The sequence below is a fragment of the Phenylobacterium sp. genome (assembly GCF_035569475.1).
Lineage (GTDB): Bacteria > Pseudomonadota > Alphaproteobacteria > Caulobacterales > Caulobacteraceae > Phenylobacterium.
Map to the genome: position 1 here is coordinate 55,992 of NZ_DATMNA010000076.1, position 44,504 is coordinate 100,495.

Annotated in this window: 42 protein-coding genes and 1 tRNA gene (1 of these 43 only partly in view); 26 read left to right on the forward strand and 17 right to left on the reverse strand. The window is 66.8% G+C overall.

Annotated features, from left to right (window positions below; genetic code table 11):
* The 6 genes from VNW53_RS11555 to VNW53_RS11580 all read left to right on the forward strand — a co-directional run.
* A protein-coding gene (locus VNW53_RS11555) for a TonB-dependent receptor (RefSeq protein WP_325555809.1) crosses the window boundary here: on the forward strand, window positions 1–1,704 show its 3' portion. Its footprint begins 633 nt before the window's first position; the window shows 1,704 of its 2,337 coding nt (coding positions 634–2,337); its start codon lies beyond the left edge, outside the window; it ends in the stop codon at window positions 1,702–1,704.
* A gap of 183 nt (window positions 1,705–1,887) precedes the next feature.
* Window positions 1,888–2,559, forward strand: coding sequence for a TetR/AcrR family transcriptional regulator (locus VNW53_RS11560; protein ID WP_325555810.1), 672 nt, complete (start codon window positions 1,888–1,890; stop codon window positions 2,557–2,559).
* 186 nt (window positions 2,560–2,745) lie between these two features.
* Entirely contained in the window at window positions 2,746–3,576 is an 831-nt protein-coding gene (locus VNW53_RS11565; RefSeq protein WP_325555811.1) for a peptidylprolyl isomerase, read from the forward strand.
* Window positions 3,573–4,586 carry a HupE/UreJ family protein gene (locus tag VNW53_RS11570; RefSeq protein ID WP_325555812.1) on the forward strand — a complete coding sequence of 338 codons (1,014 nt, stop codon included), beginning with the start codon at window positions 3,573–3,575 and terminating at the stop codon, window positions 4,584–4,586. Before VNW53_RS11565 ends, VNW53_RS11570 begins: the two co-directional genes overlap by 4 nt.
* Window positions 4,586–5,212, forward strand: coding sequence for a hypothetical protein (locus tag VNW53_RS11575; protein ID WP_325555813.1), 627 nt, complete (start codon window positions 4,586–4,588; stop codon window positions 5,210–5,212). The genes VNW53_RS11570 and VNW53_RS11575 overlap by 1 nt, the downstream gene beginning before the upstream one ends.
* Before the next feature lie 25 nt (window positions 5,213–5,237).
* Entirely contained in the window at window positions 5,238–7,190 is a 1,953-nt protein-coding gene (locus VNW53_RS11580) for a DUF3604 domain-containing protein (RefSeq protein WP_325555814.1), read from the forward strand.
* Here the strand turns inward: VNW53_RS11580 and VNW53_RS11585 are convergent.
* Window positions 7,187–7,795 carry a HupE/UreJ family protein gene (locus tag VNW53_RS11585; protein ID WP_325555815.1) on the reverse strand — a complete coding sequence of 203 codons (609 nt, stop codon included), beginning with the start codon at window positions 7,793–7,795 and terminating at the stop codon, window positions 7,187–7,189. The two genes, VNW53_RS11580 and VNW53_RS11585, sit on opposite strands and share 4 nt — an antisense overlap.
* Before the next feature lie 157 nt (window positions 7,796–7,952).
* On the opposite strand from VNW53_RS11585, the gene VNW53_RS11590 reads away from it, so the two are divergent.
* Window positions 7,953–8,576 carry a TetR/AcrR family transcriptional regulator gene (locus VNW53_RS11590; RefSeq protein ID WP_325555816.1) on the forward strand — a complete coding sequence of 208 codons (624 nt, stop codon included), beginning with the start codon at window positions 7,953–7,955 and terminating at the stop codon, window positions 8,574–8,576.
* Window positions 8,577–8,600: 24 nt separating this feature from the next.
* Here the strand turns inward: VNW53_RS11590 and VNW53_RS11595 are convergent, their stop codons facing one another.
* The 3 genes from VNW53_RS11595 to VNW53_RS11605 form a co-directional block, all read right to left on the reverse strand.
* On the reverse strand, window positions 8,601–10,799 hold the full coding sequence (locus VNW53_RS11595) for a TonB-dependent receptor (RefSeq protein WP_325555817.1): 2,199 nt from the start codon (window positions 10,797–10,799) through the stop codon (window positions 8,601–8,603).
* Window positions 10,800–10,982: 183 nt separating this feature from the next.
* Window positions 10,983–12,074, reverse strand: a complete 1,092-nt coding sequence (locus VNW53_RS11600; protein ID WP_325555818.1) for a serine hydrolase — start codon at window positions 12,072–12,074, stop codon at window positions 10,983–10,985.
* A 98-nt stretch (window positions 12,075–12,172) separates the two neighbouring features.
* On the reverse strand, window positions 12,173–13,423 hold the full coding sequence (locus VNW53_RS11605; protein ID WP_325555819.1) for an acetyl-CoA C-acetyltransferase: 1,251 nt from the start codon (window positions 13,421–13,423) through the stop codon (window positions 12,173–12,175).
* Between the two features lie 197 nt (window positions 13,424–13,620).
* On the opposite strand from VNW53_RS11605, the gene VNW53_RS11610 reads away from it, so the two are divergent.
* The 4 genes from VNW53_RS11610 to VNW53_RS11625 are packed head-to-tail and all read left to right on the forward strand — an operon-like array spanning window position 13,621 to window position 16,794.
* The gene (locus VNW53_RS11610) at window positions 13,621–14,055 is read left to right on the forward strand and encodes a DUF305 domain-containing protein (protein ID WP_325555820.1); all 435 of its coding nucleotides are present in this window, start codon (window positions 13,621–13,623) and stop codon (window positions 14,053–14,055) included.
* Window positions 14,052–15,494 carry a YncE family protein gene (locus tag VNW53_RS11615; protein ID WP_325555821.1) on the forward strand — a complete coding sequence of 481 codons (1,443 nt, stop codon included), beginning with the start codon at window positions 14,052–14,054 and terminating at the stop codon, window positions 15,492–15,494. The genes VNW53_RS11610 and VNW53_RS11615 overlap by 4 nt, the downstream gene beginning before the upstream one ends.
* Before the next feature lie 8 nt (window positions 15,495–15,502).
* The gene (locus tag VNW53_RS11620; protein WP_325555822.1) at window positions 15,503–16,027 is read left to right on the forward strand and encodes a sigma-70 family RNA polymerase sigma factor; all 525 of its coding nucleotides are present in this window, start codon (window positions 15,503–15,505) and stop codon (window positions 16,025–16,027) included.
* Window positions 16,024–16,794, forward strand: coding sequence for an anti-sigma factor (locus VNW53_RS11625; RefSeq protein ID WP_325555823.1), 771 nt, complete (start codon window positions 16,024–16,026; stop codon window positions 16,792–16,794). The genes VNW53_RS11620 and VNW53_RS11625 overlap by 4 nt, the downstream gene beginning before the upstream one ends.
* A gap of 48 nt (window positions 16,795–16,842) precedes the next feature.
* Here the strand turns inward: VNW53_RS11625 and VNW53_RS11630 are convergent.
* Both VNW53_RS11630 and VNW53_RS11635 read right to left on the reverse strand, forming a co-directional pair.
* Window positions 16,843–16,916 (reverse strand) — tRNA-Arg (locus VNW53_RS11630).
* A gap of 169 nt (window positions 16,917–17,085) precedes the next feature.
* Complete coding sequence (locus tag VNW53_RS11635) at window positions 17,086–17,688, reverse strand: hypothetical protein (protein WP_325555824.1); 603 nt, start codon at window positions 17,686–17,688, stop codon at window positions 17,086–17,088.
* Between the two features lie 126 nt (window positions 17,689–17,814).
* Between VNW53_RS11635 and VNW53_RS11640 the strand changes: the two genes are divergently transcribed.
* From VNW53_RS11640 to VNW53_RS11650, 3 genes are read left to right on the forward strand one after another with little or no spacing between them, the layout of a single operon-like run.
* Window positions 17,815–18,420 carry a hypothetical protein gene (locus tag VNW53_RS11640; RefSeq protein WP_325555825.1) on the forward strand — a complete coding sequence of 202 codons (606 nt, stop codon included), beginning with the start codon at window positions 17,815–17,817 and terminating at the stop codon, window positions 18,418–18,420.
* Window positions 18,421–18,430: 10 nt separating this feature from the next.
* Complete coding sequence (locus VNW53_RS11645; RefSeq protein WP_325555826.1) at window positions 18,431–18,583, forward strand: hypothetical protein; 153 nt, start codon at window positions 18,431–18,433, stop codon at window positions 18,581–18,583.
* 4 nt (window positions 18,584–18,587) lie between these two features.
* The gene (locus VNW53_RS11650; RefSeq protein ID WP_325555827.1) at window positions 18,588–19,253 is read left to right on the forward strand and encodes an SOS response-associated peptidase; all 666 of its coding nucleotides are present in this window, start codon (window positions 18,588–18,590) and stop codon (window positions 19,251–19,253) included.
* Between the two features lie 381 nt (window positions 19,254–19,634).
* Here VNW53_RS11650 and VNW53_RS11655 read toward each other — a convergent pair whose 3' ends face one another.
* The 4 genes from VNW53_RS11655 to VNW53_RS11670 all read right to left on the reverse strand — a co-directional run bounded on the left by VNW53_RS11655 (window position 19,635) and on the right by VNW53_RS11670 (window position 23,616).
* Window positions 19,635–20,213 (reverse strand): hypothetical protein, encoded by a 579-nt coding sequence (locus tag VNW53_RS11655; protein WP_325555828.1) that lies wholly within the window; start codon window positions 20,211–20,213, stop codon window positions 19,635–19,637.
* Between the two features lie 38 nt (window positions 20,214–20,251).
* Window positions 20,252–20,437 carry a hypothetical protein gene (locus tag VNW53_RS11660; RefSeq protein ID WP_325555829.1) on the reverse strand — a complete coding sequence of 62 codons (186 nt, stop codon included), beginning with the start codon at window positions 20,435–20,437 and terminating at the stop codon, window positions 20,252–20,254.
* A gap of 346 nt (window positions 20,438–20,783) precedes the next feature.
* A complete protein-coding gene (locus tag VNW53_RS11665) occupies window positions 20,784–23,402 on the reverse strand; it encodes a phage tail tip lysozyme (RefSeq protein ID WP_325555831.1) in 2,619 nt (872 codons plus the stop codon).
* Window positions 23,403–23,406: 4 nt separating this feature from the next.
* On the reverse strand, window positions 23,407–23,616 hold the full coding sequence (locus VNW53_RS11670; protein WP_325555832.1) for a helix-turn-helix domain-containing protein: 210 nt from the start codon (window positions 23,614–23,616) through the stop codon (window positions 23,407–23,409).
* Window positions 23,617–23,729: 113 nt separating this feature from the next.
* Here VNW53_RS11670 and VNW53_RS11675 point away from each other — a divergent pair, with 113 nt between their 5' ends.
* From VNW53_RS11675 to VNW53_RS11685, 3 genes are all read left to right on the forward strand, one after another.
* Complete coding sequence (locus VNW53_RS11675) at window positions 23,730–24,332, forward strand: hypothetical protein (protein ID WP_325555833.1); 603 nt, start codon at window positions 23,730–23,732, stop codon at window positions 24,330–24,332.
* Window positions 24,333–24,500: 168 nt separating this feature from the next.
* The gene (locus VNW53_RS11680) at window positions 24,501–24,713 is read left to right on the forward strand and encodes a helix-turn-helix transcriptional regulator (protein ID WP_325555835.1); all 213 of its coding nucleotides are present in this window, start codon (window positions 24,501–24,503) and stop codon (window positions 24,711–24,713) included.
* Window positions 24,710–26,578 carry a primase-helicase family protein gene (locus VNW53_RS11685; RefSeq protein ID WP_325555837.1) on the forward strand — a complete coding sequence of 623 codons (1,869 nt, stop codon included), beginning with the start codon at window positions 24,710–24,712 and terminating at the stop codon, window positions 26,576–26,578. Before VNW53_RS11680 ends, VNW53_RS11685 begins: the two co-directional genes overlap by 4 nt.
* A 334-nt stretch (window positions 26,579–26,912) precedes the next feature.
* Here the strand turns inward: VNW53_RS11685 and VNW53_RS11690 are convergent, their stop codons facing one another.
* Window positions 26,913–27,353 carry a hypothetical protein gene (locus tag VNW53_RS11690; protein ID WP_325555839.1) on the reverse strand — a complete coding sequence of 147 codons (441 nt, stop codon included), beginning with the start codon at window positions 27,351–27,353 and terminating at the stop codon, window positions 26,913–26,915.
* Window positions 27,354–27,539: 186 nt separating this feature from the next.
* Between VNW53_RS11690 and VNW53_RS11695 the strand changes: the two genes are divergently transcribed.
* From VNW53_RS11695 to VNW53_RS11710, 4 genes are all read left to right on the forward strand, one after another.
* Window positions 27,540–27,848, forward strand: a complete 309-nt coding sequence (locus VNW53_RS11695) for a hypothetical protein (RefSeq protein WP_325555840.1) — start codon at window positions 27,540–27,542, stop codon at window positions 27,846–27,848.
* 701 nt (window positions 27,849–28,549) lie between these two features.
* On the forward strand, window positions 28,550–29,278 hold the full coding sequence (locus VNW53_RS11700; RefSeq protein WP_325555841.1) for a hypothetical protein: 729 nt from the start codon (window positions 28,550–28,552) through the stop codon (window positions 29,276–29,278).
* Window positions 29,279–29,281: 3 nt separating this feature from the next.
* A complete protein-coding gene (locus VNW53_RS11705) occupies window positions 29,282–29,887 on the forward strand; it encodes a hypothetical protein (RefSeq protein WP_325555843.1) in 606 nt (201 codons plus the stop codon).
* Window positions 29,888–30,136: 249 nt separating this feature from the next.
* Complete coding sequence (locus tag VNW53_RS11710; protein ID WP_325555844.1) at window positions 30,137–32,626, forward strand: hypothetical protein; 2,490 nt, start codon at window positions 30,137–30,139, stop codon at window positions 32,624–32,626.
* A 376-nt stretch (window positions 32,627–33,002) separates the two neighbouring features.
* Here VNW53_RS11710 and VNW53_RS11715 read toward each other — a convergent pair whose 3' ends face one another.
* On the reverse strand, window positions 33,003–33,278 hold the full coding sequence (locus tag VNW53_RS11715; protein ID WP_325555845.1) for a hypothetical protein: 276 nt from the start codon (window positions 33,276–33,278) through the stop codon (window positions 33,003–33,005).
* The gene (locus VNW53_RS11720; protein ID WP_325555846.1) at window positions 33,268–33,456 is read right to left on the reverse strand and encodes a hypothetical protein; all 189 of its coding nucleotides are present in this window, start codon (window positions 33,454–33,456) and stop codon (window positions 33,268–33,270) included. Before VNW53_RS11720 ends, VNW53_RS11715 begins: the two co-directional genes overlap by 11 nt.
* Before the next feature lie 258 nt (window positions 33,457–33,714).
* Between VNW53_RS11720 and VNW53_RS11725 the strand changes: the two genes are divergently transcribed.
* Complete coding sequence (locus tag VNW53_RS11725; protein ID WP_325555847.1) at window positions 33,715–34,071, forward strand: hypothetical protein; 357 nt, start codon at window positions 33,715–33,717, stop codon at window positions 34,069–34,071.
* Between the two features lie 493 nt (window positions 34,072–34,564).
* Here VNW53_RS11725 and VNW53_RS19895 read toward each other — a convergent pair whose 3' ends face one another.
* Window positions 34,565–35,524 (reverse strand): PEPxxWA-CTERM sorting domain-containing protein, encoded by a 960-nt coding sequence (locus tag VNW53_RS19895; protein ID WP_414693276.1) that lies wholly within the window; start codon window positions 35,522–35,524, stop codon window positions 34,565–34,567.
* A gap of 159 nt (window positions 35,525–35,683) precedes the next feature.
* On the opposite strand from VNW53_RS19895, the gene VNW53_RS11730 reads away from it, so the two are divergent.
* Window positions 35,684–36,610, forward strand: coding sequence for a PEPxxWA-CTERM sorting domain-containing protein (locus VNW53_RS11730; RefSeq protein ID WP_325555848.1), 927 nt, complete (start codon window positions 35,684–35,686; stop codon window positions 36,608–36,610).
* A gap of 345 nt (window positions 36,611–36,955) precedes the next feature.
* Here the strand turns inward: VNW53_RS11730 and VNW53_RS11735 are convergent, their stop codons facing one another.
* Entirely contained in the window at window positions 36,956–37,162 is a 207-nt protein-coding gene (locus VNW53_RS11735; protein ID WP_325555849.1) for a hypothetical protein, read from the reverse strand.
* Window positions 37,163–37,713: 551 nt separating this feature from the next.
* Between VNW53_RS11735 and VNW53_RS11740 the strand changes: the two genes are divergently transcribed.
* A complete protein-coding gene (locus tag VNW53_RS11740) occupies window positions 37,714–38,301 on the forward strand; it encodes a hypothetical protein (protein ID WP_325555850.1) in 588 nt (195 codons plus the stop codon).
* Window positions 38,302–38,426: 125 nt separating this feature from the next.
* On the opposite strand, the gene VNW53_RS11745 is transcribed toward VNW53_RS11740, so the two are convergent.
* Entirely contained in the window at window positions 38,427–39,017 is a 591-nt protein-coding gene (locus VNW53_RS11745; RefSeq protein ID WP_325555851.1) for a hypothetical protein, read from the reverse strand.
* Window positions 39,018–39,243: 226 nt separating this feature from the next.
* Between VNW53_RS11745 and VNW53_RS11750 the strand changes: the two genes are divergently transcribed.
* On the forward strand, window positions 39,244–39,564 hold the full coding sequence (locus VNW53_RS11750; protein ID WP_325555852.1) for a hypothetical protein: 321 nt from the start codon (window positions 39,244–39,246) through the stop codon (window positions 39,562–39,564).
* 3 nt (window positions 39,565–39,567) lie between these two features.
* Entirely contained in the window at window positions 39,568–40,050 is a 483-nt protein-coding gene (locus VNW53_RS11755; RefSeq protein WP_325555853.1) for a hypothetical protein, read from the forward strand.
* Between the two features lie 408 nt (window positions 40,051–40,458).
* On the opposite strand, the gene VNW53_RS11760 is transcribed toward VNW53_RS11755, so the two are convergent.
* Complete coding sequence (locus VNW53_RS11760; RefSeq protein ID WP_325555854.1) at window positions 40,459–44,385, reverse strand: RHS repeat-associated core domain-containing protein; 3,927 nt, start codon at window positions 44,383–44,385, stop codon at window positions 40,459–40,461.
* Window positions 44,386–44,504 lie beyond the last annotated feature (119 nt).

Here is a 44,504-nt window from a genome sequence, read left to right on the forward strand (position 1 = left end):
AACGGCCACGACGGCTACGAGAAGAACCTCTACGACGGCTCGCGCACCAACGACGGCCAGCAGCAGGGCGTTCGGGGCCGCATCAAGTGGACCCCGACCGACGACATCACCGCCAACTTCATCGGCTACTACACCCACCTGCATTCGCATTGCTGCACGGGCGAGCCGATCAATCCGACCGGGCCGGGCGGCATCGCCACCCCGGGCTTCCTGGCGGCGATGGTCGCGGCGGGCCACCCCTTCACCAAGTTCACCAGCCTGGACTTCACGGTGGACGACGAGACCGTGGGCGACGACGTGACCCAGATCTACGGGGTCTCCAGCCAGGTCGACGTCAAGGTCCTGGGCGGCCACACCCTGACGTCGATCACCGCGTTCAACGAGTTCTACGACAACATCAAGACCCTGTCGGCGGACGGCCTGCCGATCGACGTCGGCACCGGCCCGCAGCCGCTGAAGTCCATGAGCTACAGCGAGGAGCTCCGGATCGCCTCGCCGACCGGCCAGCGCCTCGAATACCTGGGCGGGATCTACCTGTTCCGCGAGTCGGAGGACTACCAGAACCGGCTCACCGCCCACGTCGGCGCCAACCGGGTGTTCCCCGGCGCCACCGGCAAGATCACCCCCGGCGACAACACCTTCTATTTCTACAACCAGACGACCAAGAGCATCGCCGCCTTCGGACAGGCCACCTTCCACCTGACCGACGCCTGGCGGGTGACCGGGGGCTTGCGCTACTCGAACGACAAGAAGGACGCCGTCACCGCCAGCGTCGACAATCCCGGCGCCTCGGCCGCCTTCAAGGCCTCGTTTCCGATCAATCCGCTTCAGTCGCTCAGCCGCGAGGACCACAAGCTGACCTGGTCGCTCGGGACCCAGTACGACATCACCCAGGGCGTCATGGCCTACGCCATCGCCGCGACCGGCTTCAAGGACGGCGGCTTCAACGCGCGCCAGACCTCGGCCGGTACGCCGCTCGCCTTCAATCCGGAGACCTCGACCACCTACGAGGCCGGCGTCAAGTCGACCTTTTTCGACCGCAAGGTGCTGCTGAACGCCGACGTCTTCCGGATGGAGCTGAACGGCTTCCAGGAATCGACCCTGAACCCGCTCACCGGCATCGGCTTCATCGTCGGCAACGCCGGCGACCGCCGCATCGACGGCCTGGAGGTCGACCTGCAGTGGGCGCCGGTCGAGCACCTGACTATCGCCGCCAGCGGCCAGGTGAACGACGCCAAGTTCACCAGCTATCCCTCGGCCCAGTGCTATGTCGGCAGGACCCCGGACGGCGCGAAGCCCGGGACCTGCAACTACACGGGCCTGCGGCCGGCCTATAACCCGGCCTCGTCCGGCAGCCTGTCGGCCAACTGGGATTCGCCGCTGGGCTCCACCGGGCTCGACGGCTTCGTCAACGGCAGCGTGACCTACCAGGCCAAGCAGCTCGAGGACGGCACGCTGGATCCCCGCTCGTTGCAGGGCGCCTATTCGCTGCTCAACCTGCGCATCGGTGTCGGGTCGGAGTCAGGCAATTGGAAGGTCTCGCTTTACGGCCGCAACCTGGCCAACAAGGCCTACTACGTCGCCACCGCCGCCGAGCCGCTGGGCGGCCTGATCAGCGGCGGCGGGACCGCCGGCGCGCAGGGCTTCTTCGGATGGTACGGGACCCCGCGAACCTTCGGGATCGAACTGACCGTCAAGCACTGACCCTGGCCGCGCGTCCGGCCTCGCCGCAGCCGGACGCGCGCCTTCGAGAAGCACGGACTTGAGGACCCGCCGATCACGATGGCGAAACCGCCCCGCATCCCACCGTCGGCTTCACCGGGGCTTGACGCGGCTTCATCCGCCGCGCGTTCCTGGGTTGACGTGGAGGCAGCCGGAGCGCGCTCGATGGACCTGGAGGAGCCCCGCCCGGAGGCCGGCGATCCGGCATGGGCGAAGCCCGCCTACCAGCAGCGCAGCCGCCAGCAACGCGACCGCCTGCTGAAGGCCGGCGAGCGGGTCTTCGCCGAAAAGGGCTTCTGGCAGGCGCACGTGGCCGACATCGCCCAGCGGGCGGGATGTTCGGTGGGCAGCTTCTATCGGCGGTTCCAGGACAAGGAGGCCTTCTTCCTGTCCCTGCAGACCGACATGGCCGCGCACGGCGAGGTCAATATCGCCCGCTTCTTCGACGATCCGGCCTGCCTGACCGACCCGCTGATGGAGGTGTTCGTCCGCCTGGTGCGCAACACCGCGCGCACCATGAAGGGGATCGAGGGCTACTACCGCGCGCTGTTCGAGCTCAGCCTGCGCGGCCACGACGTCTGGCCGCCCATGCGGCGGATCGAGATCCTGGAGGCCGGCCGCATCGTGGAGCTGTTGCGCCGGCGCGGCGCGGCGCCCGACGATCCTGCGTTGACCGACCGCGCCCACCTGGCGATGCGCATGCTGCACGGCCAGATCATCAGCGCCATGCTGCACGGTCCCGGCCCGTTTTCGGTGGAGGATCCGCGGCTGCACGACGAGCTGGCGCTGATGCTGTTCCGCTACCTGGGCCTCGAGGCGTCCGCGCCGCGAAGGTGAGGCCGGTTGTTTCGGGATGCGGAATGCTGCGAGGTCCGGCTGTCCCACGCCTGGGGAAGGCCATAGGATTCAAGGTCTGGAGCGGACAGCTGGGGCGGCGCGGTCATCAAGATAGACATCAACAAGCCCTCCGCGCGCGGCGGAATTCGCCCAGCCGGTGACGGCGCCCGGGGCTGGCTGCGGCGCGTGCTGAGGGAGCCGCTGTTCCACTTCGTCATTCTGGGCCTGCTGCTGTTCCTCGCCGGGCGGGCCTATCAGACGCGCACCGACGTCTATCGCATAGAGGTGACGCCGGCGCATGTGGCGCAGCTCGCGCGCAGCTACGCCCTGCAGTTCGGGACGCCGCCGGACGCCGCCACCCTGGAACAACTCATCCAGGACGACCTGCGTGACGAAATGCTGTTCCGCCAGGGCCGGGCGCTGAAGCTCGACCAGGACGACGAGATCGTCCGCCGCCGGGTGGTGCAGAAGGAGCAGTTCCTGATCCAGAACCTGCACGCGCCGGCCGAACCGACCGAGACAGATCTCGCCGCCTGGTACGCGGCCCACGTCGACCGCTACGCGGCCCCCTCGCGGGCCGGGTTCAGCCACATCTATTTCGCCGTCGGGCCCGGTGGGGACGCCGCGGCCCGGGCTCGCGCCCAGGGGGCCCTGGCGCGCATACCGGCGGGCGTGACCCGCGGGCCGGAACGCGGCGACCCCTTCCCCGACCTCTACGACTTCTCGGCCTTCGAGCCGGAGCAGGTGGAGCGGCTGTTCGGCCGCACCGAATTCGCCCAGGCGGTGTTCACCGCGCCCACGGGCCGCTGGAGCGGGCCGTTCCGCTCGGCTTACGGCTGGCACCTGCTCTATGTGGCCGCGCGCGATGCGCCGACCCGGCCGCCCCTGGCCGCGGTGCGCGAGCGGGTGCGCTCCGACTATCTTCAAGGCGCCCAGGACCGGGCCAACGCGGCGGCCTTCGAGCAGATCGCGCGGCGGTTCACCGTCGTGCGCGCCGACCGCAAGGCCGCGCCATGAGGCGCCGGCTCCTGGCCCTGCTGCTGGCCCTGGCCTGCGGCCTGCTGGGCGCCCGCGCCGCCCTCGCCCACGAGGTGCGGCCGGCCTACCTGGAAATCGATCAGACCGGCCCCTCGACCTACACGGCGACCTGGAAGCAGCCGGTGATGGGCGATGTGGCGATCCACCTGATCCCGCACCTGTCCAACGGCTGGCTGGAGCAGCCGCCGGCCGACCAGTACGCCACCGGCGGCTTCCTGATCCGGCAGTGGACCGTGCGCGCGCCGGGGCCGTCGCCGCTGCAGGGCCGGACGGTCTCGATCGAGGGCCTGCAGAACACCATCACCGACGTTTTCGTGCGCATTCGGCTGAAGGGCGGCGAGGGCGTCGACACCATCGTGCGGCCCGAGGCGTCGCAGTTCCGCATCGACCTGAAGGCCGGCGCGCCGACCGCCGTCTCGGCCTTCCTGCTGCTCGGCATCGAGCACATCCTCACCGGGCCTGACCACCTGCTGTTCGTGCTCGGCCTGCTGCTGATCGTGCGCGACCGCTGGATGCTGGTGAAGACGGTGAGCGCCTTCACCGTGGCGCACAGCCTGACGCTGGCGGCGGCGACGCTGGGCCACATCCAGCTTTCCACGCCGCTGCTCAACGCCCTCATCGCGCTCTCCATCCTGTTTGTGGCGCCGGAGGCGCTGCGCGCCGCGCGCGGCGGGACCAGCCTGACCATCCGCTATCCGTGGATCGTGGCCTTCGCCTTCGGCCTGCTGCACGGCATGGGCTTCGCCAATGGCCTCTCGACGCTGGGCCTCGACAAGGGCGCGCTGGTCGGCGCCCTGGCGCTGTTCAACGTCGGCGTCGAGATCGGCCAGCTCGCGTTCCTGGCCGTCGTGCTGGCGCTGATCCGCGCCTTCCGGCTGATGGCGCTCGACTGGCCGCGGCCGGTGACGGCGCTGCCGGCCTACGCCATCGGGGCGCTGGGCGCGATGTGGACCTTCCAGTACAGCGCCGTCCTGCTGGGGGCGACGTGATGGGCGCGCGCCGCCGGCTGGTCCTGGCCGCCCTGGCGCTCGCGGCCGCCGTCCCGACGGCCGCCCAGGCGCACCTGGTCGCCACCGGCATGGGCCCGATCTACGACGGGATCACCCACTTCGGCCTCAGCCCCGAAGACTATCTGCCGGTGGTGGCCCTGGCCTTCTTCGCGGGCCTGCGGGGCCCAGCGACCACGCGCCTGCTGCTGGCCGTACTGCCGCTGGCCTGGCTGGCCGGCGGGATCGCCGCCATGGCGGGCCTCTCTCCCCCGGCGGCGGGCTTGTCGGGGGCGACGGCCGTGATGTTCCTGCTGATCGGCGGCGGCCTTGCGGCAAACCTCGATCCGCCCCGCATCGGCAGCGCCGCCGCGGCGGCGGCTCTGGGCGCTTTGCGCGGGGTGGCGGACCTCGCCGGCGTGGACGCGAGCCTGCCGCACCTCGGGAGCCTGGCCGGCATGGCCGCCAGCGTCTTCGTGGTCTTCGCCGTCGCCGCCTCCCTGACCCTGCCCCTGACACGCGCCTGGATGGTGGTCGCCGTGCGGGTGAGCGGCAGTTGGCTGGCCGCGTCCGGCCTGCTGCTGGCCGGCTGGGTCTGGCGCTACGGCGCGCGTGTCACCGGTTCATGAGTGAGAACACCCGAGGGAGGCTTTGATGAAGTATCGCGGACTTTGGATCACGACGGCGCTGGTCGCCGTGGCCGCGACGGCGGCGTTTACACAGAGCGCCTTCACCCAGACCGAGGCCGGCGCCCGCAAGGCGGCCGCCGCGCGCCCGACGAAGATCGACCCCGCCGCCCGCCGCGCCTTCTTCGGCGAGTTGCACCTGCACACGGTGATGTCCTTCGACGCCTGGGCCTTCGGCACCAAGGTCACGCCCGACCAGGCCTACAAGTTCGCCCGCGGCGAGACGATCATGGTGCCGGCCAGCCAGGTGGCCATCGAACAGGGCGTCAAGGCGACCGCCGCCGTCCCGGCCCGCCGCGCCTGGCCGCTGGACTTCACCGCGGTCACCGACCACTCCGAATACCTGGGCGCCATGACCCAGCTCGACGATCCCAATAGCGCCTTCTCGCAATCGGACATCGGCAAGGAGCTCGGCAAGGGCGGCCAGCAGGCCTTCTTCAAGGCCGGTCAGATGCTGCACGTCGAGGGCGGCGGCGAGACTCCGCCGATCATGAAGGAGGCGGCCAAGGCCGCCGACGGCTGGAACGTCGAGATGCGGGCCGCCAACGCCAACTATCAGCCCGGCAAGTTCACCACCTTCGTGGCCTACGAATGGACCTCCTCGCCGGGCCAGGGCATCCACATGCACCGCAACGTGATCTTCAATTCCGATCACGCGCCGAACCCGTTCACGGCTGTGGATTCCAACAAGCCGGAAGACCTCTGGAAATACCTGAACTCGGTGCGCAAGCAGGGCATCGACGTGCTGGCCATCCCGCACAACTCGAACCTCAGCGACGGCCGCGACTTCGACTGGAACATGTCCGACGGCCGGCCCATCGACGAGGCCTACGCCCAGAACCGCGCCCTCAATGAGCCGCTGGTGGAGATCGCCCAGACCAAGGGCACGTCCGACACCACGCCGGAGCTGTCGCCCAACGACGAGTTCGCCAACTTCGAGATCATGGACCGGGTCTACAAGGGCGAGACCTCGCCCAACCAGCACGGCTCCTATGTCCGCGAGGCCTTCGGCCGCGGCCTGGTGGTCCTGTCGCAGGTGGGCGCCAACCCCTTCAAGATGGGCATCGTCGGGGCGTCGGATCTGCACAACGGCCTCAGCGTCAGCGACGAGGACAGCTTCGCCGGGCGCATCAGCGGCCTGGACAAGCACACCATGCTGCCGACGGGCGCCGGCGCGCGCACGGCGCTGGGCATGGCGCGCGCCGAGGGCGAGGTGGGCGTGCGGCCGAACGGGCAGCGGGAGAACGATCCGCTGCAGTTCGCGGGCGCCTCGATCACCGGCGTCTGGGCCGAGGAGAACACGCGCGCCTCGATCTTCGCCGCCCTGAGGCGCAAGGAGACCTTCGCCACGACGGGCACCCGCATCCGGGTGCGGATGTTCGGCGGCTTCGATCTCGCCCCGACCCTGATCGGCAAGGCCGACTGGGTGAAGGAGGCCTATGCCAAGGGCGTTCCCATGGGCTCCGACCTGCCGGCCGTGGCGCGCGGCAAGGCGCCGCGCTTCATCCTGCAAGCCATGAAGGATCCCGACGGCGCCAACCTCGACCGCGCCCAGATCATCAAGGTCTGGCTGGTGGGCAAGGACTACAAGGAAAAGGTCTTCGACGTGGCGCTGTCGGGCGGGCGCAAGGCGGACCCCAAGACCGGCAAGGCGCCGGCCGTGGGCAACACCGTGGACCTGACCACCGGCAAGACCGCGAACACCATCGGCGCGACGACCCTGACCGCCGAGTGGCAGGACCCGACCTTCGACCCGCATGTGCCGGCGGTCTATTACGCGCGGGTGCTGGAGATCCCGACGGCGCGGTGGACGACCCACCTGGCCATCGCCAACCATCTGCCGATCCCGGCCAAGGCGCCGGCGACCATCCAGGAGCGGGCCTGGACCTCGCCCATCTGGTTCACCCCGCCGAAGGGTTAGGTTAGGGCCGCCCAGAGGAAGAAGGCGCCGCAGGACAGGATCGCGGCGCCGGTTCCCCGCAGGGCCATGCGGCCCCACGACCAGCGGTGCACGAGGCCGAGCGCGATGCCGCTGGCGTGCAGCAGGCCGGTCGCCAGCACGAAGCCCAGGCTGTAGAGCAGGGCGTTGTCGCCGGGCGGCAGTTCGGCGCCGTGGGCGTAGCCGTGGAAGAGCCCGAAGATCCCCACCAGGATCGCCGCGGCCCACAGCGGCGGACGGAACTCGGCGAGCACGGCCGCGCCCAGGCAGACCCCGGACAACGCGATCGCCACCTCGCTGCCCGGCAGGGGCACGCCGATCAGGCCGAGGAAGCCGCCGAACGCCATGACCAGGGGGAAGGTCACCGGCAACAGCCAGATCGCCGGCCGGCCGAGCTGCGCGCCCCACAGGCCGACGGCCACCATGGCGACGATGTGGTCGAGGCCCGAGATCGGATGCTCGAAGCCGCTGAAGAAGCCGACCGCCTCGCCGCGCACCACATGGGCGGCGGCCGCCGAGGGCAGGGCCAGCACCAGCAGGATCAGCGGGAAGGCGAGGGGAAGATCACTGACCTTGGTCCGGCTCAAGACACGCTCCGACGGCGATGGCGTTTGTCTTGAGAGTCATCATGCCGCGGCGTCGCGCAAGCCTCGATCACTTGCGAAACGCTGAATCGCTATCCATCCTGACGCGCCTTTGTTACGTCGGCTGCGGTCGCGGCGGCGTGTTGGAGACCTTTGCAGAATGGCGACGGCGCCGCGGACGACTTCGAGAGCCGAGAAGGGCGTCGCCAGGCAGGAGCAGATCCGACTGGCGGCCTCGCGCCTGTTCGTCGAGAAGGGCTTCGACGGCGCTTCGATGCAGGACATCGCCGATGCGGTGGGCCTGACCAAGCCCGGCCTCTACCACTTCGTGGAGAGCAAGGAAGAGCTGCTCACCGAAATCGTCGACGCCGGGGTCGAGCGGCTGGAGCGCGAGGTGATCGAGCCCGCGCGGGCGATCAAGGATCCCGAAGCCCGCCTGGCCGCCATGATCCGCCTGCACGTCGAAAACATCAGCCACGTGGAATCCGACGTGGGCAATCCCGTCACCGCCCTGGTCGAGAACCTGATCGGGCTGAACGACGCGCGGCGCCTGGAGATGGAAGGCCGGCTGCGGCAGGTGTTCGAGGTGATCCGCGGCGCGCTGGACGAACTCAAGGCCGAAGGGCGCCTGGCCGACGGGCTCGACACCACGGTCAGCGCCTTCTCGATCATCGGCATGGTCATGTGGACCAACCGTTGGCGCCGCCCCGGCGGGCGGCTGACGTCGAAGGCGGTGGCCGACAGCATCGTCGCGCTGGCCCTGCACGGGGTGCTGAAGGCCTGACGCGACGCGGCGCCCCGCGCGCCCTCACCACTTGTAGATGAGCTGGGCTCCGTAGGTCCTGGGTTCGTTCCAGCGCCGGGAGGTCGCGGCCTCGAACTCGATGTAGGTGGTGTTGAAGATGTTGTTGGCGTAGGCGGCCAGTTCGATCGGGCCCTTGCGGACGCCGAACCGGGTGTTGAAGAGCTGGTACTGGTGCAGCTTCGGCGTCTGGGCGATCTCCTGCACCCCGCCGAAACGGCCGCTGTAGACCAGGTTCACGAAGCCGGTCGCGTCGAACGCCACGGCATGGCTGTAGTCGAGGTTCGCCGAGGTCAGGTAGTGCGGCAGTTGCGGCGGCATGTCCCCGCTGTAGACGCCGCCGGTGATCTTCCCCTCCTGGGTCGAGGCGCCGAACGTGCCGACCAGGTCGCCGTCGAACGGATGGAAGTTGATCGTGGCCTCGACCTCCAGGCCGCGGACCCAGGCCCGCCCGCCATCGGTGGCGAAGTTGGTCTGGGCGACGGGGCAGACCGGGTTGGTCGCCTTGCAGCCGTTGTCGGTCTGGATGATCAGGTTGTCGATGTCGGTGTAGTAGGCCGCGGCCGTCACGTAGACCTGCCGGATCAGGTTGCCCTTGGCGCCGAGCTCATAGGAGGTGGTGTTCTCGTTGCCGTAGCTGACCGGGATGGGGATCGGCTGCTGGGGAACGCCGAGGTTCGAGTTGAAGCCGCCGGCGCGGAAGCCCGTGCCGACCTTGGCGTAGGCCATCCACTGGGGTGAGAACTTGTAGGCCGCGGTCACGTCGTAGGCGGTGTTGCTCGGGCTGAACGTCGCGTTGACCAGCTTGCCGGCGGTGGCGAGGCCGGTGCCGAAGTCGAACTGGTTGGCGGTGAAGGTCTTGTCGTCGCTGGTGTAGCGAACCTCTCCGGTGACGTGCAGCGGGTCGGTGACGGCGTAGTCGAGGCTGGCGTAGGCGGCCCAGGACTTCAGCGTCTGCGACGCCGGGGAGACCGCGCCGGTCGAAGGATTGGCCTTGGTCGGCGTGCGGGTGGCCGTGACGGTGTCGTCGTCCTGGATGCGCAGGTACTCCGCGCCCGCCAGGTACTTCCAGCGCGGCGTCAGGTCGCCGGACAGGTAGAGCTCCTGGTTGAAGCTGCGGGTGTGGCCGTGGTTCTGCTGCGTGCCGTTGACCTCGCCGAGCGCGGCGCCCTTGGCCAACAGGCCGGCGGCGGCGATCTGGGCGGCGAGCGCCGGGTCGAGCAGGTCGTTGTCGAACTGCTGGATGTCCTTGCGGTCGCGCCACAGGCTGATCCAGCTCAGCGTGCCGAAGTCGAACTTGTAGTTCGAGGTGAACTCGACGTCGTTCACCGTATCGGTGTCGTCGTCCATGAAGTTGTGCGGCCGCGAGAACTTGGGCTGGATGAAGACGCCGTTCGGCTCGGTGGCGTTCGGATAGACCCAGAGCTGCAGGTTGAGCGCCGGGTAGCGGTTGTTGGCGTGCTCGACCATCAGGTTGGCGTCGAACGGGCCGTTCTCGTAGCGCAGCTGGCCGCGGTAGGCGTGGGTCGACTGGGCGTCGAGGTAGGCGTTGAGGTCGGGGTTGTAATAGAAGCCCTTCGGCTGGCCCATGACGTCGGCGCTCAGGCGCAGGGACAGGTGGTCGGTCAGTGGGTGGTTGACCACCGCCTCGACCTCCGTGAACTCCTTGTTGCCGGCCTTCACCGACAGCGAGCCGGACTCGGTCTGGTTGGGGCGCGCGGTCAGGATGTTGATGGCGCCGCCGACCGCGTCGCGGCCGTAGAGCGCGCCCTGGGTGCCGCGCAGCACCTCGATCTGGCCGGCGTCGAACAGGTCGAAGCGGCTGTAGGTGCGCCCGCCCTGCGCGCCGCCGCCCACATAGGCGCCGTTGCGGTAGAGGCCGACGCCGGAGTCGGCGCTGGTGCCGCGGCTGGTGCCGGACCCGCGGATGGAGATCTCGGAGGTCAGCGGCGTCGAGGTGTCGCCGAAGGCCACGCTGGGGATGGTGGTGACCAGGTCCTTCACCCCCTGCAGGCCGCCGCGCTGGTCGATGTCCACCGAGCCGATCACGCTGGCGGCGATCGGCACGTCGCGGAGGCGCTCGGTGCGCTTGCGCGCGGTGACGACCAGTTCGCCGACCTCCGTGGCGTCGGCCTTGCCGGCCTTGGTGGCGGCCGACGACTGGGCCTGGGCCGTGGAGCCACCGCCGGCGACGAGCGCCGCCACGGAGGCGAATCCCAAAAGGAGCCTTCTCATGTCGTTTCCCCTTGCTGGGGCGGGATCGGCGCAAGCCGTCTCGCCTCTGATCGGCTCGCCGGGGACGATGAGCCTCCGGCGGCCCTTTTGGGTCGGCTGTTTACCGACCGGTCGGTTTGTATCCTACGGGCGATCCGGTTCCCTCACAAGGGTTCACGCCGGACGGCGCAGGGCGGCGCAGGTCGAGGCGAGCAGGTCCTGCAGCATCCGGGGACCCGGCGCCTGGCCCTGGCGGACCACCACCAGATCGAGGGACGGGACCACGAGGACCACCTGCCCGCCGGCGCCCAGGGCCGCGAAGGTGTCGCGGGGCGAGCCTTCGAACCGCAGTTCCGCGGTTCCGCGCACCGCCTCCTCGGCGCCGAAGCCGGGCCTGGCGTTCTCCCACCACAGGAAGCCATAGGCCGGGTTGAGGTCCTGGGACGGCGAGGTCGCTCGGCGCAGATAGTCGGCGCTGACCACCCGCTGGCCGGCCCAGCGGCCGCCGCGCAGGGCGAAGAGGCCGAAGCGCGCCAGGTCGCGGCCCGAGCAACTGGCCGTGTAGTAGTTGGTCACCGGCCCGCCGGCGCCCTGGCCGATGCTGGTGACCCAGTCGGTATGGCGCATGCCGAGCGGCCCGGTGAGGTTGCGCGTGGCGAAGGCCTCGAACGGCTCGCCCGCCGCGTGCGCCACCACGTGGTAGAGCAGGTGGAACACGGCCGTCTGATAGGCCCAGCGCGTCCCGGGCGGCGCCATCTGGGGGGCCGCCGCATTGATCGCGAACTGGTCGCCGGCGACGCCGCGCAGCGCCAGGCCCCGGTCGTCGAGGCCGCTGGTCATGGTCAGCAGGTGGCGGAGGGTGATCGCGGCCTTCGGCGTCCCGCGCCAAGGGGCGATGAAGTCGGCGGCGCTCTGGTCGACGGACTTGATCTTGCCCTGGTCGATGCAGACGCCGACCAGCACCGACACCATGCTCTTGGCCGCCGAGGCGATCTGCTGCTTGCGGTCCACGCCGCCGTCGGGAGTATAGCGCTCAGCGGCGATACGGCCGCCGCGCAGGACCAGGACATCGGAGCTGCGGTCGGCCATGGCCGCATCCATGGCGGCGGCCAGGCGCTGTGGATCGAAGCCCGCCGCCGCCGGCTCCACGGCCTCCCAGCCGGTCAGGCTCGGCCAGTATTCCGCGGCCGCCGCGGCCCGGGCCGCCGTTCCGCAGGCCAGGCCGCCCAGGGCCAGGGACGCCGCCGCCGCGCGCCGCGTGATCATCACCGTGCCCCTCCCCGGATTCTTACCGACCGTTCGGTAGAGATCAGCAGCTTGCCGGGGCCGACGCAAGCGATCCTGTCGCGGCGCCGGCCCGGGCTTCAGACCCGCTCGATGATGATCGCCGGGGCCATGCCGCCCGCCGCGCACATGGTGACCAGGCCGCGCTTGAGGCCACGGCGCTCCAGCTCGTCGACCATCGTGCCGATCAGCATCGAGCCGGTGGCGCCGATCGGGTGCCCCAGGGCCATGGCGCCGCCGTTGACGTTGACCTTCTTGCGGTCGAGCCGCAGGTCACGGATGAACTTCTCGGCGACCACCGCGAAGGCCTCATTGATCTCCCACAGGTCGATGTCGTCGACGGTCAGGCCGGCCTTGGCCAGCACCTTGCGCGCCGCCGGAACCGGGGCGTTGAGCATCAGGGTCGGGCTGTCGCCGACATTGGCCATGGCGACCACCCGGGCGCGGGCCTTCAGCCCGTGCCTGGCGGCGTACTCCGGCGAGGCCAGCAGCACGGCGCCGGCCCCGTCCACGACGCCCGAGGAATTCCCGGCGTGATGGAAGTGCTGGATCTTGAGGTCCGGATAGACCTGGTTGATCAGGCCCGCGAAGGTCGTGCCCTTCTCGTCCAGCGGAACATTGGCCATGGCCTCGAAGGAGGGCTTCAGCGCCGAGAGGCCCTCCATCGTGGTCTGCGGGCGGGGGAACTCCTCGCGGTCGAGGGCGATGGAGCCGTCCTCGCGATAGACGGCGACCAGCGACTTGTCGAAGTGGCCGTTCCTGATGGCGTGGTCGGCGCGCTGCTGGCTGAGCAGGGCGAGCTCGTCCAGCGCCTCCCGGGAGATGCCCTCCATGGTGGCGATGGCGTCGGCGCAGACGCCCTGGTGCGACTGCGGGTGCTTGGCGCGCAGGGAGAGGTTGCCGGAATCCATGAGCATCGGGCCGGCGTTGGGGTCGCGCGGCGGGGCGCTGGAGGCGGTGTAGGACATCATCTCGGTGCCCCCGCCGATCACCAGGTCCTCCATGCCCGACATGATCTGCGCCGCGGCCAGGTTCACCGCGGTGATGCCGGAGCCGCAGTAGCGGTCCAGCGTGACGCCCGAGGCGCGCACGTCGTAGCCCGCGTCGAGCGCCGCCATCCGGCCCAGGTCGCCGCCCTGCTTGCCGCGCTGGGACGAGGTGCCCCAGATGATGTCGTCCACCTCGGCGGTGTTCAGGCCGTTGCGCTCCGCCAGGGCCTTGAGCACCGTGGCGCCGAGCGCCTGCGGATGGTGGTCGGCGAGGGCGCCCTTGCCGACCTTGCCGATGCCGCGGGGCGTGCGGACGGCGTCGATGATGAGGGCTTCGGGCATGGCGCTTCCTGCGGGGCTGTCGTTTGCGGGCCGCCACCGTCGCCGATGGCCGTAGCGTCAGTCTAGCCCGCTGTGTGACGCGGGGCCGCCCCGCATCCCCGTTCATCCGGCCCGCGCGAAGAAAAAAGTTCGGCTGGCCGGAATAACTGCAAGGCACGGGCGTCTTACGGGCCAGACACCTTCTGGAGCCCATTTCCATGCCTCGACGCGATCGCCGGATCGGAACCGTCGTCGCGGTCCTCGCCGCGGCTTCCTGTACGCTTGCCGCGTCCGCCGCCCTCGCGCAGGACGCCGCCGCGGCCTTCAAGGCCGAGAACGCCACGGCGATGGACAGGATGATGGCCGGCATGTCGATCCGGCCGTCCGGCGATGTCGACCGGGACTTCGCCGAGATGATGATCCCGCACCATCAGGGTGCGATCGAGATGGCCGAGTCCGAGCTGCGCCACGGCAAGAACGAGCAGCTCAGACGCATCGCCCAGGAGATCATCGTCGATCAGCAGCAGGAGATCGCGGCCATGCGCCTGGCGCTCGGCGACCCGCTGCCCGCCTCCACGCCTTCCCCGACTCAGCCCGCGGCGGATAGCCCGCACGCGGCGGCGCATCATCTGCATTCGGAGCCACGTCAATGAATACGAAGATCCTGGTCTCGGCGCTGTTGGCCTCCAGCGCGATCGCGACCGCCGCTCTCGCCGGTCAGGCCCCGGGCAAGGCCGCAAGCCCCGATGTGGCGGTGAGCCACAAGGATCGCGTCTACGCCGCCGAGCAGTTCTCGAACACCGTCTCGGTCACCGACCCCGTCGACAATCGGCTCTTGGGCGTCATCCGCCTCGGCGACCCGCAGCCCGGCAATTTCTCGCCGCTCTACAAGGGCCAGGTGCTGGTCCACGGCATGGGCTTCTCGCCGGACCACAGGACCCTCGCGGTCGTGTCGATCGGCTCCAATTCCGTGACCTTCATCGATACGGCGACCAACGCGGTGAAGCACACGACCTACGTCGGCCGCTCGCCGCACGAGGCGTTTTTCACCCAGGACGGCAAGGAGGTCTGGGTCACCGTTCGCGGGGAGGACTACGTGGCGGTGCTCGACGGTCGAACCTTCGAGGAAAAGGCGCGCATCAGGACGCCGGCGGGACCTGGCATGACCATCTTCTCGCCGGACGGCCGCTACGGCTACGTCTGTTCCTCTTTCAACCCGGAGACAGACGTCGTCTCGGTCGCCGCCCACAGGATCGTCGGCAAGGTCGTCCAGCCCAGCCCCTTCTGCCCCAACATCGCCGCCACGCCGGACGGAACGCAGGTCTGGTTCACGCTGAAGGACGTCGGCAAGACCGTCGCCTTCGACGCCAGGCCGCCGTTCAAGGTGCTGAAGGTGATCGACACCGGCCCCATCACCAACCACGTCAATTTCGTCCGCACGTCAAAAGGGCAGTTCGCCTATGTCACAATCGGCGGGCTCAACGAGGTGCAGGTGTTCGACACAGCGACCTTCGCCAGGGTGGCCACGATCCCGGTGGGCAAGCTGCCGCACGGGATCTGGCCGTCCGGCGACGGCTCGCGGGTTTATGTCGGCCTGGAGAACGCCGACCAGTTGGCGGTGATCGACACCACCGCCAACAAGGTCATCGCCAACGTTCCGATCGGGCAGGCGCCGCAGGCGCTGGCCTATGTGCCGAACGCCGTGCCGGACGGACAGGGCGTGAGCGGCCTCCAGCCGCTGGGCCTCGCCGGCCAGGCGGCGCACCTGACCCTCGACGGCGCGACGGCGAAGGCTGCAACGAGCGTCAGCCTGTTCGACCAGGGCCTCGTCCAGGTCGTGCAAGCCTCGGCCGCCGGCCTCGAACCCAAGACCGCCTATGTGCTGGCGCTGGCGGGCAGGCCCGACGGGACGGGTCCGCTGCAGCCGCTGTCGGGTTTCACCACCAACCCGGCCGGCTCGGCCATCGTCAACGCCGTGGGTCCCATCCGCCAGCTCGTCCAGGCCGACGCCGGCGACATGCGGCGCTACCTGGTGATCGCCCAGGGCACGCCCCAGGCGCCCGGCGCCGTCGTGCAGCGCCAGACGCCGTAGCGGCCGCCATGCAGGACGCCATAGCCCTCATCGAGCCGATCATTCCGGCCCTGCGGCGCTATGCGTTCGCCCTGGTGGGGCCTGACGGCGACGCCGACGATCTGGTGCAGGACTGCCTCGAGCGGGCCGTCGGCCGTTGGGGACAGCGCCGCGCCGACGGCAACGTGCGCACCTGGCTGTTTTCCATCCTGCACAACCTCGCGGTCAGCCGCTTCCGCCGGACCCGGCGCCGCGGCCTGGGCGTCGCGCTCGAAGACGCGCCGGCGTCGGCGCTCGCCGTCTTGCCGGCCCAGGAGGACGTTGTCCGGCGCCGGGAGTTGCTGCGCGCCCTCGGCCAACTCTCGGAGGATCAGCGGAGCGTGCTCCTGCTTGTGTCGGTCGAGGACCTGACCTACGCCGAGACGGCGCGGGTGCTGGGCCTGCCGCTGGGAACGGTGATGTCGCGTCTCGCCCGCGCCCGCGAGACCCTTCGCAAGATCATGGAGGGTCAGCCGGCCAAGGCCGCGCGGCCCGCTCTCAAGATAGTCAAATGACCGATCGCCCCATCACAGAAGAAGACTTGCACGCCTACGTCGAGGGCCGGCTTGACGACGCCCGGATGGCCGCCGTGCGGGGCTATCTCGCCGATCACCCCGAGATCGCTGAGACCTTGGCCGGCTACAGCGCCGACCGCGCGATGCTGCGCGACGCCCTGCGCCCCTTCGCCGAAGCGCCAATACCGCCGACGCTCGACGTCCGGCGCCTCGTCGAGGCGCGGCGTGGCCGGTCCGACGCCTGGCGCATGCCCGTCGCCGCCTCCCTGGCTCTTGCAGCCGGCCTCGCCGGCGGCTGGGCCATGCGCGGAGTGGCGGTCCCGCAGAACGGCGTCGCCGCCTTGGCGCGCGAGGCGGCCGAGAGCTACCGCGTCTATGCCAATGACACCACGCGTCCGGTGGAGATCGCCGCGGCGGACGAGCCCAAGCTGGTGGCGTGGGTCTCCGACCGGCTGCAGCGCCGCGTCGTCCCTCCCGACCTGACCGCCGCCGGGTTCCGGCTGCTCGGCGGACGCCTGGTCACCACGCCCCACGGCCCGGCGGCGATGTTCCTCTATGAGGGCGCGAAGAGCGAGCGGCTGGCGGTGGTGGTCCGGCCCATGGCGAACGACGAGACCACCCGGATGTCCGAGCATGGCGACCATGGGGTGGGAGGCGTCGCCTGGGCCAACAAGGGCCTGGGCTACAGCCTCGTCGGCTCGGCCAGCGCGCGGGAACTGCATCCCATCGCCGACGAGGTTCGACGCGCCGCCGAAGCCCACGTGTGACGCCCGCGCATCGTGCAGCGGCTGGCGACAGCCACGATGGACTCTACGCGGCCTCGGAGGGACTCGAACCCCCGACCTTGGCTTTAGGAAAGCCCTGCTCTATCCGGCTGAGCTACGAGGCCACGCGAGTGAAATCAGCCACTTAGGCCCCGTCCCTGGTCCGTGTGTGTTTCGTGGGGCACACATGGGGCACAAACGACAAGGTTTCGAGCCTGATCACGCGCTCGGATGCCATGGGCGCTCGATCCGCGCAATGACTGCGTAGTGCCCGTATCACCGGCTGGCCGGTGTTCATTCCAGCGTCTGAGCGTCAGGATCACCTTCGGGAAGGTCCAGTAGCCAATCGCCCTGTACGCGGCGCGCTCGAAGGCGCCCAGCGATGGCATACACGTCTTCCATCTGCTGAAGCAGGCCAGCCACCTGAGGGTCCTGGCCTTGTGCGGCTGCACCTGCTGCCCTGCCGGCTGTGATCAGGGTGTCGACGACGATACACTTCCCGTCGACATCATCGATCAGCGAAAGGGCAGCGGGGCCGAGGCTGAATCGAGGAAGACCATCGAGCAATAGCCGCACTTGCCGCACTCTACCGTCCTGCAGTCGGGCCGTTCCGTCGCCGACCTCACCGGCCTTAATGAGGTCGCCCACCGAGATGACCGAGGCAGCCAGCATCTCAATGGCTCGCTGGATCGCACGCTTGGCGCGTAGACACTCGGATCGGCATTCGACCGACCTCATGTGCAGAGGCACCCAAAGCGCGAAACCCGCCGAGGCCAAGATCGCCGCGACCACACCGAAGGCCTGCGCCCATGCTGCCTGTCCCTCGTGCGCGTCCATGCGGCACCAGACATCCGCGAGTTCGGTGACCGTCGCAGCGCAATGCATGGGATCGACCATGGTGACGACGCTCTCACGATTCCGCCCCGCCGCTGAGTGGGTCCCTAGCTGTGGAGAACGACCTATTAAGCTTGACGAGGAGCGGTGCACCGCCTCCATGTTCCGCAATTGTTCTCGGAGAGCTGCATGGGAGATCGTCGCGGCCCAATCCATGTCTTGGCCTGGCAGCGCACGCTCGGCGAAATGGCGTTTCACAAGACGGTCCTCGCGCTCTGCTGCGACGACCCGAAGTGCAAGGCCTGGACCGAGCTCGATGTCGCCGGCATGGCGCGGTTCCGCGGCAAGGCCACGTCCTTGTGGGACTGCCGCCCGCCGTGCCCGATATGCGGGGCAGGGGGCCACTACATGGCGTCGCTCGGCCACGGCACGCCCTTCAGGCCCCTTCTGACGCCGCCTGGGCGCAAGGTCTTCGGGCTGGAGGGGACAGCCAACGACGACGCGCCTCCGGATGACCCCGCCGCGCGGCGGAAGGCCTGGCTACGGTCCTTCGGCTTCACCAGGCGCGACACGCGCCGCATCAAGCAGTTGGCCGAGGACTGCCGGCCCGGGTGGGCACCACCGGCATTGGACGACCTGGACGTTCCGGTGCGCGTCGCCGCCGCGGCGATCGAGGATCGGCACAAGCCGAACGGCGAGACCCTCGGGACCTGGGCCGGGGCGATGCTGCTGTATTGGAGGCTGACCGGCCGGGATTTCGAGGCTTGGGCTAGGCGCCTGCGTCAGCGGGGGTAGGATCGCGCCCATGACCGACGACGAGATCGAGCGCAAGGCGAAGGCCGAGTACGAGGCGTCGGCCGAAAGCGGTCTGCAACTGCCCTGGGAAGAGATCCCCGAGGCCCGGCGGGCGATGTGGCGCGAAATCGTCCAGGGCAATCCCGGCGCGGCGGAGGCCTGATCCTATGTGCGGCCGCTTCGACACGTCTCATCTGACCTGGGCGGACATTCACCGCCAGCTCTCGACGCTGCTGCCCGTCACCTCTGCCCCGCTGAACGTGCAGCCCAGCGCCGACGTGCGGCCGACCACGCCCCAGGCTGTGGCGCGCGTCGAGGACGGCGGGTGGATCGTGGAAAATATGCGCTGGTCGCTGGTCCCCCACTACTGGAACGGCAAGCCGCTGAAGGACACCGAGAAGGGCAAGGGCGACGGCTTCAAGCTGACCACCTTCAACTGCAAGACCGAGCCCTTCACCGACCCGGACGGCAAGCCTTCGGTGACCTGGGCCGGCCCCTTCAAGAGCCGCCGCTGCATCGTGCCGGCGAGCGCCTGGTTTGAGTGGACCGGCGACAAGGACTCGAAGGCGAAGCACCGCTTCGCCCGCGCCGATGGCCAGCCGATCTGGTTCGCGGGCCTCTGGAGCCCCTGCCGCACGCTGGACGAAGGCGAGATCAAGAGCTTCGCGATCTTCACTGGCCCCTCGGGCGGCTGGCTGAGCGACTATCACGACAGGGCGCCGGTGATCCTTGAACCGGACGAGTGGAGCACTTGGCTGGACTCGCCCCAAGGCACCGTGGAGCTGATGAAGTCAGTCCGGCCGGAACGCTTCGAAGTGGACGTTGCAGCATGACAGCGGACGAAGCCGATGAGGCGCTCGCCAAGTACGGGCCGGACGACTTGGCTTTCGCCCTGGCGTACGCCGCGAAGCACGAGGTCGATCCGGAGTGGCGTAGCGCGCTGGACCGCGCGAGGGCTGCTGAGGGCGGCGGCGGCCGGAAGTCACGGGACCACCGGCGCGGGCGCCGGGGCTGAGGTTCCGCAAGCCGGGGATTACAAGGGTTGGCGGCTGATGGAACCGCGTCCGGCGCAGCGCCTTTTGTCGGACGCGTGACGCCAAACCCGCCTTCCCACCAGAAGCTGTAAGGCGTCACGTAGGGGCGGCTGCTGCGTTGTAGCCGCCCCACCCCGCCACGACGGGCTACCGCGGGACTACGAAGGGGTGGCGGCTGGCTTAGGCAAGAACCTCTTTCAGGTTTTCCTCATACCACGGCTGGAATAGTCCCGGCACATATAGCTCAGGTATCTTGAGCCGCAGAGCGACCGCGTAGTCTGACAAATCCGGGCCCCGCGCATCTCGCTCGGCAATTAACGCTTGACGCTGGGGCTCCGGGCACAAGGCTGCGAGGGCCCTCCAGAAAGCTTTTATCTCGCCGGTCATCTGTTCGGAGCGTTTCATGTTCTCAGAACTGGTGAACTCCTTGAGTAGATTATCGAACTCTTCGCCAGTATCAGTGGCTTCATCTTCGGAATCAAAGGCGTGCATGTACTCTTTGACTTCGACGAAGCGCTCCCAGCAGTTGTTGTTCCCCTCCCTGGGAAGAACAACAACGTTGGTTCCGAGCTGCTGGACTATGCGCGAGTTGGTGTTTCTTGCCGAGAGGTACATCCCCCGGCATACCTTCACGTCCATTGTCGTCTTAGCGATGCGAATCTTGATGCCGGTCAACTCGGCGACCTTCGCGCGAATCACACCACGCCCGATGGCGGGCGTTAGTGGCTGGCAATGATCAAAAAGCTTTTGATAGGTCATTTACGCCGAGGGTATGCCCCCAGCGCCGCCGAGGATGATTAATCCTCGGATTGTACCTCTTCAAAGTCGCCCTCTTCAAGTTGAGTGACGATTTTGTTGACCTGCTCGGCGATTTGCTGAGGGGTCTTTTCCCGGCTCGTTCCTGGGAAAAGTTTGAAATTACTCGCGTGGAGACCATCGTCTCCAAAGAGACGACGCTTCGCGATATCCGTTTGCGTCGACATTTGCTTCTCCTGCGACGAGGCGGAGTGGGCAAAAACTGCCTAGCTCCGCGCCGTCAAGCGCGAATTTAACTCAATTAGTGGGTTTTGCCCACATATTTTTGTTGACACCCGATTCTCGGGGGAGATTCAACCACTCCGAGAGGGGAAAATGCCTACGCAATTAGATGGTTGCAAGGGGAATTCCGAAGGCGGCGCGTTATTAGTTGGTAATGTGTCCCAACTCAAGTCCCTCGCCGCCAATACCCCTTCCATTTGCGGCTGACCGGGTGCGCAGAGATAGGGTGCATGAAGTCGAGCAACCCGGGCAACGACGACCTTGGTCGGAGGACAATCGCGGCTCGACTGCTCATCGGGCATAGTCCACGTCAGTGGGATAGCTCATCGCGCCGACACGAGGGGCCGCCCCTGGTGAGACTGTGGCCGGATCCGGAGCGATGGTTCCGGCGGCCGCCGGGGCGCTGACGGGTCGCACCGGCACCTTGTGCGTCTGGGTCGAGCCGTTCGGCTGCTTGATGGTGACGTGAATATCGCCGTGCACCGTGGTGCGGCCGGCCGAGCCGCCATCGGAGGCCAGGCGCATGGTCTGGGCGTAGCGGCCGGACCAGTCCTTCGCGTCCGTATAGTTGCCGAGGACGCGGTTGTAACCGCTTGGCCTCTCGAACTGGACCATCGCAGCAGCGGCCTTGCGCGGATCGTCGCCAGCAGTGGCCAGCATGTTGCCGGCATCCCACTCGCTGCCGCCCAACTCCACCTCGGCGTACTGCATTTGCGAGCTGGTTTTCCACGGATCCAGCCCATTCGCCTGAGCCCACTTCAGGAACGGCTTCCAGCGGTTCGCATGCAACTGGAACATGCCGAACGCTGTCGGTCGCCCGTTCTTGTAGTCGCCGAGCGCATGGCTATCGAGGTTGCTTTCCTCGATGCCTGCGCCGACGATCGCGGCCGCCTGGGCGCGGGTACGACCTCCGGCCATGTAGTACTGCATCATGGCCTTCTCGATCACCGAGCGCTGGGCACTGCCTGCTTTGCCAGCGCCGAGGTTCCCGCCGGCCCATGGCGCGGTCCCAACAGCGCGACCGCCCGACGTATCGACGTAGCCCGGCGCGATTTTCTCAGCCATCTGCACCACGGCGTCGCGGATCGGATTCAGCACCTGCAGCAGCCCGGCGCCGGCCTGGGTCATCTTGTCAGTCAGGTCGACCACGGCTTGGCGCGTCTCGCTGCCTGGCGTCTTCTCCTGGTAAAGACCGGCCACAGCGCCCGCCATGGCTTGACGCACGGTGTCCTCGTTGCCGCTCTTCATGGCGTTCGCCACGGCCTCGGCGAACTTCTGGCGCGCGGCCGGCGTAAGGTCGCCGCGGCCGCCGATCTGGCCGGCGAGCGCCTGAAGGTTCCCCATGCCGTGGGTGTTGGCGATCTGCCCGATGGTCGCGTAGCCGGAAGCGCTAAGTGAGGCCGGATCTATGCCAGCATGCCCCAGCATCGCCGCGGAGGTTCCCAACAGGCCTTGGTCTTGAAGTCCGACCAGTGCCGCCGCCTGGGCATGCGACGACAGCCCGAACGTGTTCTTGACGGCGTCCAGCATATAGCCGCCGTTGCCATAGAAGCGCCGGAACTGCGGGATCACCTTTTCGAAGTTCGTCTTGTCGTTGAGGCCAACTCCCCGGCCCATCATCCCAGCCAGCGGGCCGGAACCGAAGGTGCCGCGCGTCGTCCCGAACAGGCCACCCTCCATGAGCGCCAGCGCGTCGACGGGCTTGATCCCCGGAGACGAATTCCGCAGGGCCGCATACATGAAGTTCATCGACGCCTCGCCCATCGCGCCGCCGCGCCGCATGGCGGAGTCGGCGGTGCCGATCAGCGCGGCCGCGCCGGCGGGATCGAGACCCGGCAGGCCGCGCGAGGTCAGCGACGTCAGGGCGTTCGCATAGGCCCCGACATTCGAGACGCCCAGCGTGGCCCGGGCGTTCGCCTGGGTGTAGTCGGCGATCGCCGAGAGCAGCTCGCCGACCTTGCCGGTGTAGCCGCTCTTCGCCACCGCATCGCCGATCAGGAGCGCCAGGCGGCGTGCTCCGGCATCATCGCGACCGATGCCGTTTCGCGCCATCTGGCCGAAGAACTGCGTGCCTTCCATGGGGTCGATGCCATAGGCGCGCGCGAACCCCACGCCGGTGCGCAGGCGGCCGCCGATGTTGTCTCCGGCGCGGATGTTGCCGACCTCGCCGGCATAGGCGTTCCCCAGCCGCTGGAGCTCGACAAAGCTGACCCCGAGCCCGACACCGGCTCCGCGGACCTGATCACGCAGCCGGTCGAAGTCGACGCCAAGGTCGCCCATGCGGCGCTTCAGCGTGTCGAAGCCGGTCGATTCTTCGGTGGCGAGGTCCACAGACCGGGTCGCCATGCCCATGACGGAACTGATGCCGGCCAGCGCCAGCATGGACCGCCCGAAGCCCATGGCGCTGTTCATCGCCCGATGGACGCCGCCCTGGAAGGACGACCCGCCACCGCCGCCGCCCCCACCACCTCCGCCCCCGCCGCCGCCGCCGAGGTTCGGCACGCCGGAGCCGGCGAACTGGGTGCCCTGCATTCCGTAGGTCAGGACGCGCCGACGATGCTCCGCGGCTCGCCGCTGATCACTGAAGAGCCCCTGGTGTCCGGCATACCAGTCCTGCTCGGTTCGGAAGCCGCGCAGGCTCGCCGAGCGCGGCTGCATGCCGGCGAAGTTGCGCATGAACGTCGTGGCGTCGCCGCCGCTGATCGGCGTACCGAACTCGCGCGACAGCATGGAACGGGTCTCACGGGCGCGCCGCAGCAGGTCGGCGAAGCCGCGGTTCGCGGTCTGCGTAGCGCCGGCAATGCCGGCGACGGCGGCGGCGACGTCCTCAAAGGATCCGGCGAGATCCTCCGCGGCGCGCTGGGCGCCGCCGGTATCCGCCCGGATGGGAATTTTGACTTCTTGGACCATTGGATCAGGCCGCGACTGGCGTCAGCCCAAGTCGGTGACGAGCGGCGCCGATCTTCGCCTCGTGAGCCTCGAGTTCGGAGAGTCTCCAGCGCGCGGATCTGCCGAAATGGACGGGTGCCGGCAGCTCCCCGCGGTCAACCAAGTTGTAGACTGAGTTGCGGCAGATCCGCAGGCGTGCAGCGACTTCGGCGACGGTGAGGTAGCGTTCAGACATGGACGGTGGGCCTCCGATTTCTCAGAGAGCTTTGCGTCACGACGCTGAGCGGTCTTGGGCTGCGTTGGACCTCAGTGCGTCGTGACCTGAACTTGGCGGTGAGGAGTACCGCCATGCACACCGCCGAACATCAGGCCACAAGCGACTTCCAACCATCCGATGAAGACCTCGCCGAGGCGGACGAAGCCGCCGAGATCCTGTTCCCGCACGACCTTGAGGCCGCGGCCTGGGGGGAGATCGACGACGCCGAGTTGATGGCGCGGGTCGATTTCAGCGAGGAGCTGCACCGGTACGCCGAAAATTCTGGCAGCCCGTACTTTCACCTGCTCGCCGATGTAGTTGCCTCGCCGGGCATCCATGCATTCGCTGCCTGGGAAGCGGCCTACGCGAGTTGGGACGTTCGCGCCGTGCTCCATGGCAGCGTACCGCCGACATCCATCACGGACGCCCTCCGGGAGTCCACGAAGGCCGTGCGCAACACGGCGCCGGCGTCGGACTTGGAGACGGCTTGGTGGCTGCGGATTCGAAGCTTGGTCGCCGCATACGCTCAGGTGCGCCGCCAGTTCCCTCGAGGCGGTTCACGGGCTTGGGCCACGTTCGTGGAGCTTACGGCCTTTCACGGCGGCGGCCGCACTGGCCCTACGGCGCGCCGGACACCGACTGAGGCGTTGTTGGTGGCCGAGGCCCGAGCCGAAGGGTGTCTTGTCGACTTCTAAGAGCGCCGGAAATCGCGCGCCGGACCGAGAAATATCCCAGCAGCGTCCGCTGTATCCCGGTGAATTCCAAAATACCGCGTTGGTCCCCGCATGTACCCGTTTTCACCCGCTTATCCTCGCGACGCGGTCATCTCCCGCATGGGAGGTTTTGAGCAGCCTTGGGATCGAATGAAAGAGGTTGAAATGAGCGATGGACCTCCAGAGCGGCTGCTACCCGAGCCGGTCGTGAAAGACCTGACATCGCTTTCGTACGTGACCCGCTGGCGCCTCGTGAAGACGGGCCAATTTCCCGCGCCGGTGCGCCTCACCGCGGGCCGCGTCGGCACGCCTGAATCTCAGGTGCGGTCATGGATTGCCGAGAAGATGGCCGCGGCGAAATGAACCGCGACCTATTCGAAGACCGCGACGATGACGTCCCGCCGGAGCAGTGGCAGGAGGCGATGACGACATCGCCCAACCTGCAGGGCGGCCTCGACGCGCTGCAGAAGATCGAGTCGCCGGGCCGCTGCGCAGTTGTGTACGACGTCGCGGCGATGACGAAGGCGGGGAATGACGCGATCGCCGACAAGAAGAACCTCCCGGTGAGACTGTCCGAGGCTGATCGGGACATAATCAGGGACACGTTCCGTGCGGCATCCGACGAGGCTCATGCTCTCATCGAACAGCGCGGCCTAGTGTTCGCGGATTACATTGCGGCGGTGAGGAACGGCGAGGTGGTCACCCTCAGGGTCGCTTCGGAATTATGGACCATCGCCAAGGTGCGATTGCCACAACTTCAGGAGAGGGTGCCCGCCGTTGTCGAAGCGGATCCTTCAGATGGGAGTGCCGCCGCGGGCTCGACGCTGACGGTTGTCCCGGCCGCACCAGCGACCGTGGTCCAGCTTCGGCCTCGCGGTCGCGCTGGCGGTGCCGCGCCCGCTCAAGCTCAGCAGGCCCGCGAATATCCCCAAGCTGAAGACGCCATCCACGCGTTCAACAAGCGGTTTGCGTTCGTGCGCATGGGCTCCCGGCTAATGGTCGCCGTCGAGAAGTCGGACAGGGTCGACTTTATGCTCGAGAGAGATTTCCACAGCCTGACCGATAATGAACGTGTCGATCTCGACGGCAAGCCGGCTCCCATCTCGAAGTTGTGGAAAGCGTCGCCGATGCGCCGGACTTACGAGAACGGCGTGACATTCTCGCCCGGCCGAGAACCCGAAGCCGGGACCCTGAATCTGTGGCGCGGCTGGGGCGTCGCCCCGGACCCGCTCGCCAGTTGCGAGCTGTTCCTCAACCACCTCGCCGATGTCATCTGCCGGGGAAACGAAACGGCTTACCTCTACGCGCTCGGATGGCTTGCCCATATGGTTCAGAGGCCTTGGGAAAAGCCCGGGGTGGCGTTTGTTGTTCGCGGGCTCAAGGGGGCGGGCAAGGACACTGCTGCGGAATACGTCAGCCGGATGGTGGGCTCGCGCCACGCACCCGGCGTTTCAGATCCCAACCAGGTGACAGGGAGGTTCAATTCCCACCTCAGCTCCGCGCTCATCCTCCGCGTGGAAGAAGCGTTCTGGGCGGGCGACCACCGCGCCGAGGGAAACCTGAAATCGTTGATTACAGCACCCAGTGTGTTCATCGAGCGCAAGGGCGTCGATGGCGTCTCGGTGCCGAATTTCACGCGCTTCTTCATTTCCGCCAATGCGTCGTGGGTTGTCCCGGCGACCTTCGACGAGCGGCGGTTCTTCGTGCTGGAGGCGTCCGAGGAACGGCGCGGCGACACGCGGTATTTCGGCGCACTGTACGCGGAGATCGAAGGGCGGGGACCAGCAGCTCTGCTTCACTATCTCCAGAATTTCGATCTGGCGGGGTTCGATGTCCGCGCGGTGCCGCAGACCAAGGGGCTAGCCGAACAGAAGCTCGCTTCACTTCGCGGACTGCCGCGCTGGTGGTTGGAGCGGCTCCAAGAGGGCGATCTCTCGGATCAAGAGAAGTGGGAGCACGGGTACGTCCAGGTCGGCCGGGAGGAACTCCGTGATCGGCTGGCCAAATGGCTAGAACGGCGACGCCACGATGGCGATCCGTTGAGCGCCGAGCAAATCGGCACAGAGCTTCGGAAGATGCTGCCTGATCTGCGCAGCAGCCAGCCCCGTTTGAACGGGGAGCGCCGACGCGCCTACATTTTCCCATCGCTTGAGGAATGTCGGACGGCCTTCCAGAGGTTCATCGGCCATACCATCGACTGGGGCGATGCCGTTGTTGGGCGGACCTAACACCATGTGACGCGTGTGCCAGCCTGTTCCAGCGGTCACACTATAATTGGTTGTTTCTTCTAGATATTTCCTGGGTGGAACAGGTGGAACAGGTGGAACAGGTATTTTCCCACACGCAGCTTTGGCCTCTTGAGAGCCGTCATCCGAGCCAGCTAACCAGTCGTATCCCACATGGGGAATTTGCCCACCTGTTCCGGGTGTTCCGCCTGTTCCAAGGGCCAAAACTTGGAGCGTTTCTCTGAAATTCCCCGAGTTTTTCGGAACAGGCAGCGTTCATGATGAGGCTCATTGAGCCGGTGCCGCCCGTGCCTCGCCTTGCCGCTGCCGGCAGGCTCTAATGGATCAGCTTACTCATGTTCCGGCATGCGTCCAAACCGCGGACGAAGACGAGCATCCCGCCCTCAGGGCCGGAGTGGCGCAGCCTCGCCACACCATCATCCACTTCAACTTCGTCAGACGAGGCGCCGGATTCCAACTGGGGCAGCAGCGTTGGCTTTGCCATCGCAAGAGTCGTCTCGACTGGCGTGCAGCCAGCCTCCACAACGTACCACTTCCGATCACCTGCAGCGGCCGCCGGCGCCGCCGCCGCCGATCCGCTTCCGGCACTGACCGCATTGCCGTCGGCCGCGGCGTCGGCCGCTCTGGCGGCATTTTCCTGCGCCAGGTTCTCCGCCGCCGGTGCCTGGTCAGCGTGGGCGTCCACTACGGGCGCCGACTTCTGGCACCCTCCGACGCTCACCACCGCCAACGCGGCGATCACCATGGAAAATCGCACGGCGTCTCTCCCCCAACTGGTCCCGGCCGAATTTACGCACACGCGACCTGATCAGTCCGGGGAAATTCCGTCGGCGGCCGGTGGTGACACTTCGACGACCGCCGCTGGTGATGTCGCCGGCCGAGCAACCTTGACTAATCAGGGGGGAGGGCCAGGCTCGCGGCGACTGAAACTCGGGGCTTGGAAATGAGAGACCTGATCAGGTTCGCCGCCGCCGTCTTCGTCGTCCTGGGCGGGATCATCTTCGCAGTGTGCGCGGCAATGACCTTGGGCATTTTTGCGAGCGAAGCCGGCGTCGACGGCGCGACCATACCTGGAATGGTGGTGGCGTTTGGCGGCCTCGTGTCAGGGTCGAGCATCGTGCTCGTTGGTGGTACCGCATACCTGATGGCGTCGATCGACCAGCGGCTGGAATTCGCGCTGCGAAAATCCGACTTGGCGCCTGCAGGCGGCTCGATGACGGCGGACGAACTCGCGGCAGCACAGGTCGGCTAAGGCGCAATTCTGGCGGAGCTGAAATGATGCCGGTTGAGCGTATCGAAAGGATCATCAACGGTGCCGTCGTTCAGAGGGCTGAACCTGCCCCTAACGGGCTCTACGCGTGCTTGCCTTCCGGGGCCAACATGCGCCCTGTCCTATTGTCGACGCTCGACGAGGTGGCGGACTACCTGCGGGCCAATCCCGGGTCGGGAGTCCGGATGAACCCGGGATGGTCGAAGATCTCCAAGCGCGTGTTTATCGACGGACTGCCTCGCTAGTCTGTGGCCCGGCCAGGTGCCGGCCCAGAGTGACATTTCGCGGCAAGCTCCACTAGGCGTGCCAGTCTCGAAAATCCGCCTCCTAGCTCGTGACACCCGAGCCGGCCTCGTTGACACCACCATGACACCTCTGGCGACACCACAACGGCCGGCGCGGCGCTGAATTAAATTCGGCCTGCGACTGTCGATTTCTCGGCCGGCCGAATTTCCGTCGCAACCCTCCCGCACGCGGCCGCCGTCTCCGCGAAGAGCACGCCAGTTGTGGCCCAACCCACGCCGGGGGACCGGGCTCCCCAACCACCCTAGCTGGTCGTGAGATTACACCGGATGCAACGCCGCCGATTAGGACGGAGGATTCCTGGTCGGATCTCCCCGTGGCGGCGACAGGCCAAGGCGCTCCATTTCGGGATGCCGATCTACGCGGTCGAAAGGTGAGGAATGTCTGCAGCACTGGTCGATCAGGCCACAGGGCAAGCGTTTGCGCCGGCGGGGCGCAAAGCGACCGGCGCCACCCTCGTCGAAGTGGTGGCCGGCGGTGCGAGCGTCAGTGCGGTCGCGACCGCCTCGGCGCCGGCATATGCAGAGGGCTCCACAGAACCCCTGAGCCTCGACGACAACGGCAATCTGCGGGTGAAGGACGCCGCGGCGCTTACTGCGCTGAACGCTCTGGTCGCCGCCGCGACCGACACCTCGGACGTGAACGTCAAGGGGCCGCCTGCAGCAGTGGCTTCCGTCGCACCGGCGGTATCGATATCGCCGGCCTACAGCACCGGTGACTGTATCGGCGGCATGATGACCTTCGCGGGGATGGGGCGGACGGGCATCCTGAGCGGGATCTTCGAGAGCCTGACGATCCAATGCAAGTCCGCGCAGAGCTTCGCCGGCGAACTGTGGGTCTTCAACGACAATCCGACCTCGAGCACGATCACGGACAACGCCGCTTTCGTCCTGGCGCCGGCTGACTTCGATAAGGTCGCGTTCGTCGTGCCGATTACCTCGGCGAATTGGTACGCGGGCAACGTCGCATCGGTCGCCAGCATCGGCGGCCTCGCCCAGCAATATCTCACCGCGGCCGGCTCGCTCTACGCGGCGCTTATCGTGCGTGCCACGCCCACCTTGGGGTCGAGCACGGACATCAAGGTGGTTGCCAAAGCGATGCTGGACTAGCCCATGGCGCTGCTTCTTGGGCCTCGACGCGCGCTTCTAATCCCGAAGAAGGTGGCCGCAGCCGGCGGCGGGGTCATCGCGGCAACGACGCTAGATCCCGCACACAAGGGTGCGTCTGCGTCGGTGGGTGCCGACAAGCTGACGTACACGACTACGGCGGCGGAGAGCGCCGTGCGCGGTCTGATCCCCGTGGCTACGGGAAAGTACAAGTGCGAAATCACCTTCGGGGCGACGCACACGGGGTCCTGGGGCTTTGTGGATGGAAGCTGGACCCTGGACGGCCAGTTCCTCGGCAACACGTGGTCTAGCTGGGGGTTCGGTTCGGACGGTTTCCCAGGCACCTATCAGGTCGTCGGGGGCGGCGGGAACACCGGGGACACCCCCCAGCCCGGTGACACCGTCGCCATGGAATTCGATGTCGACGCGAAGCTGGCCTATCTGGTCACCCCGCGCGGCCGCTATGGGCCGTATCCGGTCAACGGCGGTGGCATGCCGGGGCCGTACTATTTCGCCTTCAGCCAGAACTCCACGAGCGAGACCTGGCACATCAATTTCGGCTCGACCCCGTTCGTTCTGCCGAACGGCGGCGGCTTCTCCGGTCTCTCCTAGGATAAATGGATGACGAGTCGTTTTCGTCTGCGTTCACGCATCGGAAGCCTGCAGAGGTTCAATGCTTTGAGCCTGAGCAGCCTGACCTCCCTGGACAACGTTGGGGCCGGTGCGACGCTGGCCACGGTCACAGGGAGGACCCCAGGCTCGACGCTATCCATCTCGCCGGGCGATGGCCGCTTTGTGCTGAACGTGAACGGCACGGCAGTCCTAAGGGGGCTGACGGCATGGACCGATGGTCCGGTCACCTTGACCATCACGGAATCGAAGTTCGGCTTCGTCACCAGCGTCAACACCTTCACCTTCACCGTGACGCCGCCGGTTGCCATCCCGGTCATCACACCCTCGACGAACTACAACGGGACGCAGCTCTCCGGAGGGACCCCGCCAACTGACCCACTTCGGATCGGGCAAAGCGGCGGCAAGCCGGCGATGGGCTGGATCTATGGCTACCGCGGTCAAGTCGTCGCCGGGACGGACATGCTCATGGCGGTCGAGGCGGAGTGCGTCGGCGGCGTAAAGTACGTCGACATCTGGTTCGAGGGCACGACGCAGCGGGTGCAGCGGACCAAGCAATCGGTCTACGACAGCTCCACCGGCCTCTACGAGAATCGCGTCGCCTACTGGTTCTATCTCCGCGTTCCGGCTGGCCAGCGCGGCGCCGGCTATGTGGCCCGAGTCTTCGCCACGGCCACGCCCAATGACAACACCATGCAGCCCCGGACCCTGGGCTGGCAGGACGGCACGCTCAACAGCAACATCGTCCCGGCCGACACGTCGGTGACCGGCTACCGCGCTCCGGTCGACAGCGGCGAGAGCGGTGCCTGGATGCCTTTCTGGGTCTTCCCCCGCCCCAACCAGTTCGACGCCGTGAAGCACGTCAAGGCGGACGGGACCGGCGACTACACCACGTTCGGGGCCTGCCGCGACGCCCTGATGTCCGCGATCTACGCCGGGACCGCCGAGCACTGGGACATCGTCCTGCACGACGCGAATAACGAACTCGGCATCCCGTCGACCTTCGTCAACGCCTCGGGGGGTGCGGGCGGGGCTCCGGCCTCGCGGGTGCGTGCCGCGTCGGGGGTCAGCGCCCGGCTCTACCACAACTCCACCTGGGACCCCTACAACACGCCGGTCACCCGGAATGGGCAGTTCGGATCAACCGTCACTATCCCGTCCTGGGACGCCTTCCTGGGGGTCAATAACTGGGAGTTCTACGGCGGCGCGAACGGCACCACCCCCGATGGCCAGGCGCACGGCGCGCTACGGATCGACCACGCCAATTTCAACAACCTGATGACCCAGGCGCAAGATGCGACCTTCGTCCTCAACGGGGCCAAGATCACCAACTCGGCGATGACGTCGAACGACATGTTCCACGTCTACGGGAACGGCCTGCCCGGCGGGATCGTGACCAGCCACCCGGGGATCGGGCCTGGGCCGATGTACCTCCAGAACCCGAGCCGGGTCTGCGTCTCGCTGATCGACAGCGTCCAGGAATACGTGACCTTCGGCTACGGGGCGCTGCAGGACTATCGCAGCAAGCGCGTCAACGGCCTCTCGAACCCGCACGACAACTGCCACGTCATCGTCGAGAACTACACCTGCGGCTTCGACGGGACTTACCTGATCGCCAACAAGGAGGCGATGCGCGTCGGTTACACCGGGACCGGGACGGTGGCGGTGATGCACTTCGCCGCCGAGACCACCCAGACCGGGACGCCGACCTTCAGCCTGGTCGTCGACGGGACGACGGTGGGCTCAATCAGCATCATCAATCCCGGGTTCTACACCGACCCAGTGATCGGCACGGCGGCGACCGGCTGCTCGGCCGCGACGATGCAGCAGCTCGTCAACTGGATCGCGGCGCAGCCCAACTTCACGGCGACGTGGACCAGTGGCGGCCTTGGCGCGAACTTCTGCGCCTACACGCTGATGCGGACGAACTACTACCAGAACCCCTACGACTCCCCGAACCTGAAGGCGGGCAACATCCCGCTCTACAGCACGATCGACAGCCACAACGAGTGGATGCACATCCTGTCGTTCGGCGGCGGCGCCGAGAACTTCCTGTGCCTGCGCTGCATCGAGACCCAGTCTCACTGGTCGACCGGCCACTTCCACATCGAAGTCAACGATGCCAACAACGGGACCAACCTGGCGCGCGACATCATCATCGCGTCGTTCCTGTCCTTCGCCACCAACCAATCCTGGCAGCAGCTCACCGGCACCGGCGGCCCAGCGAACCTCAATCGAACCCGGCTGATCGGGGACCACACGGCGGCGATCGACTGCACCTCGGACAACGGCCTCCTCATCGAGGATAATTCCTCTACTCAGAAGATCGGGCCGCGCACCGGCATGCTGCGGAACATCTGGGACTACGTCCAGTATGACAGCGCCCCCTGGCAGACCACGACCATCGTCCAGGTCCAGAACAACGCTCACGTGAACGGCGGCGCCAACCCGCCCTATGCGACGACGGATTTCATCTGGTCGACCTTCAATGCGCTGTTCAACGGCGTGACCGCGTCTGTGGCGTCCGCCGACTTCCGGCCGAACGCGTCGGGGCAGCTTGCGGCCCACAAGGCAGCCCGCGCGGCCAGCCTGCAGTGCTACGACGTACTCGGGAACCTCTACGACACGGTGAACCCCGACTACATCGGCGCGCTCGCTGGAGCGGCCTCGGCGGTGCCGGTTGTGTATCCGACGTTCTCAGACGCGACCTTCCCCGTATAGGTTGCGGCGGCTCAACGATCCGGCGGCCATCCTCGGTGGCCTCCTGCACTATCTGGACCGCCACCGGACGTGAAGCGCACCGGAGGGCCGGCCTCCACATCCGGCTCCGGGGCCGAACCTTCGAAGCCTGGTCCCAGCCCGATACGCCGGCTGGCGCGAACTGGCCGGCAGCCCGATGGGCGGCGCCCGTAGACATCTGGCAGGAAAGCGGGCGGTGGGATGCGGGCCTTGGCCCGGAGCCCGGAAGTCCACGGTGCAAAGCCCCGCGAGACCCTTCAGAAAATCCGCGTCGTCGGCGTGTCCGAGACGTCTGCTATCCAGGGAGCGAGAGCATGACCGACCGTCCCAGCTCATCCGGCCCCGCCGGAGAGTTCAGCTACTCGTCGATGCCGCTCTCTTCCTCGCTCTCCCATTCAATGGCGATGGTGAGCATGTCGGCGTGTATCTCCAAAGGCGCGCCGAGCACCTCGCGGCCAGAGATCACCAACGACGAATCGCGCCCGGTCTCGGCCACGTACTCGGCCTTGAGCGCGTCCCATGCCGCGGTCGACATCACAATTTGCCGAGGCTCCCGGCCGTTCGCCTTAAGACGAGCGAGACGCGCCCGAATCTCCGCCAAACCACTCATCGTGACCCCCTGCTCAATGATCACCCTTCGGCGCCGGAGCCGGGAGGATCTTCACGTCCGGCCCAGGCTTGCACTCCTTCGCCTCCGTCCACGTCCCGTCCGGTTGGCAGGTCATGCACTGGTACTCAGCGCACCCCTTCTTCTTGGTCTTCGAGCACCAGGCGTACTCGAACTTCTCCGGGTAAGACTTCGTGGCAGCCACGCAGAGCTTTACTGCCGGCCGCCCCCGAAAGCGCGATATCACCGAGGCATCGGCCTGCACGGCGCCAACAAGTGTGAAAATCGCGACGCAGGCCGCGGTCGTCTTCAACATTGTTCCCCCGACACAACTGTTGCGCGAGTGAGCTGCGGTATCTGGATTGAGTCAAGCCGCCCCGCCACGTTGAGAAGGGTCCGGTGATGTCCAGGCCTGTCCTCACCCCACGCCCCCGCATGGTGCTGGACCGCTTGGCCGAAGTCGATGGCCCGTCGCCCGATCGGCGTGGAGTTCGCCGGCACGCCAATAAACGGGGGCTTCGTGAACAAGCGGGCCGAGATCTGGTGGGCGCTCGCACAGTGGGTGAAGGGCGGCGGCGCGCTGCCGAACGATCCGGAGCTGGTGGGCGAGCTGACGACGCCGACCTTCTTCTTCAAGGGCGACAAAATCCAGATCGAGTCCAAGGACCAGATCAAGGACCGGCTGGGCCGCTCGCCGGACATCGCCGACGCCCTGGCGCTCACCTTCACCTTCCCGGTGACGCCGCGGTCGGTCACCAAGGGCGAGGGTCGCTACAGCCGGAACCGCGGTGGCGTGCGGACGTCGGCGTGGGCGGCGTGAGCGGCGACTGGCTGAACCAGCTTATCGAGAGGTGCAGTGCATTGCTTCTTGCCTGATGTCCTCAATGATCTTCGCGACCTTGGCCTTCACCTGATCGCGAGCAGCGTCGGCATTCCTGGCCCCCGAAAACCCAACGTTCAGGCTGAAGGTGGTGCCGGGACATGGAGCCGCGTTTACATTTACGAAGCCGGAATAGGTGTCTGTCCCGGCATCGAATGAACTGAGAACGACCGTTTGTTGAATTTGCGGGCTCGCCGGTGGCTGCGCAAAGCCAGGCCCGGCGACTAAGAGTGCGGCGGCAAATAGGATCGATCGGCGAAACATCACGCCCCCATGCAGAAGACCCCGGAGTATCCCGGGATCGTCACCATAAGAGGATTCCCCTTTCTCGCGAAACCTGAGGTGTTTGAGGAGCGCGCCTTCTGCTTATGCGTGTGCGCCTTCACTCCGGCGGCCGAGGGGTCAGCCGCTTTCGGCTGAAACGTTTCAGGGACTAGCCCGCGCCCCCTCGTACATGACGAGCCTTGTCCAGGAGGCCCGGGGCGTGCCCGGTGCGGCGCCGACGTAACGCGGCACCTGCCACGCCGAACCCGACGATCATCAGCGCCCAGGCGGCGGGTTCGGGGACTGAATCGACCGCTTCGATGAAGTCAATCGTCAGTATTCCGTTCCCCAAATGAGACCCCGCTTCTTGCGTCGTGTTCGTAAAGGCCGCCGCCACATAGGAACTTCCACCAGTTCCTCCATGGACTGTGGAGGAGTCGCCGCCGGTGTAGCCGCCGCCCCCGCCACCAACATTCCAACCCGCGCCGCCGCCGCCGCCAAAGCCGCCGGTGCCCTGTTCGGTCCCGCATTCATAGGGATGCCCGTTGTCGCAGCCGGTCGTGTTGCCGCCGAGGAATGAGCCAGGTCCCTGACCGCCGGTTCCGATAGGAAAATCTCCCTGAGCAAAGTTCCTGGGTGGGCCGCCATCAGAGCCAGGTCCTAACCAACCTCCACCCCCGCCCCCGTCTGCTCCTTGACCGCCGAAGCCGTTGCCCGTGGTTATCTGACCCGCGCCGCCGCCATGAACTGGATAGCCAATCCAGGAACTACCGCCGCCGCCCCCCGCTACCAAAAGCGGATCAGAAGCATCGGGGACGAATATCCAGGACGCGCCGCCGCCGCCGTATGCGTAATTGCCCCCACCCCATTTGCCCGCGCCGCCAACGACCAAAGACAGCGAGGTTCCGGCGGCTAGAGTGATTTGTCCCCCAACATGTGCGCCTGCGCCTCCCGGGAATGTTTGATTCCCGCCGCCTTGCGCGCCCCAGGCGTCGATTTGGTAGATGCCCGTCGTCGGCACCGCCCAACTCTGCACAGACCCGGTGAAATCGAATGTCGTCGTGGCGCCTACGGGAAGCGCCCACGAAATCGCCACTGCGCTCAGCGCCCAACACCACAACTTACCCATTGAACCGGTTCCCCAGCCATTGAGGGTCCAGCGAACGCCGAAAGGTTAACGCGAGTCAACGGGAACCACTCGCGAGGCGCGTGCTGCTGGAGGTGCCCTCGTTGACTTTCGCCCATCGAGCGCGAAGGCTGATTCAGCATACTGGGGGCGGGCGCGACCATGAAGAAAATGAAGCTGTCGGCACTAGGCGCGGCGTTGGCGTTGGCATTCGCTGGTCACGCAGAAGCGACGACGCTCTTCGACTTCACCGGTTCCGTACAAAGCTGGACGGTTCCGACGACAGGCCTCTATCAGGTCGACCTCTGGGGCGCTCAAGGAGGCACCTGGGCTGGCGTTGCAATTGGCGGCCTCGGTGCGCAGGTCGGTGGAGAGGTCCAGTTCACCGCCGGGACTTCATATTCGATCGTGGTGGGCGGGACCGGAACCACCTTCTCCGGCGAAACTGCGGCGGGTGGCGGCGGAGCGAGTTGGATGTTCGTCCAGGGCGCCGCATCGCCGCTCGCTATTGCTGGTGGAGGTGGCGGAGGAGATTTCTTCACGCGGCTTCCGGGCGGAGCGGGCTTAGTTAGCCAGGGCGACGGAAGCGGCGGCTCGAGCCCCGGGGGGCCTGGCGGCGCTGGAGGGGGCGGTGCTGGTTGGCTGTCTGCGGGCCAGGATGGGGGCTCGGGCGGGGACGTTCTTCAGGCGGGCCACTACCCATACGGCCTGGGAGGTCAAAACGGGCCGACATTCCAAGGCGGCAATACGTTTGGGTACGTCCCCCCAACGCCATTCGAATTTTACGACTACCCGACCGGAGGGTTCGGCGGTGGTGGCGGCGGCGGTTACAATGGAGGCGGCGGCGGCGGCGGCTATAGCGGTGGCGACGCCGCATGCTGCTTCCAAGCAGCCGGCGGAACCGGAGGCACGTCCTACCTAGATGCCGGATTCACGAACACTCACGAGGCTTCCGGGGTCGGGGCCGGCAACGGTCAGATCGCCATCGATCTAATTAGCGTTCCCGAACCCGCCACCTGGATTCTAATGATCGGCGGATTTGGCTTGGCCGGCGGGGCGGTTCGGGCCGCGCGGAAGGCCGCTGCCTAGCAGGCACCACGGATCACTTTGACGCGCCGCCGATCCGAAGAACGGCGGCGCGTCATGTCCGGAAACTATGGCCCGGATCGGGCGGTTGAAGCCCATTTTCCCCTTTAGCGCACTCGGGGAGGTTGCGCTTTCGCGACATGCCCCCAGGCTCGGCATCCCGAAGTGGCGACTTGGGGCTTCAAAGGACACTGGGACCGCCCCCCTTGCGGCACGACCGATCGCCAAGGCCGCCGGCATATCCGCGCTGATCGACATGAAGAGCGCCCTTGTGGGCCGAAATCCCATTTGCCTTCCATCGCCCAGGATAGGCGGTCGAGCTTCCAAACGGGAAGTCGACCGCCGCACTCATGGCCTCCGCGCCTTTGGCAGGCTATCTAGGAATCGCGTGAGCTCGTCGACCAGGACGATCGTCGAGAATTTCTCGGCTTTGCGCTTGGCGATCGCCGCCTTCACGCCCGGCGACATTGTCGCCTCGTCATATTCGGCGCTCAGGCCGCTGTCGCCGGGAATGTCAGGATAATCGAGCGGGTCGCCGTGTCTTGGCTCGGTCAAGGCGTTTTCCTGGGACTGAATGGAGAGCGTGATCCTGCCTGTCCAGGCGTTCAGCGGCCTGGTCCATGACAGGTGATCGACGGGCGACAGTGCCGGTCGATCACCATAATTCGCGGCCGCCCCGGAAAATCCGCAGCCGAATTAATCGGCCCTCCGATTTATTCTACCACACACACTCCGACGCCTCCGCCGTGACGCCAACCTCACGGTATCAGTCAGGAGGGCCACGGTTGCCGCGACGCCGAAAAATCGAGGAGCTACCACCGCCGGCGGGACCTCCACGAGAGGCCGACGGCGTCGTCTACAGCGCCATCGAGAGCGCCCCTGGGCTGAAGTTCTTCCGCTGCGACGCCTACCACGCCACCCTCTCCATGGCGGGGTGCGCCAGCCGCTGGGTGCAAGCCCAGACGGCGACGGGTGAGGCCGCCGATCGGTACGCAGCCTGTCGGGGCTGTCCGATCGGCGCGCCTCACGCCGGGTATGCACCGGTGCGCTACTCCACTTGGTATGGCGTGGACATCTGTCCCCGTTGTTCGAAGGGCACGACGCGCATGATCGGCAATCGCGTCTGCGTGTCCTGTTACAATAGACAGCGCGAGATGAAGGCCGGCAAGAACGCCCGCGGGAACCGTCCGATCGAACTGTTGGAGAGGCCGGTGCATAAGCTCGAAGTCATGGTAGAAGTCGACGGGATCGCCCGCCGGTTTCTCGACCCGGCCACGTGCAGTTTGACCGAGACTGTTCTCCGAATTTCGCGCACCACAAAAGGCGAGATCGCATTCGGCTGGGCCGGTGGCGGCATGGCGCCGCTCGAGGTGGATCCGTTCGAGCCGGCGAATGACCTCGCCACCGAGGCCGATCAGGTGACGGTGGAGGAGGCGGGTGCTGACGGTTGGCACCTCACTGACTTCCGCTGCCGCCCCTGCCGCGGGACCATGCTGCGGAGCGTTCGATCGCCGGCGATTTGCCGGTGCGCGGACTGCGGCCGCCAACGGCCTGCGGAACCGGAGCTTGTGGCCGAGAGCAACCGCACCGCCGCCGCCGTGGCGCCGGATGGGAGCGGCGTTCATCGGAAGATTGAACGGCATCGGGCGCTGCTGTTCGGGACTTCGGCGCTCGTGCCGGGTCGGTGGCGGTAGAGCGCCCCGCGGGCGCCCTGGTCGACCCACCCGCGCCGGCCCGCAGCGAGGGCTGCCGCCAGGTGTGCCGCTATCGGGGATGGCTGTTCGGACCGCGACGCGCTTCTTGTAGGGTTCGACGGCGTTCAGGCGGGCCAACGGAGCTGGGGGGCTGCTAGGGCTATCGCCCAAAGCGCGATCGCGACGGGAATCAACGCCTCCGCTGCGGCGCGCAAATATCTCACTGCCCGGACTAAGTTGGTGCGTCCGAGGCGTTGATCGACAGTCTCCACTGCTGACTGGGCGGCCTGCCAAACCTTGTAGTAGTCATTCCACCAGGGGTCCGGATCTTCGTCACCGCGATCGTCCATACTAGCGTCCACGTCTCGGGCAGCCTTTCGGGCCGCCTCGACCTGCACACGCCAGGTAAAGGCCGTAATCCGCTGCTCGACCTCGACGAGAAGCCCGATCTCCATGAGGACGCGGATGGTGAAGTTCGCCAACGAGAGGACGACGAGGGCGGTCAGCACCGTCGGCAGGACATCGGGATGCTTGAAGGTCAGTGGGAAGAGGGACGTCGACGAGACCTGGGCGCCGAATTTGACGACCGCCACCTGGAGCAGGCTGAATAACAGGAGATTGCGCCCAGCCTTCAGGGTCGCGGGCCGAAGCGGGTCCCCGTAGAGCGTCTCGATAAAATCGAGTTCGGCGGCGCGCGCCTCATCAGCTTCGGCCATGGCAAAGCCTAGCCGGTCTCTCGCGACGGCCGCAATCCGTGAAAAAAGAACCCCCGCCGCGACCGGGTTCGCGACGGGGGTCCAGTTGAGGAACGCCGCGAGAAGCCAAACTCGCGACGCCATCATCCTGCGATCACGACGCGCCTGGTCGTGAACATATCTTCGTCGGCGGCTGCATGGTGCGGCCCGGCTCGGAGGAACGGGCCGCTACTTTGAGGAACCTGAGATGAGAGACCACACCGACGAATTCAACGCTGGCCTGGATCGGCTCAATGATGAGCTGGCCAAGGCTTATGGCGCTCCCCCGCAGATGACGAAATCAACGGTGGCCGGGGCCTTCGGTTCGCCGAAGGACGACGACGAGGCGCCGGGCGAAATGATCAGTGGCCCGGAGTTCATGGCGAAGGCTCTGAAGGCCCACAAGGCTGGGCATATCACCAGCCAGCACCTGACGACGGCCGAGCTCAGCATCAACGCCCGCAAGGCGCCGCCCCCCAAGATCGTGAAGGCGGTCATGAGGGGCGAGCACTACGACGAGTGGGGTTGAGCCGTGACGAGCAAAGTGCCCAAGAGCGCGTTCGAAGCGCTCCTAGATGAAATCTGTGCCGACTACCCGCAGATCGCTAAGGCAATGGCCAGTACGCTGGACACCGCGGAAGACGACCAGCGCATCGCTGAAGCCGGTGGTGAAGAGGCGGGCGGTCAACGCCAACTTGGTCCTGATCACGTCGCTGTCCTGAAGATGTTCAACAAGGTCACCAAGGTGATCACCGCCCTGAGCGAGCAGATCGAGGATCTCAAGGATGAGGTCTCGTCGCTTAAGCGCGACGACGCCAAGCCCATGACGAAGGCCATGCGCCAGCGCGGACGGGTGCGAGAGCTTGGCGACCAGTTCATGGCGAAGGCCATCGTCGCCCAAGGCGCTGGGCGGATCACCGCCTCTCAGGTGGCAGTCGCGGAGGCGTGCATCAACGCCGGCAAGGTGCCACCGCGGGAGATCGTTGTGGCCGTGGTGGGAGGTGCGGTGGGGTAATGCATCCGACGGTCCGCTTTGCGGTCGGAAGCTAATGCGGCTTTCGACCCATCTCGGACGTTGCGAAGGCATACTTCTGAGCGCGGGGCCATTGCTACTTAGGTCACCGGAACATCAAGGCGCGCCCAACTTCCGAAAGAAGGGCACGACTCCGTCCGGGGCGTCCGCGCTCCCAGCCCAACAGGAGAGGGAATCTGAGACGGTCGGAGCCCGGAATTCGAGCGATCAGCGATCCAGCGCCAGCCAAAACCCCGAGGACTACAAACGTGCCAAGCAGGCCCCAGAGGGTGCCTTCGAAGTCATAGATTCCTAGCCTCACCAGTGCGGCGTCCGTGAGGACCAACGCGAGGGTCAGCCACGCACCGACAATGCAAGATGCGACTAGGAGGGCCAGGGTTCGACTATATTTCATCGATAACCATTGTAACTTGGGTCCTGCGCCCCGATTGCTTCACCCGCGCCAGCAGCAGCACCCTCCCATATGGAAGTGTAGACCTTTCCGGCCTCTGCTGATGCGCCGATTAGATTCCCGAAGATTGAGGTGGCGCCTGCGAGTAGGGCTACCCTGACCGAGGCGTGCTCGATGGCATAGCGCGGCGTGCAACCTATGTTGCCCACCAACTGGCCAGCATAGCTGGCGACGGTGTTCGCAAGAAAGACGGCAGAAACACCTTCAGTCGGCAGAACGAGCCCAACCACTCCACCGACAGCAGCACCGCTCAATGTTCCCTTCAGCGTCCCACCGCTTGAAATGTAACCGCCAACGCCTCCGCTGATCGTACCGAGCACGAGGCCGGAAAGTCCGATATGGCCGTTCCTATCGACCAAATAGGTCGGTCTCCCATCGACGTACCCATACACATTCTGCCCGGCGGCGATCCCGAGCGGGTCCGCCTCGATGTACCGCGCCAAGCTCGTGTCGTAGTCGCGGTTCCAGTTCTGGCTGATCGCGACACCGGTCTCGGATTGCGCGAACTGACCCGGCAGTCGCAGATCGAGATCGGGACCGGTCGCGAAGGTCTGCGCCGCGCCGAACGGCTCCACGTAGGCATCCCAGACCTTCGCCTGGCCCGCGTCGGTCATCATCTGCGGCTCTTCGATCTGGCCGGTGTGGATGTAGTAGATCGCCGGCGAACTTCCCGTGGAGTCGATCATCGCCACCGGCATGTTGTCCAGCCAGACGTACTCGCGCAGGACCGCGCCGGTCGCACCGTTGTGCTCGGCCAGCAGGTGGCCCGCTTCGTCGAAGATGTAGTGGGTCTGCGGGTTGGGTGTGGCCGTTGACGTCCGCCACACACGCTGACCCTTGAAGTCGTAGCCGTAGGAGCCCGCGTCCACGCCGCTGACATTCACGTCGATGACCCGTTTGCGGGCGTTGTAGGTGTAGCTGTAGGTCGCCCCCGACGTCACCGCGTCCTGCGAGAGGTCGCCGCCGGTCCGGTAGGTGAGGGTCCGGGTGGTCGAGCCGCCCCCGTCGTGGACCTGGGTCACCTGGTTGCTGGTCGACGCCAGGATCGGCGTGGCGTGCGTCGTCACGCCGCCGATGGTCCGCGTCATGTCGCTGCGGTTGCCCGCGGCGTCATAGGTGTAGGCGTCCGCGCCCCACGGCCCCGTCGCCGAGTTCAGGCGCCCAGCGTCGGTATAACCATAGGTCGCGCCGCGGCCGGTGGAGGCGTTGTCCGTGACGCCCGTCAGCGCCCCGTTGGCGTCGCGCCCGAAACTCAGGTCCAGGCGTGTGACGCCGAGACCGCCGGTCACCTGGGTCCGGGAGAGCCAGTAGTTGGCGTCGTAGGTCCGCGTGAGATTGAGCCCGTTGCCGTAGGCGAGGCTCTGCAACGGCCCGAACGGCAAGTAGGTGACGCTCGACGCCACGGTCTGGGACGACGAGGTTGGCGTCGCCTGGGTAGCGATCCCCGTGATCAGCCCGTCGGCCGCGCGGGTGTACGAGACCGTCCGGCCCGACGGTAGGGTGATCTGGGTCACCTTGCCGTTTGCGTCATAGGCGTAGCCCACCGCATAACTCTGGGTCTGGATGGTCTTGGCGTCGGTGATGACGCGGCCCTGGGCGTCATAGGTCAGGCCGGTCGAGCCGGATTCCTCGGTTACCCCCGTCAGCCGGCCGACCCCCGCGTTGCCGCCGCCGGTCGCATCGTAGGTGTAGGTGATCGCCTCAGTGGAGTGGCCGGGATAGCTCGACCCAGTCAGCCGACCGGCGACATCGTAGGCGTAGTCCGCCTCGACCCCGTCACCATCGACCACCTTGGTCAGGTGATCGGCCGCATCGTACCAGTAGGTCAGGGTCCCGCGGTCCGGGCTGGTTTCCCGGATCGTCTGGCCGAAGCCGTCGACTACGCGGGCGGTGTCCAGGTTCCGGCCGTCCTTATGGTCGTTCAGCGTGTCGGTGGGGTCATAGGCGTAGTGGACGCTGTGGCTCTCAGGATCGGTCTGCACGATCACTCGGTTCAGCGCATCGAAGGTCGCGCCGTAGACCTTGCTGCGCGCGTCGGTGGCTTGGACCTGATTGTCCAGCTTGTCGTAGGCGAAGGTCCAGGTCTGCGACCCAGCGCCGATCTGCTGCAACATCCGGCCGAGCTCGTCGTAGGTGGCCGTCTCCTGCTGGGTCAGGGTGGACGCGGCGTCCTTGGTCTGCGCCGTCAGCCGGTCGCCATTGGCGTCGTAGGTGAAGGCCTGGGTCTGGCCGCGGTCGTTGGTGACCAGCGTCAGCCGCCGCGCGTCATTGTAGGTGTACTGAAGATAGGCGCCGCCCGGCAGGGTGATCTGGGAGATGTCGCCGGCATTGGTGTAGGCGAGCTGATACTGCGACTGGCTCGCGCCAGGGTTCACGGTCACCGTCGAGACCCGGTCGTCCAGATCATAGGTCAGCGTCGTGGTGATCCCGTTCTGGTCGACGATGGTGGTGGGCTTGCCCCGTCCGTTGCGCGCCGTAATCGACGTCACATGGCTCAGCGGATCGGTCACGCTCGCAAGGAAGCCGCCGGTATCGTAGGCATAGGTCGTCACCCCCGTGATCGGGTTGGTAACGGTCTGGAGCAGGCCCGCCGTCGTATAGGTATAAGTCCAGGTCTGCGTCCGCCCGTTGGTCGTATAGGGCGAGGTGAACGTCGTGGTGTCCGTCACCACCTTGGTCAGCACATTGCCGAAGCTATCGAACGTGTAGTTCGTGGTCCGCGTCGGCTCAGTCACCTGGCTCGGCAGGGAGAAGGTGGTGTTCCAGGTTGTCGCGATCGTCCGCGCCTGAGCCGTGCCATAGGCCTCCGTCCGGCTCGTCTCGTACCCGGACGTGTAGGTGTACTGAGTGACGTTGCCGTTCTCGTCGGTCGCGCTCGTTGGGAAGCCCGAGCCATTGAATGAGAAGGAGGCGCTCGCGGCCGCCGTATGGGTCGAGGCCGCACCGGAGACGTGGGTGAGGATCCAGGTGATGCCGTCCGGATTGCCGAAGGTGTAGGTGGACTGCTTCCCGAGCGCGTTGGTCACCGTCCGGGTCATGGCCGTATCGTCGTAGGTGATCGTCGTCAGATCGGCGCTGCCCGGATGGGTAGAGCTCGTCACGCGCCCATTGGCGTCGTCATAGGTCCAGGTGACATATCGGACGCCGCGCTCGTCGGTGATGCCGGTCAACGCATTGGGGAATGCCGCATCCTCATATTCGTAGGAGACAGTCCGCGTGACGCCCGATTGCGTCCGCGCGACGCTGGTCAGGTTCTGAACGGCCAATCCGGTGGGAGAGGTCGCCGCAGCATAGCCGTAGTCGATGCCGATGCCGTCCGGGAAGTCGATATGGGTGACCTTTCCCCCGTTCCAGGTGACGGTCGCCGTGCGGCCCAGGTCGTCGGTGATGGTCTGGAGGACACCGGAGGTGTCGTAGTTGAAGGTCAGGGTGTGCCCCCCAACCTCGGTGATTCTAGTGACAACCCCTGGGCCGCCGGAGACGAGCTGTGTGAAGGTGCTGACCTCGCCTTCGGCGGATGTCCAGACCCAGGTGGTGGATGTGGGATGGGTCAGGCTGTCCCGCCGGCTGCCGGAGTGTGGCGAGCCGCCTGCGAATACGAAGCGCTGGCCGCCTTCGATCGAGACGACATCCCAATAACCCGACGAATCGTCGAGCCGCCGGTCAATGACCGAGCTCCAGTTCATGCCGAAACTGGCGCTCGTGACGGCTGAGGTCCGTCCAGCGACCCCCGGCGTGGACGGCGTGGGGTTCTGGAAGGAATAGGATCGCCCGAACCGGAATGGATGTGGCCCCGCCGTCTCGAAGTCCACCTCGGTCTCGTTGAGGTCCCCGGTCGCCAAGGCGACCGGATCGCCCGCGGTCACCAAATCCAGGACATGCCCCATCAAGCACGGAATGCAGATTGGCGTTGGAGGCTGTGAGACCTTGAAACAGCCCTGCAGCGACGGCTTGTATCCGTAGGGGCACCAGAAAGTCATGGATA

Excerpts from the sequence above, each read along its gene's own strand:
- VNW53_RS11560 (WP_325555810.1), top strand. The coding sequence starts at position 1,888 with ATGGACCTGGAGGAGCCCCGCCCGGAGGCCGGCGATCCGGCATGGGCG.
- VNW53_RS11570 (WP_325555812.1), top strand. The coding sequence starts at position 3,573 with ATGAGGCGCCGGCTCCTGGCCCTGCTGCTGGCCCTGGCCTGCGGCCTG.
- VNW53_RS11575 (WP_325555813.1), top strand. The coding sequence starts at position 4,586 with ATGGGCGCGCGCCGCCGGCTGGTCCTGGCCGCCCTGGCGCTCGCGGCC.
- VNW53_RS11580 (WP_325555814.1), top strand. The coding sequence starts at position 5,238 with ATGAAGTATCGCGGACTTTGGATCACGACGGCGCTGGTCGCCGTGGCC.
- VNW53_RS11590 (WP_325555816.1), top strand. The coding sequence starts at position 7,953 with ATGGCGACGGCGCCGCGGACGACTTCGAGAGCCGAGAAGGGCGTCGCC.
- VNW53_RS11600 (WP_325555818.1), bottom strand. The coding sequence starts at position 12,074 with ATGATCACGCGGCGCGCGGCGGCGGCGTCCCTGGCCCTGGGCGGCCTG.
- VNW53_RS11605 (WP_325555819.1), bottom strand. The coding sequence starts at position 13,423 with ATGCCCGAAGCCCTCATCATCGACGCCGTCCGCACGCCCCGCGGCATC.
- VNW53_RS11610 (WP_325555820.1), top strand. The coding sequence starts at position 13,621 with ATGCCTCGACGCGATCGCCGGATCGGAACCGTCGTCGCGGTCCTCGCC.
- VNW53_RS11615 (WP_325555821.1), top strand. The coding sequence starts at position 14,052 with ATGAATACGAAGATCCTGGTCTCGGCGCTGTTGGCCTCCAGCGCGATC.
- VNW53_RS11620 (WP_325555822.1), top strand. The coding sequence starts at position 15,503 with ATGCAGGACGCCATAGCCCTCATCGAGCCGATCATTCCGGCCCTGCGG.
- VNW53_RS11625 (WP_325555823.1), top strand. The coding sequence starts at position 16,024 with ATGACCGATCGCCCCATCACAGAAGAAGACTTGCACGCCTACGTCGAG.
- VNW53_RS11635 (WP_325555824.1), bottom strand. The coding sequence starts at position 17,688 with ATGGTCGATCCCATGCATTGCGCTGCGACGGTCACCGAACTCGCGGAT.
- VNW53_RS11640 (WP_325555825.1), top strand. The coding sequence starts at position 17,815 with ATGGGAGATCGTCGCGGCCCAATCCATGTCTTGGCCTGGCAGCGCACG.
- VNW53_RS11645 (WP_325555826.1), top strand. The coding sequence starts at position 18,431 with ATGACCGACGACGAGATCGAGCGCAAGGCGAAGGCCGAGTACGAGGCG.
- VNW53_RS11650 (WP_325555827.1), top strand. The coding sequence starts at position 18,588 with ATGTGCGGCCGCTTCGACACGTCTCATCTGACCTGGGCGGACATTCAC.
- VNW53_RS11655 (WP_325555828.1), bottom strand. The coding sequence starts at position 20,213 with ATGACCTATCAAAAGCTTTTTGATCATTGCCAGCCACTAACGCCCGCC.
- VNW53_RS11660 (WP_325555829.1), bottom strand. The coding sequence starts at position 20,437 with ATGTCGACGCAAACGGATATCGCGAAGCGTCGTCTCTTTGGAGACGAT.
- VNW53_RS11665 (WP_325555831.1), bottom strand. The coding sequence starts at position 23,402 with ATGGTCCAAGAAGTCAAAATTCCCATCCGGGCGGATACCGGCGGCGCC.
- VNW53_RS11670 (WP_325555832.1), bottom strand. The coding sequence starts at position 23,616 with ATGTCTGAACGCTACCTCACCGTCGCCGAAGTCGCTGCACGCCTGCGG.
- VNW53_RS11675 (WP_325555833.1), top strand. The coding sequence starts at position 23,730 with ATGCACACCGCCGAACATCAGGCCACAAGCGACTTCCAACCATCCGAT.
- VNW53_RS11680 (WP_325555835.1), top strand. The coding sequence starts at position 24,501 with ATGAAAGAGGTTGAAATGAGCGATGGACCTCCAGAGCGGCTGCTACCC.
- VNW53_RS11685 (WP_325555837.1), top strand. The coding sequence starts at position 24,710 with ATGAACCGCGACCTATTCGAAGACCGCGACGATGACGTCCCGCCGGAG.
- VNW53_RS11695 (WP_325555840.1), top strand. The coding sequence starts at position 27,540 with ATGAGAGACCTGATCAGGTTCGCCGCCGCCGTCTTCGTCGTCCTGGGC.
- VNW53_RS11700 (WP_325555841.1), top strand. The coding sequence starts at position 28,550 with ATGTCTGCAGCACTGGTCGATCAGGCCACAGGGCAAGCGTTTGCGCCG.
- VNW53_RS11705 (WP_325555843.1), top strand. The coding sequence starts at position 29,282 with ATGGCGCTGCTTCTTGGGCCTCGACGCGCGCTTCTAATCCCGAAGAAG.
- VNW53_RS11725 (WP_325555847.1), top strand. The coding sequence starts at position 33,715 with ATGGCCCGTCGCCCGATCGGCGTGGAGTTCGCCGGCACGCCAATAAAC.
- VNW53_RS19895 (WP_414693276.1), bottom strand. The coding sequence starts at position 35,524 with ATGGGTAAGTTGTGGTGTTGGGCGCTGAGCGCAGTGGCGATTTCGTGG.
- VNW53_RS11730 (WP_325555848.1), top strand. The coding sequence starts at position 35,684 with ATGAAGAAAATGAAGCTGTCGGCACTAGGCGCGGCGTTGGCGTTGGCA.
- VNW53_RS11740 (WP_325555850.1), top strand. The coding sequence starts at position 37,714 with ATGATCGGCAATCGCGTCTGCGTGTCCTGTTACAATAGACAGCGCGAG.
- VNW53_RS11745 (WP_325555851.1), bottom strand. The coding sequence starts at position 39,017 with ATGGCCGAAGCTGATGAGGCGCGCGCCGCCGAACTCGATTTTATCGAG.
- VNW53_RS11750 (WP_325555852.1), top strand. The coding sequence starts at position 39,244 with ATGAGAGACCACACCGACGAATTCAACGCTGGCCTGGATCGGCTCAAT.